A 55594-nucleotide genomic window follows, 5' to 3' on the forward strand; every position below is an offset into this window, starting at 1 on the left:
GCCGCCTGTTCCGCGGCTCTCTTGTTGTCGCCCTTCCCCTCGGCCTCCTGCCCCGCCGCCAGGGCGCGGACCACGAAGACCGGGCTGTGGGAGGGGCCGGTGGTGGACATCATGACATATTCCGGCAGGCCGAGCCCGCGCCCCAGCGTCCATTCCTGCAGCCGGCTCTTCGGTGAGACCGGCGGCCGCAGCGGACCCTCCAGCAGCGCATCCCATTCGCGCCGGATCAGCGCCCGCGCCGCCTCCAGCCCCCCATCCAGATACAGCGCACCCAGCATCGCCTCCAGCGCGTCCGACAGGACGGAGGCGCGATGCCGCACCCCGCTGCGCTCCTCATTCACCGTCACCCGCAGCGCGGGCCCGATGCCCAGCGCCACGGCCACCCGCGCCAGGCTGTCCTGCGCCACGAGCACGGCCAGCCGCTTGCCGAGGTCCCCCTCCCGCTCCTGCGGGAAGCGCTCGGCCAGCCATTCGGCCATGACCAGCGCCAGCACGCGGTCGCCGACGAATTCCAGGCGCTCGTTGCTGTCCAGCATCTGCCGGCGCGGATCGGCGGCGGAGCGGTGGGTCAGGGCATGCAGCAGCAGCTCGGGCCGCTTGAACTGGTGCGGCAGCCGGGCGGCCAGCGCGGCAACGGGGTCATCCGCCCCCTCGGCCTGCGGCGCCGCCGGCTGCAGGCGGCCGCCGCGCTTGCGCGCCCCGGGATCGGGCGCGCCGGGCGCTGCCGACCGATTCAGACCTTCGCGCCCTTCGGCGCTACGGTCATCGGGCGGTGTCACCGCACCGCGCTGAGCAGGCGGCTCCAGCGGATCGCCATCGGCCAGGCCCAGACCTCCCACCAGCGGGCGGAGCCATCGACGGAGAAGAAGATGAATTCCGCGCGGCCCACCAGGTTTTCGACCGGGATGAAGCCGACCGCATTCTGCGCCCGGCTGTCCAGGCTGTTGTCACGGTTGTCGCCCATGGCGAAGACATGGCCCTCCGGCACCCGGTACTCGCCGGTATTGTCGAAGGGCTGGTCGTCCGACATCTCCAGGATGTTGTGCACATGCGGCACCACCCCGGGCTGCGCCGGCAGGAATTCGCGGTATTCGCGCACCACCAGGCGGGGGCCGTCACCCTCCACCGTATAGGGGCCGATCAGCTCGCGGCGGACGGACTGGCCGTTCACATACAGCACGCCGGCGCGCACCTGGATGCGGTCCCCGGGCAGGCCGATGATGCGCTTGATATAGTCCGTCGAATTGTCCCGCGGCAGCTTGAACACCGCCACATCGCCCCGCTCCGGCAGGCTGCCGAAGATGCGGCCCTGGAAGAGGTTCGGGCTGAAAGGCATGGAATGCCGCGAATAGCCGTAGGAGTATTTCGAGACGAACAGATAGTCCCCCACCAGCAGCGTGGGGATCATGCTGCCGGAAGGGATGTTGAAGGGCTCGAAGGCAACGGTGCGGATGCCGATGGCGATGAGCCCCGCATAGACCACCGTCTTGATGGATTCGAGCCAACCGCCCGACTTGTGTTTGGCCATGGTGGGAATTTGCGCGGGCATCCTCAACGGACGCCCCAAATGCCGGACGCGTCTCTGCGGGGCGGGATAGAGCGCGAGGCGACGCGGCCTGTCAAGGAAGCTGCCATTACGCCGGCATCATGCGCGGCAGCGGGACCGCGGTGATGATGACCATGGCCTGGGCATAGGGGAATTCGTCCGTCATGGTCAGCGCCACATGCGCGGCATGGCCGGGGGGCGTGATGGCCGCCAGCCGGGCCGCGGCGCCGCCCGTCATCCGCAGCGTAGGCTGGCCGGAGGACAGGTTCACCACGCCGAGGTCCCGCCAGAAGACCCCCGCCCGGAAGCCGGTGCCGAGCGCCTTGGAGGCCGCCTCCTTCGCCGCATAGCGCTTGGCATAGGTGGCCGCCCGGATCTTCTCCGTCCGCCGCTCTGCCTTGGCGCGCTCGGCCGCGGTGTAGATGCGCGCCAGGAAGCGGTCGCCGTATTTCGCCATAACGCGCTCGATGCGGCGGATGTCGATGATGTCACTTCCCAGGCCGATAATCATGGCGGCGAACTAACCCTTCGAGCGCTCGACCTGCGCCACGCCCTGCAGGGCCCGCAGGGCGGCGATGATATTGGACAGGTGGCGCAGGTCCTGCACCTCCACATCCACCGCGATCTCCTGGAAGTCCGGGCCGCGATGGACGATGCGGATATTCTCGATGGCGCCGTCCTGCCGGGCGATGGCATCCGTCACGGCAGAAAGCGCGCCGCGATCGTTGGAGGTGACCACCTCGATCCGTCCGGTATGCGCCACGCCGGCGCCGCCCGCATAGTCCCAGTCGATATCGATGAAGCGCTCTGGACTGTCCGCGAAGCCGGACAGGTTGTGGCAATCCGTCTTGTGGACCGTCACCCCCTTCCCCGTGGTGACGATGCCCAGGATCCGGTCGCCCGGCAGCGGGTGGCAGCAGCCGGCGAAATTCACCTCCATCCCCGCCACCAGGCCGGTGATGCCCATGGTGACGTCGCGCTTGAAGCCGCCCTTGGCCAGCGGCACGGCGCGGGGGCGGGACCGGGCGAGGGGCAGCGAATCGGCCGCGCGCGGCGGGCCGCGCAGTTCCGGATAGACCGCATGCAGCACGTCCTTGGCGGTCGCGCCGCCGCCCGCCACCAGCAGGCACAGCTCCTCGAAGCTGGTCTGCTTCAACGCCTTCAGCGCCGGCTCCATCAGCTTCTCGGAGAATTCGACGCCCTCCGCCCGGAAGGCCTTGGCGATGGCGGCGCGGCCTTCCTGCTGCTGCTGCTGGCGCTGTTCGGCATGGACGAAGCGGCGGATGCGGGCGCGTGCCTTGCCGGTGACGACGAAGCGCGCCCATTGGGGGTTCGGCGTGCCGCCGCGGGCGGTGATGATCTCCACCTGGTCGCCGTTTTCCAGCGGTGTGCGCAGCGGCTTGATCTGGCCGTTGATCTTGGCGCCGACGCATTGGTCGCCGACCTGGCTATGCACCTGGTAGGCGAAGTCGACGCAGGTGGACCCGCGCGGCAGGGCGATCAGCTCGCCCTTGGGCGTGAAGCAGAAGACCTCGTCGCGGTGCAGTTCCAGGCGGGTGGCGTCCAGGAATTCCTGCGGCTCGCTGGCCTGTTCCAGGATTTCCAGCAGCGCCTTCACCCAGGGGAATTTCTGCTGGTCGCGCGCGGCCTCCCCGCCCTGCTTGTAGATCCAGTGCGCGGCGACGCCGTATTCGGCGACCTCGTGCATCTCCCGCGTGCGGATCTGCACCTCGATCTTGGCGTTGCGGCGTTCCGGCACGGTCAGGCCGGTATGGATGGACTGGTAGCCGTTGGTCTTGGGGGTGGAGATGTAATCCTTGAAGCGTCCCGGGACGACGCGATAGGCGGAATGCAGCACGCCCAGCGCCTGGTAGCAGGCAGCCTGGTCCGGCACGATGACCCGGAAGGCCATGATGTCGGACAGCTGTTCGAATTCGATGCTCTTGCCGTGCATCTTCAGCCAGATGGAATAGGGCGACTTCTCCCGCCCCGTCAGCTCCAGCAGGTCGATGCCGGCTTCCTCCAGCACGCGCTTCAGGTCGGCCCGGATCTCGGCGATCAGGTCGGCGCCCTGGCCGTACAGGAAGCCGCGGCGGGCGACGATGGACTGGCTGGCATCCGGCTCCAGCTCGCGGAAGGCCAGCGTCTCCAGCTCCGTCTTCAGCGCATCCATGCCGATGCGCTCTGCCAGCGGGGCGAAGATCTCCATGGTTTCGCGGGCGGTCTTGCGGCGCCGAGCCTCCTGCGGGACGAAGTGCAGCGTCTGCATGTTGTGCAGCCGGTCCGCCAGCTTCACCAGCAGCACCCGGATGTCTTCCGACATCGCCAGGACCAGCTTACGAAAATTCTCGGCCTGCTTGGTGCGCTCGGATTGCAGTTCCAGGCGCGTCAGCTTGGTGACGCCATCCACCAGCCGGGCCACTTCGCGGCCGAAGCGCTTCTCCAGCTCCGCCAGGCCGACCTTGGTATCCTCCGCCACGTCGTGCAGCAGGGCGGTCGCGATGGAGGCGGCGTCCAGCCGGTACTGCACCAGGGTGCGGGCGACGGCGACGGGGTGGATGATGTAGGGGTCGCCGTTGTCGCGCTTCTGGCCCTCATGCGCCGCGCAGGCGGTGATCCAGGCGCGCTCGATCATGGCGGTATCGGCGCGGGGGGAGTAGGCGGCGACGAGGCGGGCCAGTTCCTGCCCGATGGTCTCCCCCGCCGGGGCGGGTCCGGCCGGCGCCGGCGCCGGCGCGGGGGGCGGCGGGTCCAGCGCGATTCCGGCCGGCAGGTCCGCGGGCGTGTTCATCTGCGGCCGCCCTGGGCCGTTGGCAGGGGCGCCGGGGCCTCGCGGCCCTGGCGCGGTTGTCCCTGCGTCAGCGCTTTCCGCCGAGCTCGGCGGCGATGGCCGCCTCGATGTCGTCGGCCGAAAGGTCCTCGAGGCCCGCGCCGTCGCCGATCGCTTCCTCGTTCACGTCCATGACGCCGAAGATGTTCTCGTCGGTGGCGATGAGGTCCAAAACCTCCTCCTCGGCCGGCTCCGGCTCCGGCGCGCGCTGCAGGGACTTCACCAGGTCGGCCTGCAGCATATCGAGGTCGACCGTGCCCTCGGCGATCTCGCGCAGCGCCACGACGGGGTTCTTGTCATTGTCCCGGTCGACGGTCAGTTCCTCGCCCCGGCTGACATTGCGGGCGCGCTGCGCCGCATGCAGAACCAGCTCGAAGCGGTTGGGGACGCGGAGGATGCAGTCCTCGACAGTAACGCGCGCCATGGCGGCTCCAATCCCGATGCGGGGGGAATAGTCCGGGGAACCCGATGCGCAGGCGCTGCGCGCGGGACTCCCCTCTCCACCCTATGGTGAACGCTCCATGTAGCCAGCCCGGGCGGCTTACGCAAGAACCCGGATGCCCTGCCGCCCCGCTTGGGCCAGCAGTTCCGCCACCGGCGCGCCGAGCCGGGGATGCACCCAGCCCGGCGCCACATCGGCCAGCGGCGCCAGCACGAAGGCCCGCAGATGGGCGCGGGGATGCGGCAGGATGGGGTCGGGCGAGTCGCGCAGCAGGCCGCCCAGGTCGATCAGGTCCAGGTCGAGGGTGCGCGGCGCATTGGGATAGGGGCGAACCCGGCCGAAGCGGGTCTCGATGCCCTGCAGCGCGGCCAGCAGCGCAGCGGGGTCGGGCGGCGGGGCGCCGGGGCGCAGGGCGAGGCGCGCCACGCCATTGACGTAGTCGGGGGCACCGGGGCTCGGCGGCACCGGGGCGGTGGCGTACCAGCGGGACAGCGCGCGCAGCCGCAGGCCAAGCAGGCCATCCAGCGCGGCGGCGGCGGCGCGACAGGTTTCCAGCGCGTCGCGCCCATCCGGGCCGGGCAGGTTGGCGCCAAGGGCGATCAGGATCATACCGGCGCTCTACCGCCCGAACCTCGGAAAGACCACGCCTTGCCCGCGCCCGAGACGCCCAGCCACGACTGTCCCCTCTGCCCGCGCCTGATGGCCTATCGGCTGGAAAATCGCCAGAAATGGCCGGGCTGGCACAATGGCCCGGTGCCTTGCTGGGGCCCTTCCGAGGCGCGGCTGCTCGTGCTGGGCCTGGCGCCCGGGGTGCGCGGGGCGAACCGCACGGGGCGGCCCTTCACCGGCGACCATGCCGGCAAGCTGCTCTATGCGACGCTGCTGAAATACGGGCTGGCCGAGGGCGAGTATCGGGAGGATCCGCAGGACGGGATGGAATTGCGCGGCGTGCGCATCATCAATGCCGTGCGCTGCGTGCCGCCCGAGAACCTGCCGACGCCGGCCGAGATTACCACCTGCAACCGCTTCCTGCTGGCGGAGCGCCTAGCCATGCCGCAGCTGCGCGTGGTGCTGGCTCTGGGGCTGGTGGCGCATAATGCGCTGCTGAAGACCCACCGCATTCCGGCGGCGCGCTTCAAGTTTGCCCATGGCGCGCAGCATGCGCTGCCTGATGGGCTGGTGCTGGCCGACAGCTACCATGTCAGCCGCTACAATACGAATACCGGCCGCCTGACCACCGAGATGTTCGAGACGGTGGTGCGCCAGATCCTGCCCCTGCTGGCCTGAGGGGAAGCGGCGGGGGCGCGGCTTGCCGCGCCCCCTGCCCGCCTCAGCGCAGGCGCCCCGCGTCAGCGAAGTCCAAGAAAGCTCAGGATGGCGATGACGATGACGACGGCGCCGACAATGTACACGATGCTGTTCATGGGATGTCCCTCGGTTCACAACAGGGGGACAACGACGCGATAGCGCGGGAGTTGCAGACTCCCGCTCAGCCTATCGGCCGACCCTGCAGCGCCGCCTCGACCGCCCGCAGCAGGGTTGGATGTTCCGGCTCGATCGACGTGGCAAAGCCGCGCGCCGCCAGACCATCCCGCGCCACCAGGAACTTGTGGAAATTCCAGCGCGGCGGCCCGCCCGCCCGCGCCGCAAGCCAGGCGAACAGCGGATGCGCCTGCGGCCCGCGCACCCGGGTCAGCCCCGCCAGGGGGAAGGTGATGCCATAGACCGTCTCGCAGAATTCGCGGATCTTCGCCGCGTCGGCGCTTTCCTGCCGGAAGTCGTTCGACGGCACGCCGATCACGGCGAAGCCAGCTGGCGCGAAGCGGTCGTGCAGCCGCTGCAGGCCCTCATATTGGGGCGTGTAGCCGCAGAAACTGGCGGTGTTCACCACCATCAGCGCCTGGCCGCGGAAATCCGCCAGCGCCAGGGGACCGCCCTCCAGCGCCTCCAGCCGGAAGTCGAAGACGGTCTGCGCGGGGGCGGCGGCCATCACCAGGGGCGTGGCCAGCAGGGCGCGGCGCGAAAGCTCAGCCATAGCGTTCCTCCATCCAGGGATCGCCGCGATTGTGGTAGCCGCGCACTTCCCAGAAGCCGGGCCGGTCCTCGCGCAGCAATTCCACCCGCGTCAGCCATTTCGGGCTCTTCCAGAAATACAGGTGCGGCACCACCAGCCGCAGCGGCCCGCCATGCTGGCGTTCCAGCGGCGCGCCCTGCCAGCTATGGGCGAACAGGTTCTCGGGCCGGGCGAAATCCTCGATGGCGAGATTGGTGGTGTAGCCGTCGTAGCTGGTCAGCGAGACGAAGCGCGCCTCCGCCTTCGGCCGTGCCAATTCCAGAAGTTCCGGCACCGGCACGCCGTCCCAGTCATTCTCGTAGCGCGACCACTGCGTCACGCAGTGGATGTCGTTGCGGCGCCGCGCCTGCGGCAGGGCCAAAAATTCGTCCAGCGTCAATCGGACGGGCGCGGCGACCAGGCCTTCGATCCTGAGGCGAAACTTCTCCCGGCTCACATCCGGCTGCACGCCCAGGTCGAGCACGGGGAAATCCGTTACCAGCCGCTGGCCGGGCGGCAGGCGATCGGCCTCGGGGGTGGAGGTGGTGCCGGTCAGCAGCCTGCCGTCCCGCGCCCAGCCCTGCTTGGTCTCGACCAGCTTCTCGCGGAGCTTGCCGGTCAGCGGGATGTCCTCGTCCTCGGCCATGTCGATCTCCTCGGGGCGATAGGTGCCGATGCGGCGGGCGGATGCAAGGGGCGGCTGGCGCGCCCGGCTGCGGAACATCCCTGCCCGGGCTCGATCCGGCCCTAGAGGCATGGTTGCAGCCTCCGGCGGCTTCGGCCATCGGGGACGGATGACAAGGCAAGTCCTGCTGCTTCTCCTCGCCACCCTGCCCGGCTGCGGCCCCTTGCTGTCCGAGGGCACCGGCGCCGCGGCGGGTATCGGCAGCGCCAGCCTGGCGGAGGCGGTGGGCGCCAGCGCGGCGGCCACCACCGGCATCGGCATCGGCGTGCAGGCGGGGGCGCGGGCCGGGCTCCAATATGCGCAGCGCCGCACCCAGCGTTCGGCGCAGCTGCGCCTGGCCGCCGCCGCCGGGCCGCTGGAGGTGGGCGAGGTTGCCGCCTGGTCGGTGCGGCACGGCATTCCGCTTCAGCCGGACGAGCAGGGCGAGGTCACCGTCACCCGCCGCATCGGCGCCGGCAACCTGGATTGCAAGGAGATCGTCTTCTCGGTGATCGACCCGCCCTCCCGCGGGGCGGCGGATTCGGCGCGGCGCTTCTATACGGCCACCGTCTGCCGTGACGGCACCACCTGGCGCTGGGCCTCCGCCGAACCCGCCACGGAACGCTGGGGCAGTCTGCAGTGAAGCCGCTGCCCCTGCTGAGCCTGGCCGCGCTGCTGGCCGGCTGCGGCCAGGTGGCGGATCTGACCGGCGCGGTCGCCGGCGGCGGCGCGGCACTGGTCAGCAGCAATCCGGCGGTGGGCTATGCCGTCGGCATCGGCGTGCGCGCCGGCGTCACCGCGGGCATGCAGACCGTGATGCGCGGCCGGCAGCGGGCGGAGCAGGATGCGCTGGCCGCCGCCATCGGCGGGCTGGACCCGGGCGAGGCCGGCCCCTGGGCCGTGCGCCACACCATCCCCATCGGCAATCGCCAGGGCGAGGTGCGGCTGGTTCGGATCATCGACAATCCGCTGGCCGAGTGCCGGGAGGCGCTGTTCGCGGTGCAGGGCGAAAGCCAGTGGTTCCTCACCACCGCCTGCCGCCAGGGCGCGCAGTGGAAATGGGCGGCGGCAGAGCCGGCGACGGAGCGCTGGGGCAGCCTGCAATAGCCTTACGGCTCAGCGCGGCCGGAACCCCTGATCCGTGAGGAAGCGCTCCACCACCGGGCCCCAGACGGCGCTGCCGCCGCGGCCGAAGAACAGGCTGTGGCCGTCATTGCCGAAGGCCGGCAGGGCCGCGAACTGGGCGCGGCCGCCGGCGGCGGTGAAGGCCTGGTGCATCGAACGGGCCAGGTCCGGGCCGAAGAAGCTGTCATTGGCCGTATAGATCCAGACCGTCGGCAGCCGCGCCTTCTGGCCGAAGCGGCCGGCGGCGGCCACCAGGCGGTCCGCGGCGCAGACGCTGTTCGGCTGCCCCCCGGCCCAGCCGCCCCGTCCGCCCGCCATGTTCACCACCGCGACCACGCCTTCCGGCGGGGCAGAGGCGAGCGCCAGCGCGCCCCAGCCGCCGGCGGATTGGCCGACCACCAGCACGCCCTCGGGCCGGATGCCCGGCAGGGCGCGGCCGGCGGCCACGGCGGCGGCGATATCCTGCGCCGTCTGCCGCCCGCCGGCGGCGAAATCCGGGCTGGCGCAGGCGCCATAGCCTTCCGCCCAAAGCCCGCCCTCGGCGCCATAGCCACGGCGCAGCGGCAGCAGCACGGCGAAGCCGCGCGCCAGGAACCAGCGCACCGCCTCGGCCGAGCAGGGCTGCGGCGCCATGCCCGCGCGGCCGGCGGCATTGGCGGGGGAGCCGTGGTTGATGACGGCCAGCGGCACCGGCCCGCCGACATCGGGCCGGCAGAGTCGGGCCGGAATCTCCTGGCCAGTGCCGGGGATGGCGATGCGCAGCAGGCTGGGATCGGCGGCGGGGGCCTCTGCCGCGCAGGCCGAGGCCAGCAGGGCGAGGAGGAACATCATCTTGCGCATAAGCGGCTCCGGCGGGGCGCGGGAGCTTCGCAGTCCTTGCGGAGGCGTGTCGAGTGGTCGGGCCGAGGCCCCCCACCCACCCCCCCCAAGTGGGGCGGAGGGCTTTCAGGCTAGCCGCGGTCGCGCATCAGCCGGGCCTTGTCGCGCGACCAGTCGCGCTCCGCGATCGCCGCGCGCTTGTCGTGCTTCTTCTTGCCCTCGCCCACGCCGAGCAGGATTTTCGCGACACCACGCTCGTTGAAGTGGATGTCGAGCGGGACGAGGGAGATGCCGTCGCGGGCGATGCTGGCGGCAAGCTCCCGCGCCTGCTTGCGATGCAGCAGCAGCTTGCGGGGGCGGCGCGGCTCGAAGCTGGCCACATGGCTGCCGGCCTGCCACTCGGGGATATAGCAGTTGAACAGCCACATCTCACCGTCGCGCTCGCCGGCCCAGGCCTCGGTCAGCGTGGCGCGGCCGGAGCGCAAGGACTTCACCTCCGGCCCCACCAGCATCACGCCGGCCTCGATCTCCTCGCCGATCTTGTAGTCGTAGCGCGCCTTGCGGTTCTGGGCGGCGATGCCGTGGCTGATCAGCGCGCTTTTCTTCTTCTTGGGCTCCGCCATCAGTTCAGCAATCCGGCCCCCGTCATGGCGGCGCGGACGCGGGCATGCGTCGACTCCGCCACGGGGGCCATGGGCAGGCGGCAATGGTCGGTGCCGTGGCCGAGCAGGCTGGCGGCGACCTTCACCGGGCCGGGCGAGGTCTCGCAGAACATCGCGTCATGCACCGGCGTCAGGCGCGCCTGGATCGCCATGGCGTCCTTCACGCGGCCCTCGGCCCAGGCATCGTGCATCTCCCGGCAGAGGCGCGGCGCGATATTCGCCGTGACGCTGATGCAGCCATGGCCGCCAGCGGCCAGGAAGGCGAGCGCCGTATGGTCCTCGCCCGAAAGCTGGCAAAAGTCCGGGCCGATGGCGGCGGTGGTGTGCAGCGGGCGGGTCAGGTTCGCCGTCGCATCCTTCACGCCGACGATATTCGGGTGCTTCGCCAGCCGCGCCATCGTCTCCACCGTCATGTCGATGACGCTGCGCGGCGGGATGTTGTAGATGATGATCGGCAGGTCCACGGCATCGGCGATGGCCATGAAGTGGCGGTACATGCCCTCCTGGGTCGGCTTGTTGTAGTAGGGCGTCACCACCAGCGCGGCGTCCGCCCCGGCCGCCTTGGCATGGCGCGTCAGGTCCACCGCCTCCGCCGTGCTGTTGGACCCGGTGCCGGCGATCACCGGCACGCGGCCGGCGGCGGCGGCGATGCAGAGGTCCACCACCTGGTGATGCTCGGCATGGCTCAGCGTCGGGCTCTCGCCGGTGGTGCCCACCGGGATCAGGCCCTGCGTGCCCTCGGCAATCTGCCAGGCGACGAAATCGGAAAACGCTTTGGCGTCCAGGGACCCATCGGCGTGCATCGGCGTGATCAACGCCACGAGCGATCCCCTGAACATGTTTTTCCTGGCCTGCCAAGCTGATGAAGGGCCGAGACTCTAGTGTCCGCCCCGCCCTGCGACAAGGGCGCGAGACCTGCGGCGTTTTGCGCTAGGATGCCCGGCATGCGCCGTATCCCCCTTCTCCTGCTGCTCCTCTCCCTTGCCACCCCGTCCCTGGCACAGCCCTGGGCCAGCGATTCGGCGCGCGTCGCCGGCCGCCAGGCGCTGGAGGCATTGCGCCAGAACCGCTTCCTGGAGGCCGACAGCCTCTCGCTCGCCGCCGATCCGGTGGTGCGCAAGCTGGTGGTCTGGGGCCGCGTGCAGAACCGCCAGGGTGGCGCCAGCGCCGCCGAGATCGTCGGCTGGCTGGACGCCAATCCGGACTGGCCGCTGCCCATCACGGTCGCGACGCGGGCGGAGGAGGCGCTGGTCGGCGAGGCCGATGACGCGCTGGCCCTGCGCCAGTTCGGCCGCAGCGCGCCCCGGACCCTGGCCGGCGCCCAGCGGTATGCCGATGCCCTGACCCGCGCCGGCCGCACGGCGGAGGCCGCGGCCGCGCTGCGCGCCGGCTGGCGCGAGGCCGATGGCGACAGTTTTTCCGAGGGCGATTTCCTCGCCCGCAATGCCGCGGTGCTGACCGCGGACGACCATTGGCGCCGCGCCGACCGGCTGTTCTGGGCCAGCCAGGCGGATGGCGCCGCCCGCGTGCTGCCGCTGCTGGATGCGCGCCGCCGCGCCGTGCTGGAGGCGCGGCTGGCCGCCCGCGCCGGCACTTTCGGCGGCACGCCCAACGATATCGGCGTTGCGCATGACCTGGCTCGCCGGCTGCGCCGCGCCGACCAGGATGCCGAGGCCGCCGCGGCCTGGAACGCCGCGGAGCCACTGCAGCGCGACCTCTCGCCGGAGGCGCAGCGTGCCATCTGGGTCGAGCGCCAGGTGCTGTCGCGCAAGCTGCTGCGGCTCGGCGACCCCGCCGCGGCCTATCGCCTCGCCGCCAATCACGGCCAGGCGGAGGCCGGCGAGCCACGGCAGGAGGGCGAGTTCCTCGCCGGCTTTATCGCGCTGCGCCGGCTGAACCAGCCGGCCCAGGCGCGGGCGCATTTCGCCCGGGTCGGCGAGGGCAGCCGCAGCGTCATCACCCGCGCCCGCAGCGCCTATTGGGAAGGTGTGGCGCTGGCGACGCAAGGCCAGACGGCGCAGGCCCAGGCCAGGTGGCAGGAGGCGGCAACCCTGCCGGTGGCCTTCTACGGCCAGCTCGCCAGCGTCTCGCTGGGCGAAAGCCCGGCGCAGCTCGCGGCGCGGATCGGCGGCATCCCCTCCCCGGCGCCAGACCAGGCGGCGGGGCTGCGCTTCCTGGGGCGGGACCTGGTGCGGGCGGTGATCGCGCTGGCCGATCTCGGCCAGTCCGACCGCGCGCGGGTCTTCCTGCTGCGGCTGGAGGAGCTTTCGCCGGAGCCTTCGGAACATTGGCTGGTGGCGCGCCTCGGTGTCGCGATCGGAAGGCCGGACCATGCCGTCTGGATCGCCCGCCGCGCCGGGGCCGATGGCGTGATCCTGCTGGAGGATGGCTGGCCCACCCCCTACCCCGCCCCCGCCGATGGCGCGGAACCCGCGCTGGTGCATGCCATCACCCGGCAGGAGAGCAATTTCGACCTCTCGGCTGTCTCCTCGGCCAATGCGCGGGGGCCGATGCAACTGCTGCCCTCCACCGCCGCCGGCGTGGCGCGGCGGCTGGGCGTGCCGCATTCCACCGCCATGCTGACCACCGATGCGGCGCATAACCTCCGCCTCGGGAGCGCCTTCATCAACGACCTGCTGGGCCGCTTCGGCGGCGCCATGCCGCTGGCCGCGGCGGGCTACAATGCCGGGCCGGGGCGGGTCGACCAGTGGCTTGGCACCTATGGCGATCCGCGCGCGGCGGATGGGCCGCATATCCTGGACTGGATGGAACAGATCCCCTTTTCCGAGACCCGCAACTATGTCCAGCGGGTGATCGAGAATGTGGTGGTCTATCGCGCCCGCAACCCGGCCACCGCGGACCAGCCGCATCCGCTGGCCAGCCTGATGGCCGGCCGCCGATGACCTACAGAGGGGGGAGCCGCGTCTTCGTCACGGCCCGGGATGGGCTGAAGCTGGCGGCGCTGGACCATGCGGGGCCGGAGGGGCGCACGCCGATCCTGTGCCTCCCGGGCCTGACCCGGGCGGCTGAGGATTTCGACGGGCTTGCCGCACGTCACTCGGGCAAACGACGGGTGCTGGCGCTGGACCATGTGGGGCATGGCGAAAGCGGGCGGGCCGTCGAGATGAACCGCTATGGCATCGAGCACAGCCTGCGCGACGTGCTGGACTGCATGGCGGCGCTGCATTGCCATCGCGCGGTGGTGGTCGGCACCAGCTATGGCGGCATCCTGGCGATGATCCTCGGCATCCTGCGGCCCACCGCGCTGGCAGGCGTTGTGCTGAACGATGTCGGGCCGAAGCTGGAGCCGGTGGCGCTGGGCCATGTGCAGGATTTCGTCGGCCACGACCCGGCCCTGCCGGGGCTGGAGGCGGCGGTGGCGCATCTCAAGGCCAAGCTGCCGCCGCTGGTGATGGACGAGGCCGGCTGGCAGCGTTTTGCGGCACGCACTTTCCGGGCTGGGCCGGACGGCGCCTGGCATCCGCGCTGGGATACCCGGATCGCCCAGGCGATGCGCGCGGCGGGCGAGATGCCGGACCTCTGGCCCGCCTTCGGGGCGCTGGCGCATGTGCCGGTGATGCTGGTGCGCGGCGCGCTGTCCGAGCTTCTGTCGGAAGACACCGCATTGCGGATGGGCGAGGCGCGGCCCGCCATGCGCTTCGTCGAGGTGGCCGGCACCGGCCATTGCCCGACGCTGGAGGAGCCGGAGGCGGTGGCCAGCCTCGACGCCTTCCTCGACCGCATTCCATGACCCCTGCCCAGTTGGTGGCGACGCTGGGCGGCGTCGGCCGCTTGCGACCGGGGCCGGGCACCTGGGGCTCGGCGATCGTGCTGCCGGCGCTGTGGCTGGGGCCGGTCGCCTGCCTCGGCCTCGCCGCGCTGTGCCTCGTCGCGGGCTGGTGGGCGGCGGGCGAAGTGCTGCGGGATGGCGTCGAGGATCCCGGCTGGTTCGTGGCGGATGAGGGGGCGGGCATGCTGCTGGCGCTCGCCGCCCTGCCGGCGGCCACCCTGCCCGGCGCGCTGGCCGCCTTCGCGCTGTTCCGGCTGCTGGACATCGCAAAACCCTGGCCGATCTCCTGGTTCGACAACCAGCCCGGCGCCTTCGGCGTGATGCTGGATGATGTGATGGCAGGCGCCCTGGCCGCCGCCGCCCTGCTGGCCTTTCATGCCCTCGTCCCGGGAGTGCTTGCATGATGCTGCCCGAAGCCACACTGACGGACGCCGCGGCGCTGCTGGCGGAATTGCAGGCCCGCAAACTCAGCCTCGCCACGGCGGAATCCTGCACCGGCGGGCTGATCGCCGCGGCACTGACCGCCATCCCCGGCTCCTCCGCCACCGTGCTGGCGGGCTATGTCACCTATTCCAACGAGGCCAAGACCCGCATGGTCGGCGTGCCCGCGCCGATGATCGAGGCCATGGGCGCGGTGAGCGAGCCGGTGGCGCGGCAGATGGCGGAAGGGGCGGCGCGGGATTCGGGCGCCGATCTCGCCGTCTCCTGCACCGGCATCGCCGGGCCGGGCGGCGGCAGCGCGGCCAAGCCGGTCGGCCTCGTCCACCTTGCCTGCGCGCTGCGGGGGTCGCCGACGCTGGCCGAGCACCACATTTTCCCCGGCGACCGCACGGCCATTCGCGCCGCGACCGTCGCCGCCGCCTTCGCCCTGATCCGCCGCGCCCTGGAGCACACTGCATGAGCCTGACCGAACAGCTTCTCTCCACCCTGGATGCCGGCCGCGATGCGGCGGTGGCGCGGCTGGTGGACTGGCTGCGCATTCCCTCCATCAGCGCGCAGCCGGATCATGCGGCGGATTGCGTGCGGGCGGCCGAATGGGTGCGCGACCAGCTCTTGGAACTCGGCTTCACGGCGTCGCTGCGCCAGACGCCGAAGCATCCGGTGGTCGTCGCGCACCACCCGGGGCCGGCCGGCGGGTCCAAGCGCCACCTTCTGTATTATGGGCACTACGACGTGCAGCCGCCGGACCCGCTGGAGCTCTGGACCAGCCCGCCCTTCGAGCCCGCGATCGTGCAGGGCCCGCATGGCCAGCGCGTGGTCGCGCGCGGCGCGGTGGACGACAAGGGCCAGGTGCTGATGTGGATCGAGGCGCTGCGCGCCTGGAACACGGTGGCCGGCGGCCCGCCCTGCGCCATCACCGCGGTGATCGAGGGCGAGGAGGAAATCGGCTCCCCCAACCTCGCCCCCTTCATGGCGGCGAATGCGGCGGAGCTGAATGCCGATGTCGCCATCATCAGCGACACCGGCATGTGGGATATCGACACGCCGGCGCTGAGCACGCGCCTGCGCGGCATGTGCTTCGTGCAGCTCGACATCAAGGCGGCAAGCCGCGACCTGCATTCCGGCATGTATGGCGGCAGCGCGCTGAACCCGAACAATCTGATCACGAAAATCCTGGGCGACCTGCACGACGCGCAAGGCCGCGTGCAACTGCCGGGCTTCTATGACGGCGTTCCGGAGCTTTCGCCCGAACTGCGCGCGCAATGGCAGGCGCTGGGCTTCTCCGAGCACGACTTTCTGGGGGCCATCGGCCTTTCGGTGCCGGTCGGCGAGAAGGATCGCGGTGCCCTGGAACGCCTCTGGGCGCGGCCGACCGCCGACATCAACGGCATCTGGGGCGGCTATACCGGCGCCGGCAGCAAGACCGTCATCCCCAGCGAGGCGCATGCCAAGATCACGTTCCGCCTTGTCCCCGGCCAGCACCACGAAAAGGTCTTCGACGCCTTCAAGCAGTTCGTGAACGCGCGCCTGCCCGCCGATGCCACCGCCACCTTCCAGGGCGGTGGCGCCAGCCCGGGGATCGAGGTGCCGGCGAACAGCGAATTCGTGAAGGCGGCGCAGGCGGCGCTGGCCGATGAATACGGCCGCCCCGCCGCGATGATCGGCTGCGGCGGCTCCATCCCCATCGTCTCCTCCATGAAGGATGTGCTGGGGCTGGACACCGTGCTGATGGGCTTCGGGCTGGAAGACGACCAGGTGCATAGCCCGAACGAGAAGTTCGACATGCGCTGCTTCCACCAGGGCGCCCGCAGCCATGCGCGGCTCCTGGCGAAGCTGGGCTGAGCCCGGCGCGCCGAGACCGACCGCCTCGCGATCCTGTGCTGAGGGCGCCGGTCCTAGGCCGCCCGATCGGTGCTAGAATCCGCGCCATGTTCGCCGCCATCCGTTTCCGAGCCTGAGCTGGTGCCGCGCCCTGCGCGCGGCAGACTCGCCCTGCCCTGGAACGGCGCCCAGCGCCGATGGATGAGACGCGCCCGCATGCCCAATTCCCTTTCCGCCGCGCAGCTGCAGGACTTCCTGCGCGATGGCGCCATCTGTCTTGCAAACGCCTTCCCCGCCGCGCTCGCCGCGGAATGCCGCGCGTTACTCTGGCAGCAGACCGGCTGCGATCCCGACCGGCCGGAGGGCTGGACCCGCCCGGTGGTCCGCCTCGGCCCGCAGGCCGCCGCGCCCTTCCTTGCCTCCGGCAATACGCCGGCGCTGCATGCGGCCTTCGACCAGCTGGTGGGCGCCGGCGCATGGCAGCGGCCCGGTGCGATCGGCACCATCCCGGTGCGCTTTCCCTCCGCAGAGGATCCGGGCGATACGGGCTTGCACATCGATTCCGGCTTCGGCTGGGAGGATCCGGACTTCCTGAACTGGCGCAGCAATCTCGCCAGCCGTGGCCGCGCGTTGCTGATGCTGTTCCTCTATTCGGATGTGACGGAGGCGGATGCGCCGACGCGGCTGCGCCTTGGCTCCCACCTGGCGATGGCCCGCCGCCTCGCCCCGGCCGGGGAGGAAGGGCTGACGCTGCGGGAGCTGGACGCCGGTGGCTGGCCGGAGGGGCATGCGGAGGCGCTGGCCACCGGCAGGGCGGGCAGCGTGTGGCTCTGCCATCCCTTCCTGGTGCATGCGGCGCAAGCGCATCGCGGCCACGCCCCCCGCTTCGTCGCCCAGCCGGCGCTGCTGCCGGCCAGGCCTATGGACTGGCGCCGCGACACGTCGCCGGTGGCGCGGTCGATCCGCGCCGCGCTGGAGGACCTCAGCCCTTCGCCAGCGCTGCCCTGATCGCCTCCAGCGCCTGGTCGATCATTGGCGCCGTCACATCCAGATGCGTGCAGGCGCGCAGGCGCCCGCCGAGGAGGGACAGCGCCACGCCCTGCATCCGCAGGCGCTTCACCAGCTCCGCGGCCGCCAGGCCGGTGCCGGAGATGGTGAAGAAGACCAGGTTGGTGTCGGGGTCCTGCACCTCGACACCCTCCATCTGCGCCAGGCCGCGCGCCAGCGCCTTGGCATTGGCGTGGTCCTCCGCCAGCCGGTCCACATGGTGGTCGAGCGAATACAGGCAGCCCGCCGCGCAGATGCCGGCCTGCCGCATGGCCCCGCCCAGCCGCTGCTTCCAACGCCAAGCCTCGTCGATGAAGTCGCGCGAGCCGCAGAGCACGGCGCCGAGCGGCGCGCCCAGGCCCTTGGTGAAGTCCAGCCAGACGCTGTCATAGCCCGCCACCATATCGGCCGGCGCCACGCCGGCAGCGACGCAGGCATTCATCAGCCGCGCGCCATCCATATGCGTGTTGAGGCCCGCGCCATGGGCGATGGCCGCGATCTCATCCAGAGTCGCCTTGGGCCAGACGGCGCCGCCGCCGGTATTGGCGGTCTGCTCCACCTCCACCAGCCGCTGCGTCGGCGTGTGGCGCGACTTGCCGCGCAGCGCGCCGCGCAGGTCGTCTGGCGTGTACATGCCGCGCGGACCCTTCAGCGGTAGGATCTGCACGCTGCCGAGCGCGGCATGGGCGCCGCCCTCGCTGGTCAGGATATGCGCCGTCTCATGGGCGATGATCTCCTCCCCCGGGCGGCAATGCACCAGGGTGGAGGCGACGTTGCACATGGTGCCGGAGGGCATGAAGACCGCTGCCTCCTTGCCCATCAGCGCCGCCATGCGGTCACACAGCGCATGCACGGTGGGATCGTCGCCATGCTGCTCGTCGCCGACCTCGGCGCGCATCATCGCATCCAGCATCGCCGGAGTCGGCTTGGTCTGGGTGTCGGAGTAGAGGTTGATGCGGACGGGCGGCGCGCCGGCGGGCGGGCGTTCGGGGGCGTGGACCATGCGGCGGAGGCTCCGTTTCGTACCGGCGCACTCCGCTATGGGTGCCGGGCTACGTCAAGCCGCGCTGGCCATGTGGTGCTTCGCCCAGAGCGGCGCGATGGCCGGGCGGCGCGCCACGGCCTGGGCCAGCGCCTCGATCCGCGGCAGGTTGGCCGGTGTCCAGACGCGGCCGCCGGCCCAGCGGGACAGCACGGCGATGTAGAGATCCGCCACGCTGAAGCGCGTGCCGAGCAGATAGGGCGAGGCCGGATCGCCGGTGAGGCCCGCATGCGCCTCGATCACCCGCATCACATCGCGCGCCATGTCCTGCGCCCGATCCTTCAGCGCCTGGTGCTGGTCCGGGCTGACGCCGAAGCGGGCCGGATAATCCCATCGGGTGATCTGCGGATAGAATTCGCCGGCCAGCAGCGCCATCCAGCGCAGCGCCCGCGCCCGGCCGGAATCGCCCGGCGGCGGCAGCAGGCCCGGATGGATATCGGCCAGCGTCACCAGGATGGCGAGGCTTTCGGTCATCACCGTGCCATCCGGCAGGATCAGCGTCGGCAGCCGGCCCATGGGGTTGATGGCGCGATAGTCGTCGCGGAGCTGGTGGTCCCCTTCCAGCGGAACCTCGCGCAGTTCCACCGCGGCGCCGGCCTCGGCCAGCGCCATCTCGACAGGGGCGGAGCCGGAGCCGGCATCGCCGTAGAGGATATAGGTCATGCGCCCAGGCTGCCGCGTTTCGCGGCGCGGCGGAGATCAGAAGAAGGGGAGCGGCCCCCGGAAGGTTCCGATCGGCATCAGATGCGTCACCAGCCCCGTCTCCTTCCGCCAATGGTGCAGCAGCATGGCGGGGGGCTCGACGTAGCTGGCCGGCTCCGCATCCGGCGACAGGCGCAGGGCGAGCGCCGTGGTGGTGCTCGGCGCGGTCATCAGCAGGGTGCCGGCGAAGCGCAGCTGCATGAAACGGTGGAGATTGCCGCAGAGGATGCGCTCCACCGAAGGATGGCGCGCGACGATTGCGGCCAGGCGCTCGCCATGATGGCAGCGATAGGGGTCGATGAAGGGGATGCCGCTGGCGAAGGGCGGCTGGTGCATCATGATCAGCGTCGGCCGGCCCGGCTGTTCCGCCAGCCGCGCCTCCAGCCAGGCGTAGGCGGCCGCATCCATCTCGCCGTGATGCGCGCCGGGCACGGTGACATCGAGGCCCAGCACGCGCAGCGGTCCGAAGCCATCGGCGGCGAAATGCAGCGGGCCGGAGGCCGGCAGATGCGGATGATGCGCGAAGCAGCGGCGGAAGCCGTCCCGCGAATCGTGGTTGCCCGGGATCGCCAGAATTGGCGCACGCAGGCGCGCGAGCAGGCTGGCGGCCTGGGCATATTCGGCCTCCGTCCCCTCCTCCACCAGGTCGCCACTCAGCAGCACCAGGTCCGGCTGCGGGTCCAGGCGGTCGAGCTGGTCCAGCGCCGCGGCGAACATGGCGTTGGAATCGACCAGGCCCCGATAGAGCTCGCCCGCCGGCCGCAGATGCGGGTCCGAGAGCTGGGCGATCAGCACCGCCGTCTTAGGCGGAGGGGGCCGGGGTCGCGGCGGGCGGTGGCGGGGCGCGGCGATAGAGCGCGGCGGCGCGGCGTTCGAAGGACCGCACCATCAGCCGCACCGCCTCGTTGAAGACGGTGCCGATCACCGCCTGTAGCAGGCGCGACTTGAATTCGAAATCGACGAAGAAATCGACCTCGGTTCCATTCGCCACCGGCCGGAAGCGCCAGTGGTTGTTCAGGTAGCGGAAGGGGCCGGTGAGATACCGCACATGCACGTGGTGCGGCCGTTCCAGCGTCACCTGGCTGCGGAAGGTTTCGCGGAACATCTTGAAGCCGATGGTCAGGTCCGCGATCAGCTCGCTATCGGTGCGGGAGATGATGCGCGCGCCGACGCACCAGGGCAGGAATTCCGGATAGCGGCGCACATCCGCCACCATGTCGAACAGCTGCTCATCGGTATAGGGAAGCACCCGCTTCTCGGCATGCGTCGGCATCAGGCGGCCTTCAGCTTGGCGATCCGCGCATCCCGCAGCGCCGCGAAGTCGCGGTCGGCATGGTAGGAAGACCGGGTCAAAGGCGTGGCGGAAACCAGGAGAAAGCCCTTGCCGCGCGCCGCCTGGGCATAGTCCGAGAACTCATCCGGCGTGACGAAGCGATCCACTGCGGCGTGCTTCACCGTGGGCTGCAGGTACTGGCCGATGGTCAGGAAATCGATCTCGGCGCTGCGCATGTCGTCCATCACCTGCAGCACCTCGATCCGCTTCTCGCCGAGGCCGACCATGATGCCGGACTTGGTGAAGATGGTCGGGTCCAGCTGCTTCACCCGGTCGAGCAGCCGCAGCGAATGGTAGTATTTGGCCCCTGGCCGGATCGTCGGATACAGCGCGGGCACGGTCTCCAGATTGTGGTTGAAGACGTCCGGCCGCGCTGCCACCACCACCTCCAGCGCCCCGTCCTTGCGGAGGAAGTCGGGGGTCAGGATTTCGATGGTGGTCTCGGGGGCCGCGGCGCGGATGGCGGCGATGGTCTCGGCGAAGTGCCGGGCGCCGCCATCGGCCAGGTCGTCGCGGTCCACGCTGGTGATGACCACGTGGCGCAGGCCGAGCTTGGCCACCGCATCGGCAACCCGGCGCGGCTCGTCGGTATCCAGCGCCTTGGGCATGCCGGTGATGACGTTGCAGAAGGAGCAGGCGCGGGTGCAGGTGTCGCCCATGATCATCATGGTGGCGTGGCGCTGCGACCAGCATTCCCCGATGTTCGGGCAGGCCGCCTCCTCGCAGACCGTAACCAGGCCATTGGCGCGCATCAGCGCATGGGTCTCGCGATAGACCGGGCTGGTGGGCGCCTTCACCCGGATCCAGTCGGGCTTCCGCTGGATGGGGTTGTCCGGGCGCTTCGCCTTCTCGGGGTGCCTTTCGGCACCCGTCCGGGTGGCCCTGTGATCGATTTCGAGGCGGGTGCTCATGGCGCTAGATGTGGATCACCCGGCCATAGGCATCAAGCACCGACTCATGCATCGTCTCGGAAACCGTGGGGTGCGGGAAAACGGTGTGCATCAGCTCCGCCTCGGTCGATTCCAGGGTGCGGGCAATGCCATAGCCCTGGATCATTTCCGTCACCTCGGGGCCGACCATGTGCGCGCCCAGCAATTCGCCGGTCTTGGCGTCGAAGACCGTCTTCACCAGGCCCTCGGGCTCACCCATGGCGATGGCCTTGCCGTTGCCGATGAAGGGGAAGCGGCCGACGCGGACCTCGTGGCCGAGCTCCTTGGCCTTCTTCTCGGTTAGGCCGACGCTGGCGACCTGCGGGCGGCAATAGGTGCAGCCGGGGATGTTCAGCACATCCATGGCATGCGGGTGCTTGCCGGCGATCGCCTCGACGCAGATCACCGCCTCATGGCTCGCCTTGTGCGCCAGCCAGGGGGCGCCGGTGAGGTCGCCGATGGCGTAGACGCCGGGCTCGCCGGTATTGCCGAAGGCATCCGTCAGCACATGGGTGCGCTCCACCTTCACCTTGGTCCCTTCGAGGCCCAGGTCTTCCACATTGCCCACGATGCCGACGGCGGAGATCATGCGATCCGCTGTGATCTCCTGCACCTTGCCGCCGGCCTCGACGATCGCGGTGATGCTGTCGCCGTTCTTGCGCACGCCCTGCACACGGGCGCCGGTGATGATCTGCATCTTCTGCTTGGTGAAGGCCTTATGGACGAAGGCGGAGATTTCCTCGTCCTCGACCGGCAGGATGCGGTCCATCACCTCGATCAAAGTGACCTCGGCGCCCATGTTCAGGTAGAAGCTGGCGAATTCGGAGCCGATGGCGCCGGAGCCCATGACGATGAGCTTCTTCGGCAGCGCGGCCGGCGTCATCGCCTCCCGATAGGACCAGATCAGCTTGCCGTCCGGCTCCATCCCCGGCAGCACGCGCGCCCGCGCGCCGGTCGCCAGCAGGATGTGCTTGGCGGCGATATCGGCGACCGGCTTGCCGTCCTTGGTGACGGAGAGCTTGCCCGGGCCGGCCAGCTTGCCGTGGCCATCAAACACCGTGACCTTGTTCTTCTTCATCAGGTGCTTCACGCCACCCGAGAGCTGGCCCGCGACCTGCCGGCTGCGCTTCACGACCTTGGCGAAATCGAAGCGGATGTTGTCGGCCGCGAAGCCATAGGCATCCAGGCTGTGCAGCAGGTGGTTGATCTCGGAGGCGCGCAAAAGGGCCTTGGTCGGGATGCAGCCCCAGTTGAGGCAGATGCCGCCCAGATTCTCGCGCTCCACCAGCGCGACCTTCATGCCGAGCTGGCTGGCGCGGATGGCGCCGACATAGCCACCGGGGCCGCCGCCGACGACGACGAGATCGAAAGTCTCGGCCATTTCAGGATTCTCCTGCCAGGGCACGCAAAGCGTCACCCGAGAGGCGCCTTACGCGCCATTCATCGCGGCTTTCCGAGCCGATGCGGTCATAGAAGCGGATGGCCGGCGCGTTCCAGTCCAGCACCTGCCATTCCATCCGCGTGCAGTTTTCCGCCACCGCGCGCTGCGCCAGGTGGCGGAAGAAGGCCATTCCGACGCCAAGGCCCCGGTGCTGCGGCTCGACATAGATGTCTTCGAGATAGATGCCGGGGCGGCCGGTGAAGGTCGAGAAATTGTAGAACCAGATGGCCTGGCCGATCGCCCTGCCCTCGCGCTCCGCCAGGGTGCAGAAGACACGGGGGGTCGGGCCGAACAGAGCCTCGCGGAAATCGGCCTCGGTGCCGACCGCCTCATGCAGCAGTTTCTCGTAGTCGGCGAGGTCGCGGACCAGGCGGAGGATTTCGGGGAGGTCCGCCTCGGTCGCGTCGCGCAGGGTGAAACCGCTGGTCACATGCAGCCTTTCAGAATGGGCACCAAAGCCGGGGCCCCCGTGAAGACGCGCAGCGGCTTCATGGGGATCAGAGCATCAGGCTCAGCGGCTCCTCGACGATCTTCTTGAAGGCCGCGATCCATTCCGCCGCCAGCGCGCCATCCACCACGCGGTGATCCACGCTCAGCGTGCAGGTCATCACCGTGGCGATGGCCAATGCACCGTCCTTCACAACCGGCCGCTGTTCCCCGGCGGAGACCGCCAGGATGCCGGCCTGGGGCGGGTTGATGATGGCGGCGAAGTCGCGCACGCCATACATGCCCATGTTGGAGATGGAGAAGCCGCCGCCCTGGAACTCCTCCGGCTTCAGCTTGCCGGACTTGGCCCGCGCCGCCAGGTCCTTCATCTGGTTGCTGATGGAGGCCAGGCCAGCCTGATCGGCCTTGCGGATGATCGGCGTGATCAGCCCGTCCGGGATGCTGACGGCGACCGAAATATCGACGTCGTGGTACTGGAGGATCGCCTCCTCGGTCCAGGTCGCATTCACCTGCGGGAAGCGCCTCAGCGTCACCGCGGCCGCCTTGATCACCAGATCATTGACCGAGAGCTTGAAGGCGCCCGGCCCATCCTTGGGCGAGGTCGCATTCAACTGCGCGCGCAGCTTCAGCAGCGCGTCGATCTCGATATCCATCGAGACGTAGAAATGCGGCACCGTCTGCTTGGATTCCGACAGGCGGCGCGCAATCACCTTGCGGATGCTGCTGTTCGGCACGGCGGTATGGGGCGCCGTGATGACGGGCGCCGGGGCCTTCGGCGCCGGGGCGGCGGCGGGGGCCGCGGCCGGAGCAGGTGCAGCAGCCGGTGCGGACTTGGCCGCCTGCGGCTTGGCGAGCGCCGCCTCCACATCGGTCTTCACGATGCGGCCATTCGGCCCGCTGCCGCTGATGCCGGCCAGGTCCAGCCCGGCCTGCGCCGCCATGCGACGCGCGAGCGGCGAGGCCACCGTGCGGTCACCGGCTTCCACCGTCTTCGGCGCTTCCGCCTTGGGGGCCGCGGCCGGCTGCGTCTTCGGCGTTTCGGGTGCCGGCGCAGGCTTGGCCGCCTCCGCCTTCGGCGCCGGCGCCGCATCGGCAGATTCGCCCTCCTCCACCAGCACGGCGATCGGGTCGTTGACCTTCACGCCGGCGGTTCCGCCGGGCACCAGGATCTTGCCCAAAACGCCCTCATCCACGGCTTCCACTTCCATGGTCGCCTTGTCGGTCTCGATCTCGGCGATGATGTCGCCGGCCTTGACCGTGTCGCCCTCGTTCTTCAGCCAGCGCGCCAGCGTGCCCTCGGTCATGGTGGGGGACAGCGCCGGCATCAGGATGTTCGTGGCCATGAGCTGCCTCCCTTACTTGTAGGTCACGCGCTTGGCGGCCTCGATCACCTGCTCCAGCCGCGGCAGCGCCAGCTTCTCGAGGTTCGCGGCATAGGGCATCGGGATGTCCAGCCCATGCACGCGCACCGGCGGCGCATCCAGGTCGTCGAAGCAGTTCTCCAGGATCTGCATGGCCACCTCCGCGCCGATGCCGGCATAGGGCCAGCCTTCCTCGAGCGTGACCAGCCGGTTGGTCTTCTTCACCGAACGCACCACCGTCTCGATGTCGAGCGGCCGCAGCGTGCGCAGGTTGATGACCTCCGCGCTGATGCCCTGCGCGGCCAGTTCCTCCGCCGCCTGAATCGCCATGCCGACCATGATGGAGAAGGCCACCAGGGTCACGTCGGTGCCCTCGCGCTCCACCTTCGCCTTGCCGATCGGCAGGATGAAATCCTCATCGGTCGGGACGTCGAAGGTCTGGCCGTAGAGGATCTCGTTCTCCAGGAAGACGATCGGGTTCGGATCGCGGATCGCGGCGCGCAGCAGGCCCTTGGCATCGGCGGCCGACCACGGCGCCACAACCTTCAGGCCCGGCAGATGCGCGTACCAGCTTGCATAGCACTGGCTGTGCTGGGCGGCGACGCGGCTGGCCGCGCCGTTCGGGCCGCGGAAGACGATGGGGCAGCCGAGCTGGCCGCCCGACATGTACAGCGTCTTCGCGGCCGAATTCACGATGTGGTCGATGGCCTGCATCGAGAAGTTGAAGGTCATGAACTCGACGATGGGCTTGAGGCCCGTCATCGCCGCGCCGACCGCCATGCCGGTGAAACCATGCTCGGTGATCGGCATGTCGATCACGCGCTTCGGGCCGAACTCGTCCAGCAGGCCCTGGCTGATCTTGTAGGCGCCCTGGTACTGGCCGACTTCCTCGCCGATCAGGAACACGTCCTTGTCGGCGCGCATCTCGGCGGCCATGGCGTCGCGCAGCGCCTCGCGCACCGTCATCGGCTTCGTGGCGCCCCAATCCTTCTCCGGCGCGGCGGCCGCCTGGGCCGGCACCGGCGTGGCGGCCGGCTTCGCCGTCTCCATCTTCTCGGCTTTCGGGGCCTCGGCCTTCGGGGCTTCGGGTGCTGCGGGCTTCGGCGCTTCCGCCGCGCCGCCATCCAGCTCCGCGATCGGGGTATTCACCGCCACGCCATCCGTGCCCTCCGGCACCAGGATCTTGCTCAGCGTCCCCTCATCCACGGCTTCCACTTCCATGGTCGCCTTGTCGGTCTCGATCTCGGCGATCACGTCGCCGGCCTTCACGGCATCGCCCTCGGCCTTGAGCCAGCGGGCCAGCTTGCCCTCCGTCATGGTGGGGCTGAGGGCGGGCATCAGGATCTGCGTCATCTCAGCGGGACTCCACCAGGACGTCCGTCCACAATTCGCTCTCATCCGGCTCCGGCGAGGTCTGCGCGAATTCGGCGCTGTCCTGCACGATGGCCTTCACCTCGTCGTCGATCACCTTGAGGTCGGCCTCGCGGGCGTCGAAGACCTCCAGCAGCATCTTGCGCGCGGTCTCGATGCAGTCGTTCTGCTCGCGCATCTTCTGCACCTCCTCCCGCGTCCGGTACTTGGCCGGATCGGACATGGAGTGGCCGCGGTAGCGGTAGGTCTTCATCTCCAGCAGATAGGGGCCGTTGCCGGCGCGGCAGTGGGCGACCGCACGCTCGCCGGCCTCCTTCACCGCGACCACGTCCATGCCGTTCACCTGCTCGCCGGGGATGCCCCAGGGGGAGCCGTTCTTCGACAGGTCGCGGGAGGCGCTGGCGCGTTCCACGCTGGTGCCCATGCCGTATTTGTTGTTCTCGATGATGAAGACGCAGGGCAGCTTGAACAGGGCGGCCAGGTTCAGGCTCTCGAAAACCTGGCCTTGGTTCGAGGCACCCTCGCCGAAATAGGCGCAGGCCACCGCGCCGTCATTGCGGTACCAGTTGGCGAAGGCGAGGCCGACGCCGAGCGCCACCTGGGCGCCGACGATGCCATGGCCGCCATAGAAGCCCTTCTCGCGGGAGAACATGTGCATGCTCCCGCCCTTGCCCTTGGAATAGCCGCCGATCCGGCCGGTCAGCTCCGCCATCACGCCGCGGGCCTCCATGCCGGTGGCCAGCATGTGGCCGTGGTCGCGGTAGGAGGTGATGACCTCGTCGCCCGGCTTCAGGCAGAGCTGCATGCCGACCACCACGGCCTCCTGGCCGATATAGAGGTGGCAGAAGCCGCCGATCAGGCCCATGCCATAAAGCTGGCCGGCCTTTTCCTCGAAGCGGCGGATCAGCAGCATGTCCCGGTAGGCGCGGGTCAGCTGGTCCTTGCTGATGGACGGCTGGTTGGCCCCTTTGGAGGCCCCCTTGCCGCGGGCTGCGCGGGCGGCGGTTTCGGCCATGCGGTATCCTCCTCAGGGCTTCCCTTTCTCCGCATCTACGCGTGGGTTCCGCGCGGTGCAAGCGTGCCGTGGTTCGAAATTCCTCTTATTGTGCAACGCAATAAGCTGATTAACTGCAATGCGGTTAACCGTGATTCAGGTCGTCCCGGAAGCGTATTTCGTCATTGCGGCGCAACCGCCGGATGGCGCCTGAATCGTACCGAGCGCACCCCTCCGGCCGCAAGATTCCGGAACCCTTCCCATGCACAGCCAGACCCCCACCGCCCTCCCCCTCGCCTTCGCCGCCCTGCATGGCGCGGACCAGCTGGCGCTCGCCGCCCTGCCGCTGATTGCGGCGCTGCATCTCGGCGCCGGGCCGGGGCTGACCGGCGCGCTGGTGGCCGCCCAGGGCGCGGCCTGGCTGCTGGTGGCGCTGCCGGCGGGGGTGCTGGCGGACCGGATGGACCGGCGACGGCTGCTTGCGGGCGGCGGGCTGGCGGCGGCGACGGGATTCGCGCTGGCCTTTCTGGCGGCCGGGCAACCGGTGCTGCTGGCCCTCGCGGCCTTCCTGGGTGCCGGCGGGGTGGTGGCGGCGGCGCTCGCCGCGTGCGCGCTGCTGCCGGCCCTGGTGCCACGCCCGGCGCTGCCGGCCGCCAATGCGCGGCTGGAGCTGGGCCGGGCACTGGCCACGCTGGCGGCGGCGCCGGCGGCAGGGCTTCTCGCGGCATGGGGGCTGCCGCAGGCGGGGCTGGGCCTGGCTGCGATGGCGGCGATGCTGGCGGCTGGGCTGGCCTGGCTTCTGCCGCCGCTGCCCGCCCGGCAGCTTGCCGAGCAGCCCGGCCTGGCCGCCGCGGTGGCGGAAGGCGCGCGCTTCGTCCGCCGGCAGCCACTGCTGCGCGCCATCGCCCTGGCCGCCATCGCCTGGAATGCCGGCTTCTTCGCACTGATGGCGGTGGCCGTGCCGCTGGCGCTGGGGCCGCTGGGGCTGGAGGCCGGCACCACCGGCCTGGCGCTGGGCTGCTATGGCGCCGGGCTGGTCGCCGGCGCGCTGCTGGCGCCGGCCGCGGCGCGCGCCCTGCCGCTGGGCCAGGTGCTGCTCAGCGGGCCGGGGCTTTCGGTGCTGGGGGTGGCGGCGCTGGTGCTGGCGCCGGGTGCCGTGACGCTGGCCGCCTGCATGGCGCTGCTCGGCTTCGGGCCGATGCTGTGGCAGGTGGCGCAGACCAGCCTGCGCCAGGCGGTCACCCCGCCCGGTCTGCTCGGCCGGGTTGGCGCGGTCATGCAGGTGGCGGTCTTCGGCGTGCGGCCGCTGGGCGCGCTGGCGGGCGGCGCGGTGGCCGCCTGGCTGGGTGCGCCGGCCGCCGTGTGGCTGGCCGCGCTGGGTTTTGGCCTCTCCCTGCTGGCGGTCGCGACCAGCCAGCTGGCGCCGCTGCGGGAGCTGCCGGAGGCGGTGGCGTGAGACGGGCGTCGCGCCTGCCTCACCCAACCCAATCCCCCCTCTCAAGCGGGGGGAGAGGGCTTTTCGGCCCGCCTCAGAACAGGCGGCGGTCGGCCTCGTAGGGCACCACGATCTCGTTCTTGTCGACCAGGTTCAGCAGCTGCCGCGCCCGCTCATCCAGCTGGTCGCGGTCCAGACGGTCGCCGCGCAGCCCGGCGACGCGCCGTTCCATCGTCTCCAGCTCGGTGCGCACCCGGGCGAGTTCGCCCCGCGCCTCCTGCAGCCTTTCCTGCCGTTGGTCGCGGGCGATCAGCCCGCGCTCCCCATGCACCGCATGCCAGACGAAATAGCCACTGGTCCCCAGGAACAACACCGGCAGCACCGCGGCACGCAGCCGCCGCGACAGCCACGCCCCGAAGCCGCCCCGACGCTGTGGCGGCAAATAGATGTCAGACACGCGCGCGAGCCCCCCCGCTGATGGCCGCATGAAGAAGGGCGTGACCCCGCCTGTCCAGCGGAATCACGCCCTCTCAATGCTTTAACCAGTGTACCGTGCGTTTCATGCCACGCTACGGCGGCCCGGTTCAGCGGCGGAGGATGCTGCGCCCGGCGTAGCGCGCGGCGGAGCCCAGCTCCTGCTCGATGCGGATCAGCTGGTTGTACTTGGCCGTGCGGTCGGAGCGGGACAGGGACCCGGTCTTGATCTGCCCGCAATTGGTCGCGACGGCGAGGTCGGCGATGGTCGCGTCCTCGGTCTCGCCGGAGCGGTGGCTCATCACCGCCTTGAAGCCGGCGCGATGCGCCATCTCCACCGCCTCCAGCGTCTCCGTCAGCGTGCCGATCTGGTTGACCTTCACCAGGATCGCATTGCCGGTGCTGGTCTCGATCCCCCGCCGCAGGCGCTCGGTATTGGTCACGAAAAGATCGTCGCCCACCAGGTTCACGCGGCCGCCGAGACGTTCGGTCAGCAGCTTCCAACCCTCCCAGTCATCCTCGGACATGCCGTCCTCGATGGAGACGATGGGGAACTTCTTCACCAGGGCGTCCAGGTAATCGACCATGCCGGCGGAATCGAAGGTCTTGCCCTCGCCTTCCATCACGTAGCGGCCATCCTTGTAGAATTCGGTCGAGGCCGCATCGAGGGCGAAGAGGATGTCCTCCCCCACCCGGTGGCCGGCCTTCTCGCAGGCCTTGCTGATGAAGCCGAGCGCTTCCTCGGCGCTGCCGATATTCGGCGCGAAGCCGCCCTCATCGCCCACATTGGTGTTGTGGCCGGCGTCGTGCAGCGCCTTCTTCAGCTGGGCGAAGACCTCGGAGCCGATCCGCACCGCATCCGCCACCGTGCCGGCGGCCACCGGCATGATCATGAATTCCTGGATGTCGATCGGATTGTCCGCGTGCTGGCCGCCATTGATGATGTTCATCATCGGCACCGGCAGGGTGCGGGCGAAGACGCCGCCGACATAGCGGTACAGCGGCATGTCGAGATCCACCGCTGCGGCCTTTGCGGTCGCCAGGCTGACGGCCAGGATGGCATTCGCGCCCAGGCGCGACTTGTTCGGCGTGCCGTCCAACTCGATCATCGTCTCGTCGATCTTCACCTGGTCGGCCGCGTCCATGCCGCCGATGGCGTCGAAGATCTCGCCTTCCACATGGGCACAGGCCTGGCGCACGCCCTTGCCGCCGAAGCGGGCCTTGTCGCCGTCGCGCAGCTCCACCGCCTCATGCGCGCCGGTGGAGGCGCCGGAGGGGACGATGGCGCGGCCGATGGCGCCGGAATCCAGCACCACCTCCGCCTCCACCGTCGGATTGCCGCGGCTGTCGAGGACCTCGCGGGCGATGATGTCGGCGATAGCGGCCATGGGGCGGGCTCCGGGCGTGTGGGAATTCCGGTCGCGCTTAAAGGTCCATCGGCGGCTCGGCAAGCCGCCACACCACGCAGGGAGGCTTGGGGGCGGGTCGCGGGTGGTTCGCAGAGAGGGCTCCGCCCTCCCCGCACGTCGCGGCAGTGCCGCGACCCCGCCAAGGGGCGGCCCCTTGGAACCCTTCGAATCATGTGCAGGAAGGGAGAGGGGCCGGAGCGACCGCATGTTCGGCGGCACCGCGAGCCCCTCTCCCTTCCTGCACAAGGTCCCGTGGTCCAGGAGGCCACTGCCTTCTGGTGGGGGGTGCAGGGGGGCAAAGCCCCCTTGCAAATCACACGCGACGAGCAAGCCCAATCCTCCCTACCGCGGCGGGCGCGTATCCCAGACGGCGGAGAAGCCGCGCTTGAGTGGCAGGCCCTGCCGGTCGCAGGGCTCCACCCTGCCGCAGGGTACGGCGACGGCGCGGGTCAGCACGGCGTCCTTGGCGCGGCTGTAGCCGGCAAGCTTCAGGTCCACCGCGCCGCAAGGATGCACCTTCAGCACCAGCCCCCAGTCGCCAGCCTGGGCAGTGTTCAGCGCGCCGCCCTCGCTCCGCGTCAGGCGCACGAGGTCGCCGGGCTCGAAGAGGTAGGTCTCGATGCCGCCATTGCCTGTCAGGGTGCGCATGGCGCGCAGTGCAGCAGAATTTGCTGAGCGAAAGGTTGAGACGCGGCCCGGCTCAGCCCTTGGTGCGCCCGCCGCCCAGCAGCAGCGTGGCCCCCAGCCCGATGGCCAGCGAGAGCGGCACGGCGAGCGAGCCGAAAACCGCGCCCACCACCACCGTCACCACAAGGGTGACGGCCATGCCGATGCCAAAGCGCTTCAGGCGGGCCTTCTCGTCCATGGCTAGACCAGCCGCGCCTGCCGCACCGCGGCACTGATGAAACCCTTGAACAGGGGATGCGGCTCGAAGGGCTTGGACTTCAGCTCCGGGTGGAACTGCACGCCGATGAACCAGGGATGGTCCGGCACTTCCACGATCTCGGGCAGGCTGCCATCGGGCGACATGCCGGCGAAGCGCAGGCCCACCGCCTCCAGCCGCTCGCGGTAGCCGACATTCACCTCGAAACGGTGGCGGTGCCGCTCGGTGATCTCGGCCGCACCCTCATAGACCTCCCGCACCAGGGAGCCCTCGGAAAGCTTGGCGACATAGGAGCCGAGCCGCATGGTGCCGCCCAGGTCGCCACCGGCCACCCGCGTCTCCACCTGGTTGCCGCGGGTCCATTCGGTCAGCAGGCCCACCACCGGCTCCGCGCAGGGGCCGAATTCGGTGGAGGAGGCGCCCTTCAGTCCGACCAGGTTCCGCGCCGCCTCGATCACCGCCATCTGCATGCCGAAGCAGATGCCGAAGAAGGGGATTTTCCGCTCACGCGCGAAGCGCACGGCCTCGATCTTGCCGGAGGAGCCGCGCTCGCCGAAACCGCCCGGCACCAGGATGCCGTGCACGCCTTCCAGGCGCTTCACCGCTTCCTCGTCGCCGGCCTCGAAGACCTGACTGTCGACCCAGCTCAGCTTGACCTTCACGTTGTTGGCGATGCCGCCATGAGTCAGCGCCTCGGCCAGCGATTTGTAGCTGTCCAGCAGGTTCGTGTACTTGCCGACGACGGCGATGGAGACCTCGCCCTCGGGGGCGCGGATCGACTGGACGATCTTCTCCCAGCGCCGCATGTCCGGCTCGCCGTAGAAGGACAGGTTGAAGTGCCGCAGCACTTCGCGGTCCAGACCCTCGGCGTGGTAGCTGATCGGCACGGAATAGATGCTGTCCGCGTCATAGGCCGGGATCACGGATTCGGGGCGGACATTGCAGAACAGCGCGATCTTGCGGCGCTCATTCTCCGGGATCGGCCGGTCGCAGCGGCAGAGCAGGATTTGCGGCTGGATGCCGAGGCCGAGCAGTTCCTTGACGCTGTGCTGCGTCGGCTTGGTCTTCAACTCCCCGGCCGAGGGGATATAGGGCACCAGCGTCAGGTGGATGAACAGGCTGCGGGTCGGGCCCAGCTCGTTCGCCAGCTGGCGGATCGCCTCCAGGAAGGGCAGCGACTCGATATCGCCGACGGTGCCGCCGATTTCGACCAGGACGAAGTCGTAGCCATCGGTCTCGGCCTGGACCACATCCTTGATCTTGTCGGTGATGTGCGGAATCACCTGGACCGTGCCGCCCAGATAGTCGCCGCGCCGCTCCGCCGCGATCACGTCGGAATAGATCCGGCCCGTGGTCCAGTTGTCGAGCTTGGAGGCATGCACCCCCGTGAAGCGCTCGTAATGGCCGAGGTCGAGGTCGGTTTCCGCCCCGTCATCGGTCACGAAGACCTCGCCATGCTGATACGGGGACATCGTCCCCGGATCGACATTGAGATAGGGGTCGAGCTTCCTGAGGCGCACCTTGTAGCCGCGCGCCTGCAGCAGGGCGCCCAGCGATGCCGCTGCGATGCCCTTGCCGAGGGAGGAGACCACGCCGCCGGTGACGAATACGAACCGCGTCATGGACGCCCCTCATAGCGAAGCCGGACGGGTGTGGGAACCCGTCCGGCATGTGGATCCGGTTTTGGCAGGCATGACCCAGGCGCAAGGCGCGCCCGGGCGAAACTCAGTTGTTCGGGACGGTCGGCGCTGCGGGCGCCACCGGCACGGCCGGCGCGGTGGCCGCCGGCACGCCGCCGGCCGGCGCATCCAGGATGGAGCCGCGCGGCGCCTGGCCCCGGCCCAGCATGGCCAGCACCAGGGCCAGCGCCATGAAGGCGGTGCCCAGCACGGCGGTGGTGCGGGTCAGCAGATTGGCCGTGCCGCGGCCGGTCATGAAGCCGCCCATCCCCTGGGAAGTGCCGATGCCCAGGCCGCCACCCTCGCTGCGCTGCACGAGGATGACCCCGATCAGCGCCAGGGTGACGAGAAGGAAGATGACGAGGAGGATGGTGGTCATGACGGGCGCCTTCTAGCGGGTCTGCGGCCGGAAGGCGAGAGGACTAGCCCGCGGCCTGCGCGATCGCCAGGAAATCCGCCGCCACCAGGCTGGCGCCGCCCACCAGCCCGCCATCCACATGCGGCAGGGCCAGGATCGCCTTCGCATTGCCGGGCTTCATGGAGCCGCCATAGAGGATGCGGGTCGCCTGCCCCGACGCGCCGAAGCGCGCCACCAGGGCCTCCCGGATGGTCGCATGGATGGCGGCGATATCCGCCTCGGTGGGCGTGCGGCCGGTGCCGATGGCCCAGACCGGCTCGTAGGCGATGATCCCGGCAAAGCTGTCCGGCAGCGATTCGGCCAGCTGGCGGCGCACCACCGCCTCCGCCTCCCCTGCCAGGCGCTGCGCCTCCGTCTCGCCCACGCAGACCACCGGGACCAGGCCGACGGCCAGCGCGGCCTCCGCCTTGGCGCGCACCGCGGCGTCGGTCTCGCCATGGTCGGCGCGGCGCTCCGAATGGCCCAGGATCACATGGGTGGCGCCGACGTCCCGCAGCATGGGGGCGGAGATGTCGCCGGTATGGGCGCCCTTGGCGGCGGCGTGGCAGTCCTGCGCCCCCACCGCCATCGGCTGGCCCAGCATCGCCGCCGCCACGAGATGGATATAAGGAAAGGGCGGACAGACCAGCAGGTCGACGGACAGGCCGGCCGCCCCGGCCCGCACCGCCTCGGCCAGGGACGCGGCCTCCCGCAGCGTGCCATGCATTTTCCAGTTGCCGGCGATCAGGGGGCGGATGCCTGGGGTCACGTGCGTCTCCTTCTCGGTCGGCCTGCGGGTAGCAATGCCGCGTCGGGCTGGCAACCGCGCCCGTTTCCGGCTACCGGGGCCGTATGATCACCTGGTTCCGCGCCCTCACCCAGACTTGGTTCGCCAAGATCCTCTTCCTGCTGCTGGTCGCGTCCTTTGCCATCTGGGGCATCGAGGACACGGTCCGCAACTTCGGCCGGGAAACCGCCGTGGTCAGCATGGAAGGCGGCGATATCGAGGTGCCGGAGGCCCAGATGGCGGCGCGGCGCGAATTGCAGCGCATCCAGTCCCAGCTCGGCACCGGCTTCGAGGCGGAGGAGCCGCTGCGTCGCGCCATCGCCATGCAGGCGGTGGAACAGCTGATCGCGGAACGGGCCCAGCGCGCGGAAGCCGCCCGGCTGAACCTCGCCACGCCGGATGAGGCGGTGCAGGCCTATGTCTTCTCCATCCCCAATTTCCAGACGGCGGGCCAGTTCGACCGGCTGATCCTGGACCAGTGGCTGCGGCAGAACGACATGACGGAGGCGCAGTTCCTGCGCCTGGTGCGCGACGACCTGCAGCGCATCCAGCTCTCCGGCGCGGTGCGCGCCGGCGCCCCCGCCCCGGACCTGCTGGCCCGCGCCTTGGTGCGCTACGAGCAGGAGCGCCGCGTGGCGCAGGTGGTGGAACTGCCCCTGCTGGATGCGCCGGAGCCGGAGCCGCCGACCGAGGCGCAGCTGGCCCGCTACCACGAGAACAACCCGGAGCGCTTCTCCACCCCCGCGCTGCGGGAGGCGACGGTGGCCGTGCTGACGGCGGAGACACTGGCCGACCAGATCGAGGTCTCGGAGGCCGATATCGCCGCCGCCTATGAGGCGCGCCGCAGCCAGTTCGAGACCCCGGAGCGCCGCGACCTGCAGCAGGCCCTGCTGCAGACGGAAGCGGCCGCCCGGCAGATCGCCGAGGCCTGGCGCGCCAATCCCGATTTCGCCGCCATCCAGCAGCAGGTGGAGGCCGCCGGTGGCGCCGCGCTGGCACTCGGCAACGTGCCGCGCGCCGACCTGCCGATCGAGGCCCTGGCGCAGGCCGCCTTCGCGGCGCCGGAGGGCGGCGTGACCGATCCGGTGCAGTCCCCCTTCGGCTGGCACGTGATGCGCGTGGCCGGCATCACCCCCGCCACGACCTCGACCCTCGCCGAGGTCAGCGACCGGCTGCGCCAGGACCTGGCGCTGGAACGCGCCGGTGACCTGGCCTTCGAGCGCGCCAACCGGCTGGAGGATGCGCTGGCCGGCGGCGCCACGCTGGAAGCGGCGGCGCGGGAATACGGGCTGACCGTCACCCGCGTGACGCTGGACGCGGAGGGCCGCGACGCGGAGGGCCTGCCCGTCGTGCTGCCGGTGCCGGTCGCCGCCCGTGCCGAGGCGATCCGCGCCATCTTCGCCGCCGAACAGGGCCGCGCGCCACGGCTGCAGGAGCTGCGCGAGGCCGAAGGCTTCATGGGCATCGAGCTGCATGCGGTTCGCCCGCCGGCGCTGCGGCCACTGGCCGAGGTGGAGGCCGATGTGCGCCTGGCCTGGATCAACGACCAGAAGCGCCGGGCGCAGGAGGAGAAGGCGGCCGCCCTGCTCGCCGCCGTGCGCGGCGGCCAGACGCTGGAAGCCGCCGCCGCCGCCGCCGGCCTGACCAGCGCCCGCATGGGGCCCTTCGGCCGCCAGCCGGAAGCCGGCGCGCCGGGGCTGACCGTGCCGCGGGAATTGCTGCCGGTGCTGTTCAACATCCGGGTCAACGAGCCCACCATGGTGCCGACCGCCGCCGGCTTCGCCGTGGCGCAGCTGCTGGAGGTGGTCTCGGCCGACCCCGCCGCGGACCCCACGGCGCTGGAGAATGCCAAGCGCAGCGCGCAGCAGCAGATGGCGGATGACCTGAACGCCGCCTATGTCGCCGCGCTGCGCGCCCGCGCCGAGCCGCGGATCAGCCCGACCTTGTTGCAGCAGGTGGTGCCATGACGGAGCTGTCCAGCTTCGCCGCCTTCGCCGCGGGCCTGGCCGCCGGGCGCGGCCAGGTGGTGTTCCGCGAGCGCGTGGCGGACCTCGATACGCCGGTCGGCGCCTATCTGCGCCTGGTGCAGGGGCGCCAGAATGCCTTCCTGCTGGAATCGGTGGAGGGCGGCGCGGCGCGCGGGCGCTTCTCCGCGCTGGGCATGGAGCCGGACCTGGTCTGGCGCTGCCGGGACGGGAAGGCGGAGATCAATCGCCACGCCCTCTCCGCCCCGCATGCCTTCGAGGCGGACCCCAGCCCGCCGCTGGATAGCCTGCGGACGCTGGTACAGGCGACGCGGATGCCGATGCCGGCGGGCCTGCCCTCCATCGCCGCCGGGCTGTTCGGCTATCTCGGCTACGACATGGTCCGGCATATGGAGCGGCTGCCGGCGACCAACCCCGATGTGCTCGGCATCCCCGAGGCGGTGATGATCCGCCCGACGCTGGTCGCGGTCTTCGACCATGTGCGGGATACGCTGACCCTGGTGACGCCGGTCTGGCCGGAGGCGGCGCCGGATCCGAAGGCTGCCTGGGACCTGGCGCAGGCCCGGCTGGACGAGGCCGAGGCGGCGCTCGACCGCCCCCTGCCCCGCCCGGCGCCGCCCGCCAGCCTACCGGTACCGCCGGCGCCCACCTCCAATTTTTCTCCAGCGGGCTACAAGGCGGCAGTCCTGAAGGCGAAGGAATACATCGCCGCCGGGGACGTGTTTCAGGTGGTGCCCGCACAGCGCTTCACCGCGCCCTTCGGCCTGCCGCCGTTTTCGCTGTACCGCGCGCTGCGACGGCTGAACCCGGCGCCCTACCTGTTCTTCCTGGACCTGAACGGGTTGTCGCTGGTCGGCGCCTCGCCCGAGATCCTGGTCAGCGTGAAGCATGGCGAGGTGAAGCTGCGCCCCTTGGCCGGCACGCGCCCCCGCGGCGCGACGCCGGAGGAGGATGCGCGGCTCGAACGCGAATTGCTGGCCGATCCGAAGGAGCTGGCCGAGCACCTGATGCTGATCGACCTCGGCCGCAACGATGTGGGGCGTGTGGCGGAGATCGGCTCCGTGCGCGTGACCCAGAAATTCCAGGTCGAGCGCTACTCCCAGGTCATGCACATCATGTCCGAGGTGGTGGGTAGGCTGCGCCCGGGGCTGGATGCGCTGGATGCGCTGGCCGCCGGCTTCCCGGCCGGCACGCTGTCCGGTGCACCCAAGGTGCGGGCAATGCAGATCATCGAGGAGCTGGAGCCGTCCCGCCGCGGCGCCTATGCCGGCGGCGTGGGGTATTTCGGCGCCGATGGCGACATGGACATCTGCATCGCGCTGCGCACCGCCCTGGTGAAGGACGGGCTGATGCATGTGCAGGCCGGCGCCGGGGTGGTGGCGGATAGCGACCCGGAGGCCGAGTACCAGGAGACCCACCAGAAGGCGCGCGCCCTGTTCCGCGCCGCCGAGGAAGCCGTGCGCTTCGCGGCGCAACGGCGGTGACTTAAGCCCTCCCCCGCGCTTGCGGGGGGTCGCGGCACTGCCGCGACGCCAAAGGCTGGTTGGGTGGGGGTTGCGCGAGAGCGCCCCATTGATTGGCTTGGGCGCGACCCGGCAGCCCCCCCACCCAACCCTCCCCCCCCCTTCGGGGGAGAGGGCTTCTGGATCACGCCGCGACCAGCGGCTCCCCGACCCTGTCGCGCCCTTCCTCCACCGCATGGCACGCCGCCAGCGTCTCCGGCGTCCCCCGCGCGGGGATCATCTCCGGCCGCTCCACCTTGCAGCGGTCATTGGCCAGCGGGCAGCGCGGGTGGAAGGGGCAGCCGGTCGGCGGGCTGATCGGGCTCGGCACCTCGCCGCCCACCGGGATGCGCTGCCGGCCGGTCATCTCCAGATCCGGAATCGCCTCCATCAGCGCCCGCGTATAGGGGTGGCGCGGGGTGGTGAAGAGCGTCTCCGCCGGCGCCAGCTCCACCAGCCGGCCGAGATACATCACCCCCACCCGGTCGCTGATCTGCCGCACGACCGCCAGGTTGTGGCTGATGAACAGGTAGGTCAGCCCCAACCGCTGCTGCAGATCCTTCATCAGGTTCAGGATCTGCGCCTGCACCGAGACGTCGAGCGCCGAAGTCGGCTCGTCACACACCAGGAATTCCGGGTTCGAGGAGAGCGCCCGCGCGATGGAAATGCGCTGCCGCTGCCCGCCCGAGAATTCATGCGGGAATTTCTGGCCGTCGAGCGGGGAAAGGCCGACCTGCGTCAGCAGTTCCGCCACCCGCGCCGTGATCTCGTCCTCGGACTTCAGCAGGCCGAAGGCGCGGATCGGCTCGGCGATGATGTCCCGCACGCGCCAGCGCGGATTCAGGCTGGCATAGGGGTCCTGGAAGATCATCTGCATGCGGCGGCGCTGGGTGCTGTCCGCGCGCGCCTCCGACAGGTCCTTGCCATCGAAGATCACGCTGCCGCGCGTCGGGCCATAGAGGCCGACGACCAGCCGCGCCACGGTGGACTTGCCGCAACCGCTTTCGCCGACCAGCGAGAGCGTGGTGCCCTTCTGGATGGCGAAGGAAACGCCATCGACCGCGCGCAGCGTGCGCTTGCCCTCGCGCGCCAGCAGGCGCTGCACCAGGGGGCGGGAGACGTCGAAGTGGCGCGCCACGTCGATGGTCTCGAGCATCGGGGTGCCATCGGCGTTACGCATGGCGCGGCACTCCCTGCTCGGCGTAGAGCCAGCAGGCGGCGAGATTCTCCCGCGCCGGCATCAGCTCCGGCCGCTCCATGCGGCAGCGGTCGAAGACCTGCGGGCAGCGCGGATTGTAGGGGCAGCCGCGCGGGATGGCGGAAAGCCGCGGCATGGAGCCGTCGATCTGCTGCAGCCGCTCCAGCCGCCGCCCGACGGGCGGGATGGAGCCCATGAGGCCCGCGGAATAGGGGTGGCTGGCGTTCAGCACGACGTTGCGCACCGCACCGATCTCGACGATGCGGCCGGCATACATCACGGCCACGCGGTCTGCCGTCTCCGCGATCACGCCCATGTCGTGGGTGACCAGCATCATGCTGGTGCCCTTGTCGCGGGCGAGCGACTTCAGCAGCGTGATCACCTGCGCCTGGATCGAGACATCCAGCGCCGTGGTCGGCTCATCCGCCACGATCAGCTTCGGCTCCGCGCAGAGCGCGAGTGCGATCACCACGCGCTGGCGCATGCCGCCGGAGAACTCATGCGGGTAGCTGTCGATGCGCTGGCTGGCGGCGGGGATGCCGACGAGTTCCAGCCACTCGATCGCCTTGGCTCGTGCCTGTGCCGGGTTCAGCGGCAGGTGCGTGACCATCGTCTCCACCAGCTGCTGGCCCACGGTGTAGAGCGGGTTCAGCGTGGTCAGCGGATCCTGGAAGATCGCGCCGATCTCCCGCCCCCGCAGCTTGCGCAACTCGGCATAGGGCAGGTTGTCGATGCGGCGGCCGTTGAGCAGGATCTGGCCGCCGGCGATGCGGCCGGGGGGCTCCAGCAGCCCGATGATGGCGGCGCCGGTCATGGACTTGCCGGCGCCGGATTCGCCGACCACGCCCAGCACCTCGCCATGCGCGATGGAGAAGGAGACGTCGTCGAGGGCGACCAGGGTGCCGCGGCGCGTCGGGAACTCGACGCGCAGATTGCGGACTTCAAGCAGGGGTGCGGTCATTATCGGAGCTTCGGGTTCAGGGCGTCGCGCAGCCAGTCGCCCAGCAGGTTCACGGACAGCACCAGTAGAATGAGGGCAATGCCGGGGAAGATGGTGATCCACCACTCGCCCGAGAACAGGAAGTCATTGCCGATACGAATCAGTGTGCCCAGCGAGGGCTGGGTCGGCGGCACGCCGACGCCGAGGAAGGAGAGCGTCGCCTCCGCCAGCACGGCGAAGCCGAGGTTCAGCGTGGCAATCACCAGCACCGGCCCCAGCACGTTGGGCAGCACATGCGTCACCATGATGCGCGCCCGGGACAGGCCGATGACGCGCGCCGCCTGCACATATTCCTTGTTGCGCTCCACCATGGCGGAGCCGCGCACGGTGCGGGCGAAGGAGGGCCAGTTGGAGATGCCGATGGCGAAGATTACGACGTACAGCGCGATCTGGTCATGCACCTCCCTCGGCAGCGCGGCCCGCACCACGCCATCGATCAGCAGCGCGATCAGGATGGTGGGGAAGGTCAGCTTGATATCGGCGATGCGCATCAGCACCGCATCCACCGTGCCGCCGATATAGCCCGCCGCCAGCCCGGCAGTAATGCCGATGGAGACGGACAGAAGCACGGCGCAGAAGCCCACCAGCAGCGAGACCCGCGCGCCATACATGATGGCCGAGAGCACGTCGCGCCCCTGGTCGTCCGTGCCCAGCAGGTAGGTCGGGTCGCCCTCCGCCTCCCAGGCCGGCGGCTTGAAGGCGTCCATCAGCTGCAGGGAGGCGAGGTCGAAGGGGTTGTGCGGCGCGATCCAGGGCGCCAGCACCGCGCCGCCGACGCAGATCAGCGCGACGATGGCCGAGGCCACCGTGACCGGGGACCGGGTGAAGGAATACCAGAGGTCGCTGTCCAGCGCGCGACGGATGGCATTGGGGCGGGCGGGGGCGGTGGCGGACATGGTCAGTGCGCCCCCTTGCCGCGGCCGATGCGAAGCCTGGGATCCACCGCGTAGTACAGCAGGTCTACGATCAGGTTGATGGTGACGAACATCAGCGCGATCAGCAGCAGATAGGCGGACATCACGGGGATATCGGCCGCGCCGACGCTCTGGATGAAGAGCAGCCCCATGCCGGGCCACTGGAACACCGTCTCCGTCACGATGGCGAAGGCGATGATGGCGCCCAGCTGCAGGCCGGTGATGGTGATGACCGGCACCAGCGTGTTCTTCAGCGCATGGCCGAAATGCACCGCCCGGTTGGTCAGGCCACGGGCGCGGGCGAACTTGATGTAGTCGGTGCGCAGCACCTCCATCATCTCCGCCCGCACCAGGCGCATGATCAGCGTCAGCTGGAACAGGCCCAGCGTGATGGAAGGCAGGATCAGCGCCTTCCAGCCTGAAAGCGTCAGCAGCCCCGTGCTCCAGCCGCCGATATTCACCGTGTCGCCACGCCCGAAGCTGGGCAGCCAGCCGAGCCAGACGGAGAAGGTGAGGATCAGCAGGATGCCGATCAGGAAGGTGGGCAGGGACACGCCGATCAGGCTGAAGGTCAGGAAGAAGCGGCTGAGCCAGGAATTGCGATAGAGCCCGGTATAGACCCCCATCGGCACGCCGATCGCCAGCGCCAGGAAGGCGGCGCACAGCGCCAGTTCCAGCGTCGCCGGCGCGCGTTCCGCGATCAGCTGCGCCACCGGGCGCGACAGGCGGTAGGACAGGCCGAATTCGCCCTGCGCGGCATTGAAGACGAATTTCGCGAATTGCACGAAGAAGGGCTGGTCCAGCCCCAGATCGGCGACCAGCTGGTCGCGTTGGGCGATGGTATAGTCCTGCCCGAGCATGATGGCGACCGGATCGCCGACATAGGCGAACATGGCGAAGGACAGCAGGGCGACCGTCAACATGACGGGCAGCGCCTGCAGCAGCCGGCTGATGATGAAGGCGAACACTCGGGCGGGAATCCTTGGGCTTGAGGCTGCGCGGGCCCGGCAAAAGGCCGGACCCGCGGCTGGCGGTCTCAGTTCATGCGCGCGAAGCGGAAGAAGGGCTGGTTGTTCGCCGCATGCGGGATCTGCAGATTGGCCCGCATCGCCCAGGGGATCATCTGGTGGTGCAGCGGGATATGCGGCACGTCCTCGCGGTACATGCGCAGCGCCTCATGAATCGCCTCGGTCCGCTGCGGGCCGGATTGCGTCTTCATGCGGGTGATCAGCGCATCCATCTCCGGGTTGGAATAGCGGCCGTAGTTCCAGATGCCGTCGCCCTGCGCGCCGTTCCGCGTGGCCAGCAGCGACTGGAAGGAATAGAGCGCATCCAGCGCCGGGACGCCCCAGCCCAGCAGATAGACGCTGACATCGTCGCGCTGGATCTGCGCGAAGAAGGGCGCCAGCGGCTGCGCCCGCACCGTGGTGCGCACGCCGATCCGCGTCCACATGGCGGCGATCGCCTGGCAGATCTGCTCGTCGTTGATGTAGCGGTTGTTCGGGCAGTCCAGCGTGATGCCGAAGCCGTTCGGGTAGCCGGCCTCCGCCAGCAGCGCCCGCGCCCGGGTCGGGTCATGCGGCAGGCGCACGTCCTGGGCCTGCGTGTAGCCATTCACCTGCGGCGGGAAGAAGGTGCCGGTGGGCACGCTGAAGCCGCGCATGGTGGTGCGGTGGATCGCCTGGATGTCGATCGCGTGGTACAGCGCGCGCCGCACCCGCAGGTCCTTCATCGGGTTCTGGCCGCGCACGTCGCTGTACAGCAGCTCGTCGCGGAACACATCCATGGCGATGAAGATGGTGCGGATCTCCGGCCCCTCCAGCACGCGCAGCCCCGGGGCATTGCGCAGCCGGTTCAGGTCCTGCAGCGGCGGGTCCAGCACGAAGTCCACCTCGCCCGAGAGCAGCCCGGCGATGCGCGTGGCGTCGGAGGCGATGGGGCGGAAGACCAGCTCCTGGATATTGGCCTCGGTGCTGCCCTGCTCCCGCCAGCCATACCAGTCGGCATTGCGGCGGAAGACGGTGCGCACATCCTGCTCACGCGACACCAGGCGGAAGGCGCCGGTGCCGTTCATGTTGCGGACGGTGTGCATCTCCTCCCGCGCCCTGGTGTTCTGGGGGCGCGTCGCATTGTTCGCCTCCGACCAGGGCTTCGACATGATGAAGATGGAGGCCAGCTTGTTCGGCAGGATCGGGTCCGCGATCTTCAGGAAGATGTCGACCGTGAAGTCGTCCACCTTCACCGCGCGCTCCACCGTATCGACGAAGATGCCGTAGTTGGAGGTGGGCGCCAGCGCCCGATCGATGGAAAACACCACGTCATCCGCGGTGAAGGCCTGGCCCTCATGGAAGCGGACCCCCTGGCGCAGGACGAAGCGCCAGCGCCGGGGCTCCGCCTCGGTCCAGGAAGTGGCGAGGCCAGGGCGCAGCGAAAGGTCCGCATTGCGCGTGATCAGCGGGTCATAGACCTGCTGCAGCAGCAGCGCGACGCTGCCGATATTCTGGCTGTGCGGGTCCAGCGTATTGGCATCCGCCGCCGCGGTCCAGCGCACCGTCTGCGCCTGGACCGGACCGGCCATGGCGCCGGCCCCCAGCACCAAGGCGGCGGCCGCCGCCCGAAACACCCTTCCGATCATTCCCAAGACCCCCTGGTTTTCCGCCGCGGGTCGTCGCGCCCGCCTGCATGAAGACGTGTCCATATCGTGACGCCACCCCCGGCGGAAGCCCGATGTCAGGGCTTCGAGCGGGCTTGCGTGGTGGCCGGCCCATGGCCTGCCCAATCGCGCAGCAGGGTGAACCCCACTGCCAGCAGAACGGGCCCCAGGAACAGGCCCAGGATGCCGAAGCCGATCACGCCGCCGATGGCGCCCAGCAGGGTCAGCAGCAGCGGCAGGTCCGCGCCGCGGCTGATCAGCCAGGGGCGGATGACATTGTCCACCGAGGATATGCCCGCCGCCCCATAGATCGCCATGAACAGGCCCCAGGCCGTCTCCCCTTGCGTGAACAGCCAGATCGCCGCCGGCGCCCAGATCAGCGGCGCGCCCACCGGCAGGATGGACAGCACGCCCGCCACCACGCCCAGCAGCACCGGCTGCGGCACGCCGGAAATCCAGAGGCCGAAGACCGTCATCGCCCCCTGCAGCACGGCGGTGCCCAGCAGGCCATAGACCACGCCGCGCGTCACATCGCCGGTCAGCTGGATCAGCCGGCGCGTCCCCGGGCCGGCCATCTTTTCCATCGCCGCCTCGGCCACCGCGGCCATGGCGGGGCCGTCCCGGTAGAAGAAGAAGGCCAGGAAGATGGCCATGATCAGCTCCGCCAGGCCGGAAAGCAGCGCCAGCAGCACGGCCAGCGCATTGCTGGCGATCGCCCCGGCATAGGGGCTGATGGTCTCAAACAGGCCGGCGAAGGTGGTGTCCCAGCCGCTCAGCAGGCCACTCAGCGTGGGGCCTATGAAGGGCAGCCCGCCCAGCCAGGTGGCCAGGTTCGGCAGGCCGGTGACCAGCAGCCCCTCGAAGGAGGTGCGAAGCCCATCGATCTCCTCACGCGTGGTGGGGGTGGCGAAGACCAGGGGCAGGGCGATCAGCACGAATTCCAGCGTCACCATCACCAGGGCGGCGGCGCCCGGCCCCATCCCCGTCTTCTCCCGCAGCATGCGGAAGGCCGGCCAGGTGGTGTAGGCCAGGATCACGGCCCAGAGCAGCGCGGAGATGAAGGGCCGCATCACCCAGAAGCAGCCCAGCCCCAGGGCGAATAGCGCCGCCAGGCCGAGAAGGCGGGCGGGGCGGATGGGTTCCTGGCTCATGCGGGCTCCGGTCTGGGAATGCAGGCTTAGCCGAAGGCCCAAGCTTGCGCATCAGCTTGCGCATCCATCTCCCGCATCACCCCGCTGGCATGCGGCGGGCTTGCCGGCCGGCGGGGGTCGGGGCATCACCCAGGCAAAGTCGACGGAAGGACCCGCCATGCCGCGCTTCGCCGCCAATATCTCCCTGATGTTCACCGAACTGCCCTTCCTCGACCGCTTCGAGGCCGCGGCCAAGGCCGGGTTCAAGGCGGTGGAGTTCCTGTTTCCCTACGACTTCCCGGCGGCCGAGATCGCCAGGCGCCTGAAGGACAACGGCCTGTCCCAGGTGCTGTTCAACGGCCCGCCGGGCGACTGGAACGCCGGCGAGCGCGGCCAGGCCGCCCTGCCCGGCCGCCAGGCGGAATTCCGCGAGGGTTTTCGGAAGGCGCTGGACTACGCGGCCGCGCTCAGCTGCCCGCGCATCCATGTCATGTCCGGCCTGGCACCCGCCGGCGTGCCGCATGACGCGATGACCGCGACGCTGGCCGCGAACCTGGCCTGGGCGGCGGAGCTGGCCGGCCCGGCCGGGGTCAAGCCGGTGATCGAGCCGATCAACCACCGCGACATCCCCGGCTTCTTCCTGAACACCACGGACCAGGCCGCCGCCATCATCCAGGCGATCGGGCCGGAAAAGATCGGCATGCAGTTCGACCTGTATCACTGCCAGATCACCGAGGGCGACATCGTCAAGCGGGTGGAGAAGCACCTGCCGCTGATCGCCCATATGCAGGTGGCCGATAATCCCGGCCGCAACGAGCCCGGCACCGGCGAGGTGAACTGGCCCTTCGTCTTCGACCGCATCGATGCGCTCGGCTTCCGCGGCTGGATCGGCTGCGAATACCGCCCGGCCGGGGAGACGGTCGCCGGCCTCGGCTGGTTCGCGACCTACAAGGGCTGAGCCCAATTCCCGGCCCCCTGCACCCGGTGGAGGACCTGCTGCTGGTCGTCGACCCGCAGCCGACCTTCATGGAGCTGTGCCCGGATGAGCTGCCGGTGCCGGGGGCGGAGGCGGTGATCCCGGTGATTAACCGCATCCTGGCCGGGCCCATCGCCCGCGCCGCGGTCACGCAGGACTGGCACCATCCTCGCCATGCCTCCTTCGCCTCCCAGCACCCCGGCCGGCAGCCCTATGACCAGGTGGCGCTGGCCTATGGGCCGCAGACGCTCTGGCCGGATCACGGCGTGCGGGCGACGCCGGGGGCGGCGATCCACCCGGCGCTGGACCAGGCCAAGGTCGTGCTGGTGCTGCGCAAGGGCTTTCGCCAGGACATCGACAGCTATTCCGGCTTCCGGGAGAATGACCGCAGCACCGGCACGGGCCTGGCGGAATGGCTGCGCGCGGTGGGCGTGCGGCGCGTCTTCATCGCCGGAATCACCCGCCCCTATTGCGTCGACTGGACGGCCGAGGATGCCGCGGCGCTCGGCTTCGAGAGCTGGGTGGTCACGGATGCCTGTGCCCGACTCGGGCCGGAGGCGGCGCTGGCCGAAAGCAAGGCCCGGCTGGCCGCCGCCGGCGTGCGCTTCACCACCGCGGCTGGCCTGGCCTGACCCTTCCAAGACCTTCAACGGAGAGAGCATCCATGAAAATCGGCTTCATCGGCCTCGGCATCATGGGCAAGCCCATGGCGCTGCACCTGAAATCCGCGGGCCACGAGGTCTGCGCGCCGGAGCGCGCCAGCCTGACGGATGAGCTGCGCGGCGCGCTGACCATCCTGCCGGATGCCGCCGCGGTGGCGCGGGCGGCGGAGGTCATCATCCTGATGGTGCCGGACACCCCCGATGTGGAAGCCGCGCTGTTCGGCGCCGGCGGAGTCGCGGAGGGGCTGGCCCCCGGCAAGCTGGTGATCGACATGTCCTCGATCAGCCCGACCGCCACCAAGGCCTTCGCCGCGAAGGTGGCGGAAAAGGGCTGCGACTACCTGGACGCCCCGGTCTCGGGCGGCGAGGTGGGCGCCAAGAATGCCAGCCTGACCATCATGGTGGGCGGCAGCGACTCCGCCTTCCAGCGCGCCAAGCCGCTGTTTGAGGCGATGGGCAAGAACATCACCCTGGTGGGCGAGACCGGCGCTGGCCAGACCTGCAAGGTGGCCAACCAGATCATCGTGGCGCTGACGATCGAGGCGGTGGGCGAGGCGCTGGTCTTCGCCAGCAAGGCAGGAGCCGACCCGGCCAAGGTGCGCCAGGCGCTGATGGGCGGCCTCGCCACCTCCCGCATCCTGGAACTGCATGGGGAGCGGATGATCAAGCGCACCTTCGCCCCGGGCTTCCGAATCGAGCTGCACCAGAAGGACCTGAACCTGGCGCTGCAGGCCGGCAAGGAATTGGGCGTGGCGCTGCCCAATACCGCCTCCACCGCGCAGCTGTTTGCCGCCTGCGCGGCCATGGGCGGCGCGGCGGATGACCATTCCGGCATGGTCAAGGCGCTGGAGACGCTGGCCGCCCACAAGGTGGCGCCGGACGCCTGAACCGCCCGCCCGTCGTCAGCGCCGGGCGTTCCAGCCAGCGGAAAAGAGCGCGGCGGATGATCCCGCCCGCCGCGTCACGCCGCGCGGGTTGCCCGCCGAAAGGGCAAGCCCCGCCCCGCTCCACAACCATAGGCGGTATCCCGCGACCGCCGATTACAATTTTCCCGTGTTTTTCGCGTTGCATCCGGCGCGCACGTCCCGCAATTTAGCACCAGAAGCGTGATCGCTGAGATTCTGTCTCCGGCATCATGGTTGTATCTGGATCACTGGACCTACGGGGGATTGCATGCGTTTCGCGGATATAGGTCAGCAATTGCGTGCCTATCGCCTCGAATCTGGCCTCCGGGCTGAGGAGATCGCAGCGCGGCTCGGCGTCTCCCGCGCCGCGCTCTATCGCTATGAGAAGGGCGAGGTCATCAAGCTGGACACGATCCGGCGCCTCGCGGAGCTGCTGAAGATCTCCCCCCTTTCGCTGCTGGGAATCGGCGTCGAGTATTTCGCCCGGCCGCTGGCCTTCCAGGAAAGGCTGCGGCAGGTCGAGGAACAGGCCGACCAGATCCTGATCGTGGGCGGCGCCTTCTGCTACCAGACCACGACGGATGCCTTCGACGGCGCGGTGGGCGAGGCCTGGACGGAAGCCGCGGATGCCGCCCCGGAACGGCTGCAGGCCCGCGCCAGCGCGGACCAGGCGCTGGGCCTTCTCGCCGCCCGCAAGCGCCTGCACGCCGCCCGCCGCCCCACCATCATCGCGATCCTGGGCGAGGCTGCCTTGCGCCGCTTCCTGCAGGATGGCGTGGCCGCCGGGCTGACGGTGCCGGAACGCACCCGCCAGCGCTGCCTGGCCGCCGCGCGGGCGGAGGCCGAGGCGATCGCCGCCATGATGGAGAGCGTGCCGATCGGCGTGCAGCTCGGCCTCGCCTCCGGCACCGAGCCCACCGGCGGCTTCATGGTGATGCGCGGGCGGGAACGCGCGCATGTCGTCTCCTCCCCCTTCGCCGCGGATACGCCGCCCAGTGGCGGCCTCGGCGTGGGCTCGATCACCGCGGCGGATGAGGCCGTGGCGGCGCATCAGCGGGTGGCGGAAGTGGCCTGGCGCGACGCGCTGAAGGGCGCCGCCGCCGCCGCCCGCGTCCGCGAACTGATCCGCACCACGGCGGGCTGACCTTCTCCCTCCCCCTGAAGGGGGGAGGGTCGGGGTGGGGGGTGCCCCCTACCCCGCCGGCGGCACGCTCCGCCGCGCCTCCACCACATCCTCATCCTCGGGGCTGCGGCGGGTCGCGAATCCCAGCGCCCGGATGAAGGCCAGCATCGGCGCATTATCCGCCAGCACCTGGCCCACCACTTCCCGGATCCCGGTCTCCGCCGCCCAGTCGAACAGGCGCTGCATCAGGTGGCGGCCCAGCCCCTGCCCCTTCATGGCGCGGTCCACCACCACGGCGAATTCCGCCGTCATGCCATCCGCCTCCCGGATCAGGCGGGAGACGCCGAGCATATCCTCCGCCCCGTCCGGACGGCGGCGCATGGCGACGAAGGCCATTTCGCGGTCGTAGTCGATCTGCGTCAGCCGGGCGATCTGCACCGCCGGCAATTCCCGGATCTGGCTGAAGAAGCGCCAGCGAACATCCTCCGGCGCCAGGCGGCGGAACATCTCGGCATGCGCCTCGGCATCCTCCGGCCGGATCGGCCGCACCATCAACACCTCGCCCGAACGCGCCTGCCAGGGCGCCGCCCACTCCTCCGGATAGGGCGGCACGGCCAGCAGCGCCCGCTGCCCTCCCGGCCGCAGCAGGCAGGAGGCATCGGCGGCCATCACCCCCGCGGCATCGGCAAACAGCGGGTTCACCCCGATCGAGGCGATTTCCGGGAAATCCACCGCGATCTGCGACAGCCGCATCAGCGCCCCCGCCACGGCATCGAGGTCCACCGGCGGATGATCCCGATAGCCGGCCAGCAGCGGTCCCGCCCGGGTGCGGCCGATCAGCCCCTGGGCCAGGGCATGGTTCAGCGGCGGCAGGTCGAACCCCTCATCGCCCAGCAGGTCCGCCGCCGTGCCGCCCAGGCCGAAGCCCAGGAAGGGGCCGAACATCGCATCCTCGCCGAGGCGCATGCGAAGCTCCTGCACGTGCGTTGCCTGGCGCTGAACCAGAAAGCCGTCGAGCCGCGCCGCCGGGCGGTCCCGCGCCGCACGCTCGGCCATCGCCTCCGCCGCCTCCCGCACCGCGAGCGGGCTGCGCAGGCCCAGCGCCACGCCCCCGATCTCCGTCTTGCGGGCGATATCCGGGCTGCGCAGCTTCAGCACCACGGGGAAGCCGAGTTCCACCGCCGCCGCTTCCGCCGCCGCCGCATCGGCCGCGACCCGGCCCGGCACGACCGGCAGGCCATAGGCGGCCAGCACCGCCAGCGCCGCATCCTCGGTCAACGAAAGCCGCCCTTCGGCGCGGGTCCGGGCCAGGATGGCGGCGACCGCCGCGCGGTCCGGCTGCAGGGCCAGCACCTGCCGGCCCGGCAGTTCCGCCGCGGCGGCGCGGTTCTGCCGGTCGTGCAGCAGGTGCAGCGCGCCGCGCACCGCGGCCTCCGGCGTCGGGAAGACGGCGAGGCCCGCGGCGGCCAGGGCGGCGCGTTGCGCGCCGGCCGTGGCCTGGCCGGCCCAGCAGACCAGGATCGGCGCGGCCCGCGTCGCCTTGGCGGCGGCGGAAAGTGCGGCGGCCGTGGTGGCGGTATCCTCGCCCGCCACCGGCGCGTGCAGCGCCACCACCGCCTCCGCCTGGCGCAGCCCGGCCAGCATGGAAGCGGCCTCGCCCAGCGCGGTGGCGGCGCCGGGACCGAGCACCAGCGGATTGGTGCCGTGCCAGCCCGGCCGCAGCCCGATCGCCAGCGCCTGCAGCGCTTCCTGCGGCAATTCGGCCAGGCGGGCGCCGCCGGCCAGCACGGCATCGGCGGCCAGCAGGCCGAGGCCGGTGGCATTGGCGACCAGGGCGATGCCGCCGCCGGGGGTGGGCCCGCCGGCGCCGGGCACCAGCTTCACCCGCGCCAGCGTCTCCGCCGCCGAGAGCAGGTCATCCAGCCCCGCCACGCGCAGAACGCCGGCGCGGCGCAGCGCCGCATCCATCACCGCCTCCGCGGTGCCGGAGGGATCGGCCAGGCGGCCGCCGGCGCGGATGGCCACCACGGGGCGCATCCGCGCCGCGGCGCGGGCGGCGGAGATGAACATGCGGCGGTTCTTGATGCGGCGCAGTTCCAGCAGGATGGCCCCGGTGCCGGGATCCCGGGACAGCCAGTCCAGCGCATGGGCGAAGCCGAGGTCGTCATTCTCGCCGATGCCGATGACATGGCTGAAGCCCACCGCCTCGGCCTCCGCCCAGTCCAGCACGGCGCGCGCCAGGGCCGAGGACTGGCCGACCAGCGCCAGCCGCCCCTTTCGGGGCGCGAGATGGGAGAGCGAGGCATTGAGCCCGATGCCGGGGACGCAGATGCCGAAGCTGCCCTGGCCCAGCACCCGCACGCCGGTGCGGCGCGCGATGCCGGCCAGGTCGGCTGCCACCCCCGGCACCACCGCCGCATGGCAGCCGCGGGCCGAAAGCGCGGCCATGGCCGGCTCCAGCTGCTCCGGCGGCAGCGACAGCACGGCGAGGTCGGGCACCTGCGGCAGGCCGGCGATTCCCGCCACCGCCTGCAGCAGCGCCAGCGAACCCGAAAAGCCGCCGGCCTGCAGGTTCTGCGCAAGCGTGGCCGAGGCGGGCAGCGACGGATCCGCCACCAGCACCACATGCCGGGGGCGATACAGCGCCTGCTCGCGGAAGCGCACCGCGGAATGCCCGGACAGGCTGGTCGAAAGACTCATTGTGCGATGCAACATGGGCTGTGCAGGTGGCCCCCGCAACCGGATGGGGGTTGCGGCAGGCCGCTTTCCCGCCTCCGATACCGGGGAACCGATGAAGGGAGCGACAATGCCAGCCAATGACCCCCGCTGGGACCCGGAAATGCTCGCCTTCCAAAGCTTGATGGAGGCCGAGGGCGCCAAGCTGCCACCCATCACCCTGACCCTGCCGCTGGATGCGGCGCGGGCGCAGACCGAAGCGCTAAACATCCCGCTCACGGAAGGCGGGCCGGTGATGGCCGAAAGCAGCGACCGCTGGCTGCCGGTGCGCGGGCGGCGCATCCAGTGCCGGCTGCACCAGCCGTCCTCCGGCACGCTGCCGGTGCTGGTCTATATCCATGGCGGCGGCTGGGTCTGGAACAGCATCGATACGCATGACCGGCTGATGCGGGACTATGCCGCCGGCGCCGGCTGCTCCGTGCTGGGGCCGGACTACGCGCTGAGCCCGGAGGCGCCCTTCCCCCAGGCGCTGGAGGAATGTGCGGCGGTGGTGCGCTGGGTGGCGGCGCGGGGCGCGGAATGGGGGCTGGATCCGGCGCGCATCGTGTTGGGCGGGGACAGTGCCGGGGCCAATCTGGCGATGGGCGTGGCGCTGCTTCTGCGGCAGACCGATCCCGCCCTGACGCTGCGCGGATTATTGTTGAATTACGGGGTCTTCGAGGCCGACTTTACCACGCCGTCCTATGGGGAATTCGCCGATGGCTACTTCCTGACGCGGGAGAAGATGCGCTTCTACTGGGACTGCTACGCCCCCCGCGCGACGGACCGGCTGAACCCCCTGGCCGCCCCGCTCCGCGCCGATCTGCGCGGCCTGCCGCCCTGCCTGCTGCATGTGGCGGAGCTGGATGTGCTGGCGTCCGAGAACCTGGCCATGGGGGATGCGCTGCGGGCGGCGGGGGTGGAGGTGCAGCAGGCGCTGTTCCCCGGCACCGCGCATGGCTTCCTGCGCTCGCTGAACCATGTGGCGGCCGCGCGGCGGGCGGTGGCGGAAGGGGCGGCCTGGCTGAAGCAGGTCGCCGGGTGAGTCGGAAAGCCCTCCCCCGTTTACGGGGGGTTGCGGCGCTGCCGCAACGCCGAAGGCTGGTTGGGTGGGGGGTCGCGACGGATGGGCACGGCCGCAATTATGGCGCAGCCCCCCCACCCCGCCCCTCCCCCCCTGTCGGGGGAGAGGGAGACGCCTACTCGCCCAGGGCGCGCTTGGCGACGCTGGCCAGGAAGCCACTCGCCACCGGCAGGACCTCGTCGTTGAAGTCGTAATGCGGGTTGTGCAATTCGCGGCCGCCCTCGGCCGGGCCATTGCCGATCCAGACGAAGGCGCCCGGCACCTCCTTCAGAAACCAGGAGAAGTCCTCCCCCGTCATCGCCGCCGGCAGGTCACGGCGCACCGGCGCCACGGCCTCCGCCGCGCGGGCGGCCAGGTCGCGTTCGGCCGGGCTGTTCGCCGTGACTTCCACGCCCTGGCGCCAGCCCACCTCGGCGCGCACGGCGCAGGTGGCGGCGATGCCCTCCGCCACCCGGTGCAGGCCTTCCTTGATCGCGGCGCCTGCCGAATCCGCCAGCCAGCGGGCGGTGCCCTTCAGCACCACCTGGGCCGGGATCTGGTTCTGCGCCTCCCCGCCATGCACCATGGTCACGCTGACCACGCCGCCGGCCAGCGGGTCCAGGTTGCGGCCGACGATGCTCTGCAGGGCGACTATGCAATGGCCGGCGGCCACCATCGGGTCGCGCGACAGGTGCGGCAGGGCCGCATGGGCGGCATGGCCCTCGAAGGTGATGTCGAAGCGGGCGCCGGCGGCCATCACCGCCTTGTCATGCACCGCGATGGTGCCGGCCGGCAGTCCGGGCCAATTATGCCATCCGAAGATGCGGTCCATCGGGAAGCGCCGGAACAGGCCCTCCGCGATCATGCTGCGGGCGCCGCCGCCGCCTTCCTCCGCCGGCTGGAAGACCAGATGCACCGTCCCCGTCCAGGACCGATCCTCCAGCAGCAACCGGGCCGCGCCCAGCAGAGCGGTGGTATGGCCGTCATGGCCGCAGGCATGCATCACGCCGGGGACGGTGCTGCGATGGGGCAGCGCCTCGTTCGCCTCCTGGATCGGCAGCGCGTCCATGTCGCCGCGCAGGCCGACGCTGCGATTGCCACCCGCCCGCCGCAGCGTCGCGACCACGCCATGGCCGCCGACGCCTTCCGTGATCTCCGTCACCCCCAGCTCCCGCAACCGCTCCACCACGAAGGCGGCGGTCGTTTTCTCGTGCAGGGTGAGGCCCGGATGGGCATGCAGGTGGCGGCGCCAGGCCGTCAGCGTCTCGGCAAATGCGGTGTCCATCCGGTAAGGGTAGCCGCTTCGGCCCGCCGCCTCCACCCCGCCGGCAGATCCCCCCACCGGACCGCATGATCCGCGGCGCCGATGCAACCCGGAAGCGCCCTTCGCGCTTCCTCACACGGTGAGACAGCTCCTGCGCATCAGAACCCTCCTTCCCGTGCTTCTGCTCGCGGCCACGCCGCTGGCGGCCCAGCCGGGACCGACCACCGGGTCGCCCGCCCTGGATGCATCCACCGATGCCGCCACGCCGGCTTCCCTGCCCTATGCCACGACCATCCCGCCGACGGGGGTGGAGGCGCTGGACGGGCCGCTGCGCGATGCCTCGCGCCTCATTCGCCTTTCGGACGAAGCCCCGGTCGATGCCTATGGCCTGGTCGCCCGGGCGCTGGGAGAGCCGCCGCTGCTCGATGCCGTGCTGCGGGCGGAAGGATATTGGGCCGGCCGGATCGAGGTGCTGATCGCCGGCACCCCCGCCGGTGCCCCGGGCCTCGCCCAGCGCCTGGCGGCCGCACCGCCGTCGCAGCCCGTGCCGGTCGAAGTCCGCGTCACCCCCGGGCCACGCTACAGCCTGCGCCGCATCACGCTGCGACCGGATGGGCCGGCCGCCGTCGCGCCCGTCGCGGCACTTGGCCAGCCGGAAGGCCTCGCACCCGGCGACCCGGCCCGTTCCGGCCCGGTGCTGGATGCCGAATCCGCGCTGCTCGACCGGCTGCGCACCGCCGGCTATCCGCTGGCCGCCGTGGTGGACCGGGAGGTGCTGGTCAATCACGAGGCCCAGGCGATGGACGTCACCTGGCTGCTCGCGCCCGGGCCCCAGGCCCGCTTCGCCCCGCCTCAGATCGCCGGCGAAACGGCCGTCAGCCAGCGCCTGCTGGCGCGCGTCACCAATCGCCTGGCCGGCGAGCCCTACTCCCCGGCAGCGCAGGAGGCGACGCGGCGGCAGCTGCTGGCCCTCGGCGCCTTCGATTCCGTCCGCGCCCGCGCGGGGGACCGGCTGGACGAGGCCGGCCGGCTGCCGGTGACCTTCACGGTCAGCGACCGGCCGCGCAATGCCGCCGGCGCGACGCTGGCCTATGAGACCAATTTCGGCCCCTCCGCCACCGTCTACTACGAACGCCGCAACCTGTTCGGCAATGCCGAGCTGCTGCGGCTGGAGGCCAGCGCGTCCCGCCTCGGCGGGGAAACGGAGGACAACAACTACCGGATCGGCGCCAATCTTCGCCGGCCGGGGCTGTTCGATGGCCGCACCTCCCTGGTGCTGGATGCGGCGATGCTGCGGGAAAGGCTGGATGCCTATGACCGCGACGCGGTCACCGCCTCCGCCCTGCTGGAACGCCCCTTCGGCAATCGCTGGGTGCTGCAATCCGGCCCCACCTTCGAGACCGGGCGGATCGGCCGCGACGGCAACCTCGAGCCCTTCACCCTGGCGGGGCTGGTGATGGGCGCGCGCTACGACAACACCAATGATCCGCTGGATCCCCGCAGCGGCCTGCGCGGCACCATCAACGTCGTGCCCTATGCCGATCTCGCGGAAGGCGGCGGCTTCGTGCGGGCGATCGGCACGCTGCGCAGCTATTTCGACCTGACCGGCTCGGGCGGCACGGTGCTGGCGCTGCGCGGCACGCTCGGCAGCCTGGTGGGCGCGGATCGCGCCGTGCCCTTGGACAAGCGCTTCTATGCGGGCGGCGGCGGGTCCGTGCGCGGCTATGCCTATCAGAGCATCGGGCCGCGCGATTCACAGAACCGGCCGAATGGCGGATCGAGCCTGGTGGAAGGCTCGGTCGAGCTGCGCCAGCGCGTCTCCGGCGCCTTCGGCATGGTCGCCTTCCTCGATGCCGGTTCGGTCGGCCAGGAGGAAACGCCGAGCTTCGAGGAGGTGCGCCTCGGCGCCGGGCTCGGCGTGCGCTACGCGACGGCAATCGGGCCGCTGCGACTGGACGTCGCCATTCCGCTGAACAAGCAGAGCGGCGATGACGGGTATGGTTTGTATGTCGGACTCGGCCAGGCCTTCTGAGGCGCAGCCCCGACCGAAACCCCGCCGCCGGTGGCTGCGCTGGGTGGTGGGCGTGGTGCTGGTGCTGCTGCTGCTGCCGGTCCTGCTGGTCGGCGGCGGGCTGCTCTATGCGAATACCGAGGGCGGGCGGGAACGCCTGGCGAGCCTGGCGGAATCCTTCGTCCCCGGCCTGACGCTGGAAGGTCTGCAGGGCCCCCTGCCCGGCCGCCTGGCCATCCGCCGCATCGCGCTGGCGGATGACCAAGGCATCTGGCTTGAGATCGAGAATGCCGAGCTGGACTGGGACCCGATGGCACTGCTGCAGCGCCGGGCGCACATCACCCTGCTGCAGGCCGATCGCCTGGCGCTGCACCGCCTGCCGCCCGGCGCGCCCGAGGATCCGGATGCCCCGGCCGGGCCGCTGATCCCCAGCCTGCCGCAACTGCCCGTGGCGCTGCAGCTCGACCGCCTGGCGGTGGACCGCATCGAGCTGGCGGAGCCGGTGGCGGGCGTGGCCGCGCTGCTGCGGGCGCAGGGCATGGCGCAGCTGGATGCCGAGGGGCTGGAAA

At 70.6% G+C, this 55594-nt stretch carries 55 protein-coding genes (2 of these 55 cut by a window edge); 19 read left to right on the plus strand and 36 right to left on the minus strand.

Going from position 1 to position 55594, the window contains the following annotated elements; translation table 11 throughout:
• The 6 genes from rnc to folK all read right to left on the minus strand — a co-directional run.
• Positions 1 to 839: the 5' portion of a ribonuclease III gene (gene rnc, locus J3S20_RS20795; protein WP_343215267.1), read on the minus strand. The gene continues 37 nt to the left of window position 1, outside the view; only the first 839 of its 876 coding nucleotides appear in the window; it begins with the start codon at positions 837 to 839; the stop codon falls past the left edge of the window.
• On the minus strand, positions 776 to 1528 hold the full coding sequence (gene lepB, locus J3S20_RS20800; protein ID WP_216838449.1) for a signal peptidase I: 753 nt from the start codon (positions 1526 to 1528) through the stop codon (positions 776 to 778). The genes rnc and lepB overlap by 64 nt, the downstream gene beginning before the upstream one ends.
• A 106-nt stretch (positions 1529 to 1634) precedes the next feature.
• The gene (gene acpS / locus J3S20_RS20805) at positions 1635 to 2057 is read right to left on the minus strand and encodes a holo-ACP synthase (RefSeq protein WP_216838450.1); all 423 of its coding nucleotides are present in this window, start codon (positions 2055 to 2057) and stop codon (positions 1635 to 1637) included.
• A gap of 9 nt (positions 2058 to 2066) precedes the next feature.
• Complete coding sequence (locus J3S20_RS20810; RefSeq protein ID WP_216838451.1) at positions 2067 to 4337, minus strand: RelA/SpoT family protein; 2271 nt, start codon at positions 4335 to 4337, stop codon at positions 2067 to 2069.
• Positions 4338 to 4404: 67 nt separating this feature from the next.
• Complete coding sequence (gene rpoZ / locus J3S20_RS20815) at positions 4405 to 4800, minus strand: DNA-directed RNA polymerase subunit omega (protein ID WP_216838452.1); 396 nt, start codon at positions 4798 to 4800, stop codon at positions 4405 to 4407.
• Between the two features lie 117 nt (positions 4801 to 4917).
• On the minus strand, positions 4918 to 5427 hold the full coding sequence (gene folK / locus J3S20_RS20820; RefSeq protein ID WP_216838453.1) for a 2-amino-4-hydroxy-6-hydroxymethyldihydropteridine diphosphokinase: 510 nt from the start codon (positions 5425 to 5427) through the stop codon (positions 4918 to 4920).
• A 39-nt stretch (positions 5428 to 5466) separates the two neighbouring features.
• Between folK and J3S20_RS20825 the strand changes: the two genes are divergently transcribed.
• Entirely contained in the window at positions 5467 to 6105 is a 639-nt protein-coding gene (locus J3S20_RS20825) for a uracil-DNA glycosylase (RefSeq protein WP_456305702.1), read from the plus strand.
• A gap of 202 nt (positions 6106 to 6307) precedes the next feature.
• Here the strand turns inward: J3S20_RS20825 and J3S20_RS20830 are convergent, their stop codons facing one another.
• Complete coding sequence (locus J3S20_RS20830) at positions 6308 to 6853, minus strand: glutathione peroxidase (RefSeq protein WP_216838454.1); 546 nt, start codon at positions 6851 to 6853, stop codon at positions 6308 to 6310.
• On the minus strand, positions 6846 to 7595 hold the full coding sequence (locus J3S20_RS20835) for a sulfite oxidase-like oxidoreductase (protein ID WP_456305703.1): 750 nt from the start codon (positions 7593 to 7595) through the stop codon (positions 6846 to 6848). The genes J3S20_RS20830 and J3S20_RS20835 overlap by 8 nt, the downstream gene beginning before the upstream one ends.
• Positions 7596 to 7665: 70 nt before the next feature.
• On the opposite strand from J3S20_RS20835, the gene J3S20_RS20840 reads away from it, so the two are divergent.
• Together J3S20_RS20840 and J3S20_RS20845 are read left to right on the plus strand one after the other, a co-directional pair.
• Positions 7666 to 8178 (plus strand): hypothetical protein, encoded by a 513-nt coding sequence (locus J3S20_RS20840; protein ID WP_216838455.1) that lies wholly within the window; start codon positions 7666 to 7668, stop codon positions 8176 to 8178.
• Positions 8175 to 8642: a hypothetical protein gene (locus tag J3S20_RS20845; protein ID WP_216838456.1), complete on the plus strand. Its 468-nt coding sequence runs from the start codon at positions 8175 to 8177 to the stop codon at positions 8640 to 8642. Before J3S20_RS20840 ends, J3S20_RS20845 begins: the two co-directional genes overlap by 4 nt.
• Before the next feature lie 9 nt (positions 8643 to 8651).
• Here the strand turns inward: J3S20_RS20845 and J3S20_RS20850 are convergent, their stop codons facing one another.
• The 3 genes from J3S20_RS20850 to dapA all read right to left on the minus strand — a co-directional run bounded on the left by J3S20_RS20850 (position 8652) and on the right by dapA (position 10980).
• Positions 8652 to 9500, minus strand: coding sequence for an alpha/beta hydrolase family protein (locus J3S20_RS20850; RefSeq protein ID WP_216838457.1), 849 nt, complete (start codon positions 9498 to 9500; stop codon positions 8652 to 8654).
• Between the two features lie 110 nt (positions 9501 to 9610).
• Positions 9611 to 10102, minus strand: a complete 492-nt coding sequence (gene smpB, locus J3S20_RS20855) for an SsrA-binding protein SmpB (protein ID WP_216838458.1) — start codon at positions 10100 to 10102, stop codon at positions 9611 to 9613.
• Positions 10102 to 10980 carry a 4-hydroxy-tetrahydrodipicolinate synthase gene (dapA, locus tag J3S20_RS20860; protein ID WP_216838459.1) on the minus strand — a complete coding sequence of 293 codons (879 nt, stop codon included), beginning with the start codon at positions 10978 to 10980 and terminating at the stop codon, positions 10102 to 10104. The genes smpB and dapA overlap by 1 nt, the downstream gene beginning before the upstream one ends.
• Before the next feature lie 105 nt (positions 10981 to 11085).
• Between dapA and J3S20_RS20865 the strand changes: the two genes are divergently transcribed.
• The 6 genes from J3S20_RS20865 (at position 11086) to J3S20_RS20890 (ending at position 17201) form a co-directional block, all read left to right on the plus strand.
• Entirely contained in the window at positions 11086 to 13044 is a 1959-nt protein-coding gene (locus J3S20_RS20865) for a lytic transglycosylase domain-containing protein (protein WP_216838460.1), read from the plus strand.
• Complete coding sequence (locus J3S20_RS20870; RefSeq protein ID WP_216838461.1) at positions 13041 to 13892, plus strand: alpha/beta fold hydrolase; 852 nt, start codon at positions 13041 to 13043, stop codon at positions 13890 to 13892. Before J3S20_RS20865 ends, J3S20_RS20870 begins: the two co-directional genes overlap by 4 nt.
• The gene (locus tag J3S20_RS20875; protein ID WP_216838462.1) at positions 13889 to 14335 is read left to right on the plus strand and encodes a phosphatidylglycerophosphatase A family protein; all 447 of its coding nucleotides are present in this window, start codon (positions 13889 to 13891) and stop codon (positions 14333 to 14335) included. The genes J3S20_RS20870 and J3S20_RS20875 overlap by 4 nt, the downstream gene beginning before the upstream one ends.
• Entirely contained in the window at positions 14335 to 14832 is a 498-nt protein-coding gene (locus J3S20_RS20880; RefSeq protein ID WP_216838578.1) for a CinA family protein, read from the plus strand. The genes J3S20_RS20875 and J3S20_RS20880 overlap by 1 nt, the downstream gene beginning before the upstream one ends.
• Complete coding sequence (locus J3S20_RS20885; protein WP_216838463.1) at positions 14829 to 16214, plus strand: dipeptidase; 1386 nt, start codon at positions 14829 to 14831, stop codon at positions 16212 to 16214. Before J3S20_RS20880 ends, J3S20_RS20885 begins: the two co-directional genes overlap by 4 nt.
• Before the next feature lie 195 nt (positions 16215 to 16409).
• A complete protein-coding gene (locus J3S20_RS20890) occupies positions 16410 to 17201 on the plus strand; it encodes a phytanoyl-CoA dioxygenase family protein (protein WP_216838464.1) in 792 nt (263 codons plus the stop codon).
• Here the strand turns inward: J3S20_RS20890 and J3S20_RS20895 are convergent.
• The 10 genes from J3S20_RS20895 to pdhA all read right to left on the minus strand — a co-directional run bounded on the left by J3S20_RS20895 (position 17176) and on the right by pdhA (position 26881).
• Positions 17176 to 18243, minus strand: coding sequence for a threonine aldolase family protein (locus tag J3S20_RS20895; RefSeq protein ID WP_216838465.1), 1068 nt, complete (start codon positions 18241 to 18243; stop codon positions 17176 to 17178). The genes J3S20_RS20890 and J3S20_RS20895 overlap by 26 nt on opposite strands.
• Positions 18244 to 18297: 54 nt before the next feature.
• Positions 18298 to 18945, minus strand: a complete 648-nt coding sequence (locus J3S20_RS20900) for a glutathione S-transferase family protein (protein ID WP_216838466.1) — start codon at positions 18943 to 18945, stop codon at positions 18298 to 18300.
• 36 nt (positions 18946 to 18981) lie between these two features.
• Entirely contained in the window at positions 18982 to 19779 is a 798-nt protein-coding gene (locus J3S20_RS20905; RefSeq protein WP_216838467.1) for a phosphodiesterase, read from the minus strand.
• 7 nt (positions 19780 to 19786) lie between these two features.
• Entirely contained in the window at positions 19787 to 20257 is a 471-nt protein-coding gene (locus J3S20_RS20910; protein ID WP_216838468.1) for a type II toxin-antitoxin system RatA family toxin, read from the minus strand.
• On the minus strand, positions 20257 to 21228 hold the full coding sequence (gene lipA, locus J3S20_RS20915) for a lipoyl synthase (protein ID WP_216838469.1): 972 nt from the start codon (positions 21226 to 21228) through the stop codon (positions 20257 to 20259). The genes J3S20_RS20910 and lipA overlap by 1 nt, the downstream gene beginning before the upstream one ends.
• A 4-nt stretch (positions 21229 to 21232) precedes the next feature.
• Positions 21233 to 22627, minus strand: coding sequence for a dihydrolipoyl dehydrogenase (lpdA, locus tag J3S20_RS20920; protein ID WP_216838470.1), 1395 nt, complete (start codon positions 22625 to 22627; stop codon positions 21233 to 21235).
• Position 22628: 1 nt separating this feature from the next.
• Positions 22629 to 23117: a GNAT family N-acetyltransferase gene (locus J3S20_RS20925; protein ID WP_343215268.1), complete on the minus strand. Its 489-nt coding sequence runs from the start codon at positions 23115 to 23117 to the stop codon at positions 22629 to 22631.
• Between the two features lie 67 nt (positions 23118 to 23184).
• Positions 23185 to 24477, minus strand: a complete 1293-nt coding sequence (locus J3S20_RS20930; RefSeq protein WP_216838471.1) for a pyruvate dehydrogenase complex dihydrolipoamide acetyltransferase — start codon at positions 24475 to 24477, stop codon at positions 23185 to 23187.
• 12 nt (positions 24478 to 24489) lie between these two features.
• Positions 24490 to 25848 carry a pyruvate dehydrogenase complex E1 component subunit beta gene (locus J3S20_RS20935; protein ID WP_216838472.1) on the minus strand — a complete coding sequence of 453 codons (1359 nt, stop codon included), beginning with the start codon at positions 25846 to 25848 and terminating at the stop codon, positions 24490 to 24492.
• 1 nt (position 25849) lies between these two features.
• Entirely contained in the window at positions 25850 to 26881 is a 1032-nt protein-coding gene (gene pdhA, locus J3S20_RS20940; RefSeq protein ID WP_216838473.1) for a pyruvate dehydrogenase (acetyl-transferring) E1 component subunit alpha, read from the minus strand.
• Positions 26882 to 27122: 241 nt separating this feature from the next.
• Here pdhA and J3S20_RS20945 point away from each other — a divergent pair, with 241 nt between their 5' ends.
• Positions 27123 to 28316, plus strand: a complete 1194-nt coding sequence (locus J3S20_RS20945) for an MFS transporter (RefSeq protein WP_216838474.1) — start codon at positions 27123 to 27125, stop codon at positions 28314 to 28316.
• 73 nt (positions 28317 to 28389) lie between these two features.
• On the opposite strand, the gene J3S20_RS20950 is transcribed toward J3S20_RS20945, so the two are convergent.
• The 7 genes from J3S20_RS20950 to tpiA form a co-directional block, all read right to left on the minus strand.
• Positions 28390 to 28752 (minus strand): FtsB family cell division protein, encoded by a 363-nt coding sequence (locus J3S20_RS20950; RefSeq protein ID WP_343215269.1) that lies wholly within the window; start codon positions 28750 to 28752, stop codon positions 28390 to 28392.
• A gap of 127 nt (positions 28753 to 28879) precedes the next feature.
• Entirely contained in the window at positions 28880 to 30157 is a 1278-nt protein-coding gene (gene eno, locus J3S20_RS20955) for a phosphopyruvate hydratase (RefSeq protein WP_216838476.1), read from the minus strand.
• A 363-nt stretch (positions 30158 to 30520) separates the two neighbouring features.
• A complete protein-coding gene (locus J3S20_RS20960; RefSeq protein WP_216838477.1) occupies positions 30521 to 30826 on the minus strand; it encodes a hypothetical protein in 306 nt (101 codons plus the stop codon).
• Positions 30827 to 30878: 52 nt separating this feature from the next.
• Positions 30879 to 31043 (minus strand): hypothetical protein, encoded by a 165-nt coding sequence (locus tag J3S20_RS20965; RefSeq protein ID WP_216838478.1) that lies wholly within the window; start codon positions 31041 to 31043, stop codon positions 30879 to 30881.
• A 2-nt stretch (positions 31044 to 31045) separates the two neighbouring features.
• Positions 31046 to 32683 (minus strand): CTP synthase, encoded by a 1638-nt coding sequence (locus J3S20_RS20970; protein ID WP_216838479.1) that lies wholly within the window; start codon positions 32681 to 32683, stop codon positions 31046 to 31048.
• Positions 32684 to 32786: 103 nt separating this feature from the next.
• Positions 32787 to 33119, minus strand: coding sequence for a preprotein translocase subunit SecG (gene secG / locus J3S20_RS20975; RefSeq protein WP_216838480.1), 333 nt, complete (start codon positions 33117 to 33119; stop codon positions 32787 to 32789).
• A 43-nt stretch (positions 33120 to 33162) separates the two neighbouring features.
• On the minus strand, positions 33163 to 33894 hold the full coding sequence (gene tpiA / locus J3S20_RS20980) for a triose-phosphate isomerase (protein WP_216838580.1): 732 nt from the start codon (positions 33892 to 33894) through the stop codon (positions 33163 to 33165).
• A 95-nt stretch (positions 33895 to 33989) separates the two neighbouring features.
• Between tpiA and J3S20_RS20985 the strand changes: the two genes are divergently transcribed.
• Together J3S20_RS20985 and trpE are read left to right on the plus strand one after the other, a co-directional pair.
• Positions 33990 to 35891, plus strand: a complete 1902-nt coding sequence (locus J3S20_RS20985; protein WP_216838481.1) for a peptidylprolyl isomerase — start codon at positions 33990 to 33992, stop codon at positions 35889 to 35891.
• Positions 35888 to 37393 (plus strand): anthranilate synthase component I, encoded by a 1506-nt coding sequence (gene trpE, locus J3S20_RS20990; RefSeq protein WP_216838482.1) that lies wholly within the window; start codon positions 35888 to 35890, stop codon positions 37391 to 37393. Before J3S20_RS20985 ends, trpE begins: the two co-directional genes overlap by 4 nt.
• Positions 37394 to 37556: 163 nt before the next feature.
• On the opposite strand, the gene J3S20_RS20995 is transcribed toward trpE, so the two are convergent.
• From J3S20_RS20995 to J3S20_RS21020, 6 genes are all read right to left on the minus strand, one after another.
• On the minus strand, positions 37557 to 38591 hold the full coding sequence (locus J3S20_RS20995) for an ABC transporter ATP-binding protein (protein ID WP_216838483.1): 1035 nt from the start codon (positions 38589 to 38591) through the stop codon (positions 37557 to 37559).
• Positions 38584 to 39570, minus strand: a complete 987-nt coding sequence (locus tag J3S20_RS21000; protein ID WP_216838484.1) for an ABC transporter ATP-binding protein — start codon at positions 39568 to 39570, stop codon at positions 38584 to 38586. Before J3S20_RS21000 ends, J3S20_RS20995 begins: the two co-directional genes overlap by 8 nt.
• Positions 39570 to 40505, minus strand: a complete 936-nt coding sequence (locus J3S20_RS21005) for an ABC transporter permease (protein WP_216838485.1) — start codon at positions 40503 to 40505, stop codon at positions 39570 to 39572. Before J3S20_RS21005 ends, J3S20_RS21000 begins: the two co-directional genes overlap by 1 nt.
• Before the next feature lie 2 nt (positions 40506 to 40507).
• Entirely contained in the window at positions 40508 to 41491 is a 984-nt protein-coding gene (locus J3S20_RS21010; protein ID WP_216838486.1) for an ABC transporter permease, read from the minus strand.
• A 68-nt stretch (positions 41492 to 41559) separates the two neighbouring features.
• Positions 41560 to 43158, minus strand: coding sequence for an ABC transporter substrate-binding protein (locus J3S20_RS21015; protein WP_216838487.1), 1599 nt, complete (start codon positions 43156 to 43158; stop codon positions 41560 to 41562).
• 95 nt (positions 43159 to 43253) lie between these two features.
• The gene (locus tag J3S20_RS21020; RefSeq protein WP_216838488.1) at positions 43254 to 44327 is read right to left on the minus strand and encodes an AI-2E family transporter; all 1074 of its coding nucleotides are present in this window, start codon (positions 44325 to 44327) and stop codon (positions 43254 to 43256) included.
• A gap of 157 nt (positions 44328 to 44484) precedes the next feature.
• Here J3S20_RS21020 and otnI point away from each other — a divergent pair, with 157 nt between their 5' ends.
• The 4 genes from otnI to J3S20_RS21040 all read left to right on the plus strand — a co-directional run bounded on the left by otnI (position 44485) and on the right by J3S20_RS21040 (position 47993).
• Positions 44485 to 45264: a 2-oxo-tetronate isomerase gene (otnI, locus tag J3S20_RS21025; protein WP_216838489.1), complete on the plus strand. Its 780-nt coding sequence runs from the start codon at positions 44485 to 44487 to the stop codon at positions 45262 to 45264.
• Positions 45265 to 45290: 26 nt separating this feature from the next.
• Positions 45291 to 45914, plus strand: coding sequence for a nicotinamidase (locus tag J3S20_RS21030; RefSeq protein WP_343215270.1), 624 nt, complete (start codon positions 45291 to 45293; stop codon positions 45912 to 45914).
• 32 nt (positions 45915 to 45946) lie between these two features.
• Complete coding sequence (locus J3S20_RS21035) at positions 45947 to 46831, plus strand: 2-hydroxy-3-oxopropionate reductase (protein WP_216838490.1); 885 nt, start codon at positions 45947 to 45949, stop codon at positions 46829 to 46831.
• A gap of 286 nt (positions 46832 to 47117) precedes the next feature.
• Complete coding sequence (locus tag J3S20_RS21040; protein WP_216838491.1) at positions 47118 to 47993, plus strand: helix-turn-helix domain-containing protein; 876 nt, start codon at positions 47118 to 47120, stop codon at positions 47991 to 47993.
• 48 nt (positions 47994 to 48041) lie between these two features.
• Here J3S20_RS21040 and J3S20_RS21045 read toward each other — a convergent pair whose 3' ends face one another.
• Positions 48042 to 50672, minus strand: coding sequence for a bifunctional acetate--CoA ligase family protein/GNAT family N-acetyltransferase (locus tag J3S20_RS21045; protein ID WP_216838492.1), 2631 nt, complete (start codon positions 50670 to 50672; stop codon positions 48042 to 48044).
• Between the two features lie 106 nt (positions 50673 to 50778).
• Here J3S20_RS21045 and J3S20_RS21050 point away from each other — a divergent pair, with 106 nt between their 5' ends.
• Positions 50779 to 51732, plus strand: coding sequence for an alpha/beta hydrolase (locus J3S20_RS21050; RefSeq protein ID WP_216838493.1), 954 nt, complete (start codon positions 50779 to 50781; stop codon positions 51730 to 51732).
• Between the two features lie 154 nt (positions 51733 to 51886).
• On the opposite strand, the gene J3S20_RS21055 is transcribed toward J3S20_RS21050, so the two are convergent.
• Positions 51887 to 53035, minus strand: coding sequence for an amidohydrolase (locus J3S20_RS21055; RefSeq protein WP_216838494.1), 1149 nt, complete (start codon positions 53033 to 53035; stop codon positions 51887 to 51889).
• A 154-nt stretch (positions 53036 to 53189) separates the two neighbouring features.
• On the opposite strand from J3S20_RS21055, the gene J3S20_RS21060 reads away from it, so the two are divergent.
• Both J3S20_RS21060 and J3S20_RS31150 read left to right on the plus strand, forming a co-directional pair.
• A complete protein-coding gene (locus J3S20_RS21060; protein WP_216838495.1) occupies positions 53190 to 55046 on the plus strand; it encodes an autotransporter assembly complex protein TamA in 1857 nt (618 codons plus the stop codon).
• A gap of 46 nt (positions 55047 to 55092) precedes the next feature.
• A protein-coding gene (locus tag J3S20_RS31150; protein WP_216838496.1) for a translocation/assembly module TamB domain-containing protein crosses the window boundary here: on the plus strand, positions 55093 to 55594 show its 5' portion. 3305 nt of this gene lie beyond the right edge of the window; the window shows 502 of its 3807 coding nt (coding positions 1–502); its start codon is at positions 55093 to 55095; its stop codon lies beyond the right edge, outside the window.

Source organism: Falsiroseomonas tokyonensis (assembly GCF_019024325.1).
Classification (GTDB): Bacteria; Pseudomonadota; Alphaproteobacteria; order Acetobacterales; family Acetobacteraceae; genus Falsiroseomonas; species Falsiroseomonas tokyonensis.

Excerpts from the sequence above, each read along its gene's own strand:
- J3S20_RS21005 (WP_216838485.1), bottom strand. The coding sequence starts at position 40,505 with ATGTCCGCCACCGCCCCCGCCCGCCCCAATGCCATCCGTCGCGCGCTG.
- J3S20_RS21055 (WP_216838494.1), bottom strand. The coding sequence starts at position 53,035 with ATGGACACCGCATTTGCCGAGACGCTGACGGCCTGGCGCCGCCACCTG.
- eno (WP_216838476.1), bottom strand. The coding sequence starts at position 30,157 with ATGGCCGCTATCGCCGACATCATCGCCCGCGAGGTCCTCGACAGCCGC.
- otnI (WP_216838489.1), top strand. The coding sequence starts at position 44,485 with ATGCCGCGCTTCGCCGCCAATATCTCCCTGATGTTCACCGAACTGCCC.
- dapA (WP_216838459.1), bottom strand. The coding sequence starts at position 10,980 with ATGTTCAGGGGATCGCTCGTGGCGTTGATCACGCCGATGCACGCCGAT.
- lipA (WP_216838469.1), bottom strand. The coding sequence starts at position 21,228 with ATGAGCACCCGCCTCGAAATCGATCACAGGGCCACCCGGACGGGTGCC.
- J3S20_RS21035 (WP_216838490.1), top strand. The coding sequence starts at position 45,947 with ATGAAAATCGGCTTCATCGGCCTCGGCATCATGGGCAAGCCCATGGCG.
- J3S20_RS21000 (WP_216838484.1), bottom strand. The coding sequence starts at position 39,570 with ATGACCGCACCCCTGCTTGAAGTCCGCAATCTGCGCGTCGAGTTCCCG.
- J3S20_RS20995 (WP_216838483.1), bottom strand. The coding sequence starts at position 38,591 with ATGCGTAACGCCGATGGCACCCCGATGCTCGAGACCATCGACGTGGCG.
- J3S20_RS20810 (WP_216838451.1), bottom strand. The coding sequence starts at position 4,337 with ATGAACACGCCCGCGGACCTGCCGGCCGGAATCGCGCTGGACCCGCCG.
- J3S20_RS21020 (WP_216838488.1), bottom strand. The coding sequence starts at position 44,327 with ATGAGCCAGGAACCCATCCGCCCCGCCCGCCTTCTCGGCCTGGCGGCG.
- J3S20_RS20895 (WP_216838465.1), bottom strand. The coding sequence starts at position 18,243 with ATGGTCCACGCCCCCGAACGCCCGCCCGCCGGCGCGCCGCCCGTCCGC.
- J3S20_RS20880 (WP_216838578.1), top strand. The coding sequence starts at position 14,335 with ATGCTGCCCGAAGCCACACTGACGGACGCCGCGGCGCTGCTGGCGGAA.
- secG (WP_216838480.1), bottom strand. The coding sequence starts at position 33,119 with ATGACCACCATCCTCCTCGTCATCTTCCTTCTCGTCACCCTGGCGCTG.
- J3S20_RS20890 (WP_216838464.1), top strand. The coding sequence starts at position 16,410 with ATGCCCAATTCCCTTTCCGCCGCGCAGCTGCAGGACTTCCTGCGCGAT.
- lepB (WP_216838449.1), bottom strand. The coding sequence starts at position 1,528 with ATGGCCAAACACAAGTCGGGCGGTTGGCTCGAATCCATCAAGACGGTG.
- J3S20_RS20865 (WP_216838460.1), top strand. The coding sequence starts at position 11,086 with ATGCGCCGTATCCCCCTTCTCCTGCTGCTCCTCTCCCTTGCCACCCCG.
- J3S20_RS20945 (WP_216838474.1), top strand. The coding sequence starts at position 27,123 with ATGCACAGCCAGACCCCCACCGCCCTCCCCCTCGCCTTCGCCGCCCTG.
- J3S20_RS20835 (WP_456305703.1), bottom strand. The coding sequence starts at position 7,595 with ATGTTCCGCAGCCGGGCGCGCCAGCCGCCCCTTGCATCCGCCCGCCGC.
- J3S20_RS20840 (WP_216838455.1), top strand. The coding sequence starts at position 7,666 with ATGACAAGGCAAGTCCTGCTGCTTCTCCTCGCCACCCTGCCCGGCTGC.
- J3S20_RS20875 (WP_216838462.1), top strand. The coding sequence starts at position 13,889 with ATGACCCCTGCCCAGTTGGTGGCGACGCTGGGCGGCGTCGGCCGCTTG.
- J3S20_RS20885 (WP_216838463.1), top strand. The coding sequence starts at position 14,829 with ATGAGCCTGACCGAACAGCTTCTCTCCACCCTGGATGCCGGCCGCGAT.
- J3S20_RS21050 (WP_216838493.1), top strand. The coding sequence starts at position 50,779 with ATGCCAGCCAATGACCCCCGCTGGGACCCGGAAATGCTCGCCTTCCAA.
- J3S20_RS21015 (WP_216838487.1), bottom strand. The coding sequence starts at position 43,158 with ATGATCGGAAGGGTGTTTCGGGCGGCGGCCGCCGCCTTGGTGCTGGGG.
- J3S20_RS20900 (WP_216838466.1), bottom strand. The coding sequence starts at position 18,945 with ATGACCTATATCCTCTACGGCGATGCCGGCTCCGGCTCCGCCCCTGTC.
- J3S20_RS21045 (WP_216838492.1), bottom strand. The coding sequence starts at position 50,672 with ATGAGTCTTTCGACCAGCCTGTCCGGGCATTCCGCGGTGCGCTTCCGC.
- J3S20_RS20930 (WP_216838471.1), bottom strand. The coding sequence starts at position 24,477 with ATGGCCACGAACATCCTGATGCCGGCGCTGTCCCCCACCATGACCGAG.
- J3S20_RS20870 (WP_216838461.1), top strand. The coding sequence starts at position 13,041 with ATGACCTACAGAGGGGGGAGCCGCGTCTTCGTCACGGCCCGGGATGGG.
- J3S20_RS20965 (WP_216838478.1), bottom strand. The coding sequence starts at position 31,043 with ATGGACGAGAAGGCCCGCCTGAAGCGCTTTGGCATCGGCATGGCCGTC.
- pdhA (WP_216838473.1), bottom strand. The coding sequence starts at position 26,881 with ATGGCCGAAACCGCCGCCCGCGCAGCCCGCGGCAAGGGGGCCTCCAAA.
- acpS (WP_216838450.1), bottom strand. The coding sequence starts at position 2,057 with ATGATTATCGGCCTGGGAAGTGACATCATCGACATCCGCCGCATCGAG.
- folK (WP_216838453.1), bottom strand. The coding sequence starts at position 5,427 with ATGATCCTGATCGCCCTTGGCGCCAACCTGCCCGGCCCGGATGGGCGC.
- J3S20_RS20935 (WP_216838472.1), bottom strand. The coding sequence starts at position 25,848 with ATGACGCAGATCCTGATGCCCGCCCTCAGCCCCACCATGACGGAGGGC.
- J3S20_RS20830 (WP_216838454.1), bottom strand. The coding sequence starts at position 6,853 with ATGGCTGAGCTTTCGCGCCGCGCCCTGCTGGCCACGCCCCTGGTGATG.
- lpdA (WP_216838470.1), bottom strand. The coding sequence starts at position 22,627 with ATGGCCGAGACTTTCGATCTCGTCGTCGTCGGCGGCGGCCCCGGTGGC.
- rpoZ (WP_216838452.1), bottom strand. The coding sequence starts at position 4,800 with ATGGCGCGCGTTACTGTCGAGGACTGCATCCTCCGCGTCCCCAACCGC.
- J3S20_RS21040 (WP_216838491.1), top strand. The coding sequence starts at position 47,118 with ATGCGTTTCGCGGATATAGGTCAGCAATTGCGTGCCTATCGCCTCGAA.
- J3S20_RS20985 (WP_216838481.1), top strand. The coding sequence starts at position 33,990 with ATGATCACCTGGTTCCGCGCCCTCACCCAGACTTGGTTCGCCAAGATC.
- J3S20_RS20960 (WP_216838477.1), bottom strand. The coding sequence starts at position 30,826 with ATGCGCACCCTGACAGGCAATGGCGGCATCGAGACCTACCTCTTCGAG.
- smpB (WP_216838458.1), bottom strand. The coding sequence starts at position 10,102 with ATGGCGGAGCCCAAGAAGAAGAAAAGCGCGCTGATCAGCCACGGCATC.
- J3S20_RS20910 (WP_216838468.1), bottom strand. The coding sequence starts at position 20,257 with ATGCCGACGCATGCCGAGAAGCGGGTGCTTCCCTATACCGATGAGCAG.
- trpE (WP_216838482.1), top strand. The coding sequence starts at position 35,888 with ATGACGGAGCTGTCCAGCTTCGCCGCCTTCGCCGCGGGCCTGGCCGCC.
- J3S20_RS20970 (WP_216838479.1), bottom strand. The coding sequence starts at position 32,683 with ATGACGCGGTTCGTATTCGTCACCGGCGGCGTGGTCTCCTCCCTCGGC.
- J3S20_RS20850 (WP_216838457.1), bottom strand. The coding sequence starts at position 9,500 with ATGCGCAAGATGATGTTCCTCCTCGCCCTGCTGGCCTCGGCCTGCGCG.